A 50,104-nucleotide genomic window follows, 5' to 3' on the forward strand; every position below is an offset into this window, starting at 1 on the left:
CTTCATTCGGCAACTGCACCCAGAGATCGTTGCCGAGACCGAAAAGAAGATCGCGGATCTCGGCGGATCGGTATCGCGTGATCCGGCGACGGACCTGTTGACCGTGAATCGGGAGTTCACTGCCTGCATCGTGCTGTCACGGTGTCAGGTGCGCAACAGCGGCCGTAACCGCTGGAAGATCCGGTTCGACACGAGCCTGCTGCCGGATATCACCGTTGCAGTCAGGTTGGACCAGAGCAACTCGACGGCGCTCGACTACTACCTGCTGCCGCACATCGATTTTTGGCAGCCTCGTATCAGCCTCGCGGACTGGAATCCGATCGAGTTCGAGAGCTATCGCTTTGACACGCTGGACTACTTATACGGTATGGCACAGCGAGCTCGGCTGAGGAGAAGAGCATGACTCAGCGTGAGCAGCCGGGTGAGGTTCGGATGATCCCCATCAGCCAGATCGAGGTGATCAATCCTCGCGAGCGTAATGGTCGAGTTTTCGACGAAATCGTCAGCAACATCAAGACGATCGGCCTGAAGAAACCGATCCTGGTCACGCCACGGGCAACGGCCAGTGGCGTTGAGAAGTATCTCCTCGTGTGTGGTGAGGGGCGACTGAAGGCGTTCCGATCGCTCGGTGAAACGACGATACCAGCGCTGGTGGTGAGCGTGAGCGACGAAGACGCGTTCATCATGAGTCTGACGGAGAACATCGCGAGACGACAGTGCCGACCGCTCGAACTGCTCGCCGGCATCCGCGAACTGCAGGAACGCGGATACGCCCCGAAGGCGATCGCCGAGAAGACGGGCCTCACACAGCACTACGTGCAGGGAATCCTGACGCTGCTGCATCAGGGCGAGGAGCGACTTGTGATCGCGGTGGAGAAAGGCCGAATCCCGCTGAACGCAGCGTTATCGATCGTTGGTGCCGGCGACGACGATGAGGCGATCCAGGCGGCGCTGCAGGAGGCATATGAATCGGGAAGATTGCGCGGGCGCCAGCTGATGGACGCACGGCGCGTCATCGAGCGGAGGAAAGCGCTCGGCCGCACGGCGAATCGAAACATGACGCGCAAGGTGATGGACGTGACCACATCGAGCCTCGTCAGAACGTATCAGCATGAAGTTGAGCGGCAGAAAACGATGGTGCGGAAGGCAGAGTTCACGCAGCAGCGGTTGCTGTTCATTGTCGGAGCCCTCAGGCAGCTATTTGCCGATGAGAACTTCGTCAACCTGCTGCGCGCTGAGGAACTGGCGACGTTGCCGAAGTATCTGGCAGAACGTGTATGGCCGAGCGGGAGTCCAGCATGACCGGCGTAGCACTTGGGTTCATTCCGGAACCACTCTCCGTTCCGATCATGAGCATCCTGCCATCACGGCGCACGCCTGCCGGCATGATGAACTCGCGAAAGTTCAAGCAGATCAGAAGCTCCATCGAAGAGGTGGGCTTGATCGAGCCGCTTTCGGTGACGCCGGTCGATCAGGCATCGGGCAACCACGTCCTGCTCGATGGGCATCTGCGACTGATCGCGTTGCAGGAGCTCCAGTTCAACACCGTGTCGTGCCTCGTTGCCACGGACGATGAGAGCTACACGTACAACAACCGCGTCAATCGACTATCGACCATCCAGGAGCACTTCATGATACGTCGGGCCGTTGAACGGGGGGTGTCCCCGGAGCGGCTGGCGAAAGCGCTGTCCGTAGATGTGTCGCAGATCATCAAGAGGATGGCATTGCTTGATGGGATTTGTGCCGAAGCGACTGAGCTCCTGAAGGACCGGCAGTTTTCGCCGGAGCTCGCGCGAGCTCTGCGGAAGATGAAGCCGACGCGGCAAGTCGAATGTGTCGAGCTCATGGTGGCCGCAAACAACCTGTCTGTCTCGTACGCTGAAGCGTTGCTCGTCGCGACACCGGCTTCTCGACTGGTCGAAGGCAAGAAACCGCGGAAGCTTGCCGGCGTGAGCCCCGAGCAAATGGCGAAGATGGAGCGGGAGATGAGCAATCTGCAGGGACAGTACAAGGTGGTCGAGCAGACTTATGGACAGGACGTGCTCAACCTCGTGCTCGCAAAGGGCTACCTTGCTAGGCTGCTTGAGAACGAGTCGGTGCGCCAGTACTTGCAAGCCCAACAGGCGGACTTGCTATGCGAACTCCAGTCCGTCGTGGAAATGATTGCCATAGAGCAGCCGGCCCTCGATCCCACTGCCTGAACTCGGGTCGTGGGCGGAGCATTGATTCGAAAATCTGCTTACTGATCAGTTTGCGCACCGATGCCCCCTGTAGACGGGGCAGTCGGCGCGCGCATTTTATTCCTGGCAGTAAATGATTGGGATGACATTCATATCCTTCGCGGCATGCGCGAAAGACGACAGAATCCACAGCAGTTGTATGATGTTGCCCGTAACAGCCTGCTTGGCTTTTATTTTATTGAATTCAATCTCGATGGCGGATTTTGATATAAACGAGCATGATAGGATGGCTTTTCGGTGAAGCTTATAGTCTTGCAAGAGGTGTTTGACGTAGTCGTCAATCACGGTGCAATCGCCTTTTCTGGTTCGGATAATTTCGCTCTGTACCGTATCTTGGGAATAAATCTTGGAGAATTTTTCGTCGACCTTCTTTGTGAATTGTTCCTTTGAGAAATACATGTTGCCAAGATTTTTTATGCCTTGACCCACAACGTCATGAAGCTTGCTTGCAGATCGGCTAACGTCCCCGTGTTTCGAATGGATAAAGCTAATGCATGAGTCTGCACTGTTCAGAGTAATGTGATCGGCCCATTCATTACCCAGATCATCGCAAAAAATGTAATCATCATGAGCGTGAATTGTCTCTGCTATACCAAACATTGAATTGACATCGAATGCAGTTGAGGTTGATTTGATTTCGCCCTTTTCGCTAGCGGCATTTGCGATCTCGGGTTTGGCAATCAAAATGTCTAGTATGCTATCGATTTCGGAAATCCCGGATGCGTCTTCAAAGCATCGCCCCATAAAATACATGTACTTTGGATCTTCGAAGCAAATACTAAAGAATCCGTTCTTAATGATGTATTTCTGAAGAGAGACATCCTTCCCGTTCTCTGTAAGCTTGATTCTCTGAAGGGGGATGGATAGTAATGTGATTGATTTCTCGTTTTTCCTGAGCCTCGAAGTATTTTCATGACCCACTACCTTCAGATCTTTGTCGACCTCATACACCTTCTCCAAAGCTTTGAAGATTCGATCAAGCCGGCCCTTGTTTAGTGAAAGCGATTTTTTCTTTCGTGTTTTGTAGGAAACAGGGATGTTTTCTCTAATTATTCTGTCGTGTAGCATCGCGCTCTCGATCAAAATGGCCGAAGGCTCGGTGACAGCTAGTACCTGGCTAAGATCGACTAATTTTGCGAAGGAGTCCAAAAACGCCTTGTTTGTATTTGGATTTTCAATGAGGTGAACTTGATCTTTTGCCCAAAGCGCGATTTCATCGAGCCTCTTTCGTTCGGAGGCCTCGACTACTCGACCGGAGTTCGCGGAAATGGTTTTTAAGTTCGAGCCTTGGCGAATTTTCAGAAAATAGGGAATTGATCGTCCGGCGGCATGTGTCGACAGTAGGCCTTTTAAATCGGCGGCTTCATATGACCTTGCTCGCATCGCGCGCTCTGATATCGTCATATTGCGCAGTGCAATTTTTTGAAACTCGACTTCGTCGTCGTCAAAGGTTGATGTCAGAAGCGAGTGGTCAATCGCATTGAAATGTTCGTCGATTTTTTCGGATATATTGGCGCAGCTTTTTTTTAAGATCGATATGTATTTACCAATTTCGATTATGACGATGTACGCATATACTGTATCTTGAAAGTCCTCAGTCAAAAAATAGACGGGACGGGACGAAGGAAATGCTCTTGCAGAATACGTGTACGTGAAATCTGTATTGGGTGCGATACGCGCTTGTCTAAATTCATCGATCAGAAAATTGCTATTCTTTTCGATATTTTGAGATGCGGCATCTAACAGGGCCGCTATCGAGTCATCTGTCAACTCCGCTTTCGGGAAGTAAAATTGTGCATTTTGTGTTATGAGTAGGCGGTCTGGCATATGGTCTCCTATAGCGTAGTCTCGATCCGATGGTCGTCGTTGTGTGATCGATTGCGACCGGCTATCTATGTCCGATTAGGTTTGGGTGCGTGTCGAACGAGCGCTGTGCTGACCCGGTGGTGATGCTGGCTGCTCCGAGATCTAGTGTTCGCGGACAAGAAACACGACAGGGGGCAGTATAGACAGTAAGATGAATGCGAATAGGCGTAGCCGCAGATCGATACTTGCGGCACGGCGTAGAAATCCGTCATCCTCCTTCGTCGATCGCATCAAGCTTGCCAAGCACCAGAGTGAAAAATTGAGCATGAACAGCTCGAGCATAAGTAGACCGATGCCCGTGCCTGCGAGCCAAGCCTTCCACAGCTCGAGTTTTGACAGTGAAGACGGCAGCTGAGCCCCTATCTTTCCAATCAACAGGCCGATGGCCAAACCGCCCATCCCATAAGTGTTGATCAAAACTTGATACGCCCCGGTAGCAATGAATTCGATCTTCGGAAACAGCACTGCTAGACCGAAAAGCGCTAATCCGAGCATACCCACCACGTTCCATATGTGCGGACCTATTCCATCAGAAATAGCGGCTTCCAGATAACTGGCGGGTAGTCGGTTTTTGAAGTGTGTGATAAATAACACGGCGACCGTAGCTGGTGCCGCCCACCAAAATGCAACCCTCAATCCCTCTATTGGCACGATTGCAGACCAAAAAAATGAGCGGTTGAATGGGGCCAATTGAGCCTTGAGGTACAAGCGAACATTGGATAGTTGCATGGAGTTTTGTATGTGGCACATGGCGTATGAGAGCAGCCGTGAAGATCCATCGTCTAGGCAGTGCGCGTTGGCGTACCAATGCTACTCGTCGGCCCCTTTCCCCGGATGATTATCGATAACGAAATTCAGCAACCCGATCGCTTGTGTGAGCTTGTCACTTGTATCTGCAAGCAGAAGGCTGAGGAGATAGAACGCTGCAAGGGACCCTGCGATCGTCCAAACGATTGAGTTGTTCAGGGCAATGTGTTGATCCTGCATCAGTTTGACGACGCTAATTCCAAGAGTCGCGAGCGCTGGAAACGTCCCAACTTTGTCAAGTTGGCCGATCAACCGCCCACGTCGATTGTCGAACGCGTCTCGCTGGTGAGAGATATGTTCGCGAACGTAGGCCAATTCCGGCAAGGAAAAGCGCATAAGATCATTGCAATGTGGTAGCAGTCGATCAATATCAACGCTGGCCAACTCAAGTATTGGTCCAGCAGGTCTTTTGCGTATACGGTTTAACATGGGAATGGCTTGTACCACAATTGCGATTAGTGACAAAAGACCGGAAATTTCCGTACCGACTGCAACGCCTAATGCCAGAGTTGCCAGAACTGGGATGGGCCAGAAGTGGTGAATCGCAAAAAGACAGAGCAGTAAGGCGAATCCGAAACCTGCGCAAAAGAGGAAGATAGCAATCGCCTTGTCGCCGTTTACTTCGACGGAAGTCAAAGCCCTTTTGGGGCGACTGGAGTGGATTGCTTGTTGAACGATTTCGAAAGTGGCCCGGACAGCATCCGGTGTAAGAAATTTCGTATGCACGTCCATGAATTTGCCTAATCGATTGATAGCTGATAGCCGTTAATCATACCGTCTTACGTGACGTAGGGTTATGTCGCACGAGGTGAGTGCATAACGGCGTGCTGACGACAAACTTGAGGTCGAGACGCGGTGAAAACGCGATCTGCCGACGGCTCGCATCAATCTTCTAAACAATCATCATCGTTGTTGTCGTTGTTGAACTATCAACGAGAGAAATCGCATAGCGTAGAATATGCGCTGGAAGGAGCATGCTTCCAACGGCGCTGTTGATGATCCGGCGTACTCTTATTGTTCCTTAAGGGTGAGTTCCGCAATGAGCAAGAGGGCAACGATATTCCTCGACATCGATGGGGTCCTACATCCAAATTTTGTGGGCGACCTCGAATACGGGCCCAACGGACCGGTGGTCGTCGGACAGGGAGTTTGTTCACTGCAGACCAAACTCGCCGAACGGGTTAGCGGGAAAGCGGTCGACATCGCAATCCATAGTACCTGGATCTATATGTTCGACCTCAAACGCTTGCAAGATGAGTATCTGCGCGAGCTGAGCGCGGCCGCGAAAATATATCTTACGAATCGGCGTATCGAGAGCCGCTCGCTTCGGATAATGGACTATATGCGAAGGCGCCGACTGACTTTAGCCGATATCTTAATTCTGGACGACGCTCCCAAGGAATTTGCGTCCGCGCCGGAACTGCAATCGCGCCTCGTCGTATGTGATCCAGCGCGCGGGATAGACGATCCCGCGGTACTTCAACGGATCGATGATTTCGTATGCTAGGCGATCACAATCGATATCAGTCGGAACTCGAACGGGTAGCATCCGTGGACTACGTTCCACCTTGCGTCGCGTAACGCAGGGCACGGGCATCGTGTAGCGCGTGGTGTCGGCCACCAAATTGTTTGTAGTAGGACTCCAATCGGACTTGATCTGCCTGATCACGTACAAGCAGCCCTTGCCAGCCATTCGGTACACCATCGAGGGCGTCTACAAGAAGATCCCAGTCTCCAGGGAAATCCATACAGAAGATGCCATTCTCGAACGGTCGGAGCCACTCAAGCAGTGCCGACCGAAGGTTCTCGCGAGAGAACACACGATCAGGATATTGACCTAGCTGTGGTAACACCGCTTCATGGACGAACGGGCTACAGGTGCGTCGGTCGAAATCGTCGCGTTCACCGTAAAATTCACGGCCGTCCTCGGCGACCAATGCAATGCTGATCAGTTCGCAATCGATGAAATCGGTGAATTCAGTGTCGACGTAAACTCGCATCGTTGGCTCGCTTGCTTTGTGCGCTCAGTTGCTCAAGGTCTGACACCTCCGCATCATGCAATCAAGTTGCATGGTGGTCGTCACGTGCCATCGTAGCGTGGACCGGACCGTCGTTGAACGACGTTCGTCAATCGTCTGACCCTATGCTGGCAGATCCGTCCCAGTCGACTGGTTTGCGGATCCAATACTGTCGCCCGCCATCAACTGACGGACCCGTGATGATCTCTATGCCGTGCTGTACCGCCCAATCTGGCGCATTGCGTACGGAGATTCCCGCTGACCGTGCGAACACGGCCAATGGTAGAAATGTTGTGGTGAAGTCCCGCAGGTCGTCTATGTTGATGGCTCGCATTGTGCGATTCCGCAGTCTAGCGATTCGTGTCCTAACGAGTCCGGCGTTGACGAGGTGGTACATCACTTCCTGTTTGATGCCGAGCCGCCGAGCAGCCTCAACGATGGACATCAGCGTTTCTGATTCCGATGGAGTTTGACTGCCAGAAATTGCGTCGCACTTGTCGACATAGATTGTTCGCAATGTCGGCGTTTGGTCATGCGCAACGACAAGGCGTATTTTTCGGTCGACAAGCAGACGGAAGAACGCGGCGGATGCGTCAATAGAGACATACAGCCGCAAAGCCTCGGCGATGCTAATCGGGTCGTCAAGGGGCCGAATGCCTTGGCCGCTGGCGGTCAGAATGCTATCAAGTAGACGATCGAGTGACTTCGTATTGATCCGTTTTCCGTTCGTGTCAATTAAGCCCGCCTTAGCCACTGCCTCGACACGTTTGACCGACATCTTAATGTAGCGGGCAGCAGTCTTCGGAGCGACGAACGACCTCTGGATCTCCATGAGACGCTGAACATCGGTCTCATTGACCACAAACCTCTTTCGTCCCGTCCGAGTTCGTCGAATCGGCACCACTTCGCCTGTCTGGGCGAGCATATTGGCAATCGTTCGGCTCCCGATTGGCCGACGACCGCGCTGATCAGTGTCTACCGCAGCCTTAACAATCCTTCGTCTCCAGGCGACCATAGGCTCATTGCCTGACGTATGCCCTACGTATTGGTCTAATAAATCGAGCATCCAGCGACGCTGAGCGTCGTTCAAATGCTTGCGCAACATGACGAGCAACTGCGGGAACGCTTCTGATAGTAGCGGAACGTTCTGTCCCTCGGTTCGAGGAGCGCGGAGGCGACTCAGCAGTTCGAAGCAATCACAACGATCGCCCATCAATGGCGCACCAGCCGTCACGACGATTCGCTCGATATTCTGTGATTGCCGCGAGGACTTCTTCAACGGTTTACCGTCTAGTCCGAACATTGACAATGCCCCAAGAAAGCGAGCGAGGCCCCAACGATCGGAAGCAGATAGCAGACCAGCACCGGTCTCGAACTGGTCGTTCAGCAACTGCAGGACATCATCCGAAAATGCGTCAACCTCCGCGCTTTGGAGCAATGCGCCGCAACTACAAGTCTCGAAGCGAACGTGTTTCCAGCGCAACGTTCGTCTGCACATCGCGCATTGCGAAGTGAGCCAGCATTTGTGAACGAAGCATCCGGTGTTCTCTACGTACCAATCATCACGCCAGTAGCTATCAGATGCTGCGAGGCAGTACGGGCACCAGCGAGCAACGCCGTGAGTCTTCGGTAGGTCAGGCTCGGAGTAGGTCAGCCAACTAGGGCTGGAAAGACCGTTCGCGAATGCGACACGTAAGCGATAGCCTAGAAAACTCTCATCGGAATGTGCGGAGGGGCGCACCAAAAAATGATCCGAGAACAGGGCCATTCCAGTGGTGCGCCAATGTTCGCCACGGACCGGCTCACGCTTCATGACGGCAACAATGAAAGCTGGCCGGGCATGCGCTCTTCGTACTTGCGCCGCGCGGTTTCTATGCGTCTGAGCTTCCGGAGGAGTTCGACTGCATATTGATCGATGAAGTAGGCCGATAGCCCGGTATCATCGGTTTTCTTGAAAACCGGTAGCTTTCCACTAAGTGCCTCGTTTACCAAAGCGAGCGAGGCGGTCATTGGGCGTTGATGCCAGGACATCCATTGACCGAAGAGTGGATAGAGTAGAGTGCCACCAGCAGCAAGTGGCCGCGATACGCTGTCTAAGGTTCTGCAGACGTCAGCCACATCCGATTTCCGAACGAAAGTGTGTGTACCAACAGTAACGGGACGAAGCAATCCCATAGCCGAAAGCGCAGCGTATCCTCGGTGCTCAGTGCGCGATCTGCTGTGTACGTGCCGTAAAGGAACCAGTGATGCAAACCATCGCCGGCACGCCTCGACGGTCCGCCGCGGAAGATAGGTCTGGTACGTCATCCCATATGCGACGATGCGAGCATCTGAACCGAGCCTGTTCAGTGCAAGATGCTTCAGAACGCCATGCGGGCATCCGATGGAAGACACAGCTTCATGGAGCCTGACGTAGTCGTGTGGTACACCGTGACAATTGGGGCGATACTGGTGGGCCGCCGCAGTACTATCCGACCAGTCGCTCATAAAATATCTTTGTCGCAATTCTTCAATAGGTAGTTTCGACAAGCAGGTTGGTCGATGAGGCTCCTCAAGCAGCATGCGACGAAGACGGGAAAGTATAGTGAGCCTTGGCGTGCCCGTAGCCTCCCGCAAAAATGCGCGTATGCCGTCCAAGTTCGGCTCGAACGAAAGCTGTTTTTTTTCGATTATCTCGGCGATTCGGGTCGATCGTGGGACATCAATTTGCCGATATCCGACTTCGTCTACAGCTGCCGCAACTGCGTCGAACAGCGCTTCCAAGAACAGTATGCAAGTGAGTTGCGTATACGCCTGCGGAATTTGGCCGTCGACGATCAAACGTTCGAAACCAGACCATAGTCGCTGATAGTGACGCCGTTCGACTGGCATGGGGCATACCGCGCCTTCACATAGCTGTTCATTCGTCACTTCGGTGAGGAAATGTCTGTCGGATTGCTTGTAGCCGAGTGTCATCACCGGTTCGGCTAGATCATCTTTGAGGCGAACACTATGGATCGTGCACATCTCGAGCCGCGTTAGGCGCCAGCGTGATCGGATGTGCCGTGACTCCAGCATGCACTCGGGGCAATACCGAATCTTGTTGGCGCGGGTGACAACGCTCCAACGGGGTAACGCGGAATCGCCCCAAACGGGATAGCCAGTGGAATTGGTCGCAGCCGTTGCCGCGAGTGTGGGTCGAATCCTCTCGATATCGCATAGTCGAGGGCGGTATGTACCGTTTGCTCTGGCAACTCTGAATAAGTACGTCTCGGACCACTCATCCGGTTGAGGAGCCGGACGATACAATGGCTGGCCGCATGGAATCGTGAAATTCATGTTATCGCTCCACGGGCGCAAATGGTTCGTCACCCTTCACAAGTGGCATGTTGTTGAACTGTTTGTGGAACGGATTTCGATTGTTAGGACAGCCTGGGTAGATGACGGTTCGGAACGCGTCTGCGAGGACCGCGACAGTAAGCTTCGGGTGCGGTTGGGCATAAGCCAATTCGACTGCGCGAACCAAGAGCCTACGAACGTCGCGAAGGCGCCCGTCAGTTGCAAATGCGAATAGCCTGGCCATAACCTCACTCGAAATGTCCACTGTGGGCAGGTCTCTCAGGTATCCCTTGAAAACATTTAGTACGCTTCGGAACTCGTGTTCGGCTGACCTGGTTGCGACGGAGAAGCGCTCGATTTCGACGACTTCTCTGAAGCGTCCACGCAATTGATCGTTGGTCGCGAGTACGCGTCTACTGCGGGGGATACCAGAAAGGACAAACGACACCCTAGTTGCATCGACTAGTCGTTTGAGCCAATCAGCGCTGGTGTGTAAGGTTTTTTCTCCACCTCGATCAACCAGGTGATTGACCTCATCGACGATGACTACTCTGACACGACATGTTTTGATCAGGAAGACAAGTCGAGCTGTTAGGTCTACTTCCTTTCCAAGATTCCACTTTGGATCGCCGAGTGCAAGGAGCATAGTGCTCGCCATCGTTTTGGGGGAAGGAGCTTGCCCGAGCGGTACGTAGAGCACCGGTATCTCGGTGAGTTCCTGGTGCTCAATGACCGGATGCTTTCGGGTGTAATTGCTTAGGAGAGTCGACTTGCCTACGCCAGACTCGCCTATCAGCATGAGATGCTCCGCCTCCTCATGTATGCACTGGTATTCGTACAAGCGTTCCAACCTTGCGAGCACGCGCTTGACGTGATGAAAGTAGACGAAATTCGATCTGGCATCCTTAATAATTAAGGAAAGAGAGGGATCAATTTTCACGGTCCACCTCAATATCAAAGGAATCGAGATCAGCGTCGATGAGCTCATCTGCATGAGACGAAAACAGATCCGCGTTGGTATCGGATTGTTGCGTCAAGGAAGGGGCTTGGGGGCGGTTGGTCGATTTGGACGTGATGTGTTCCTGACGTGCACCACGCTTGCGATCTTTGAGCTTCTTCGACAGCATTGCGTCATTGCTCATCTCACGAATTATTTCCTCCGCACTCGCCCGAGTTCGTTGGTACACGTCAACACTTTTGCACTGATTCTTCACGGTCTTGGCTTGCTCCACTGTTAGATTCCGATACTGATCATCAGTGTTGCGTGCGCTGAAGTACCGATTTTCGATCGGGTCCCATACATAGATCACACCAGCGTTTTCGTACGGCGCCTTGATATGTACGGTAGGGTTGGCTGGCAGTATGAGCCGCAGGGTGTGTAGCTCTTGTGAGGTGTAACGGAAGGTGTTGTGGTCAATGCCATAGTGCTGGAGTGCGCATTCGGCGTGTTCGCCGAATTCAATGCTTAGATCCTCGGCATTGCATTTCAACAATGGAGGATGTGCAGTGGCACCCTCGTTCCAGACGTCGATTGGCGCGCGACCGCCCAGTCCCTTATGAGGCCTCAGGTGGTAAATCTGTGTGATCCAGATATGGATCATCTCATTGAGCTTCTCGAACGTAAGACATGCGTCGTCTTCCGCCTTGAATCCGATGCGTTGATGAACTTTCGCGAGGGTGGTGCCGGGAAGTTTGTGTATGAAAGAGTAGTTGAACGTTTTGAGAAAACGTTCGACAAATGGTTTGTCGTTTGGGGAACGTGATGCCGCGTATTCGCAGACCACACCCAAATTGTTCATCGCGTCGACCACGGCCTCGGCGTGCATTTCTCGCCCGTTGTCCATGAGCAAGCGTTCAGGCCAACCATGGCATGGCCATTGAAGCTCTAACTCCGGAAATCGCTCTCGCAGATAGCTCTTGGGCATCATGGCGTGCCGCAGCGCTTCGAATACCGCATGGACGCCATGCCCGGCAGAGCTGATACAGAAACCAAGAACACATCTAGAGAACCGATCGATGACGACCGTGAATATCGGCCTATCGATAGCATTGCCCCTCGCGTTCGTATAAATAAGATCTATGGGCGTATGATCGATTTCGACGATCTCGAGGATTCGCGATACCTGTCGTGCGCGATGCTGGTCAGCGAAGCGGCGCCGAGCTTCGCGCAAACCAAAGCGAGCTGCAGCTCGGTCGTATGCCGCGAGGTCATGGATGCGCCTTTGAACTGTACGGAGCCCCGGAACCTTGAGCCACTCTGACTCGATGCGCAGCGAGTTTTGCAGTTGAATTTCGAGAAAAACCGCGTTGTGGACAGCCTCGGCTGTCCCCGTTTTGCTATCGAAGAACGCTGTTTCTATTTTTTCGTGGATGATGCCTTCCACAATCGGATCTAGCCTTGATTTCCTCTTTCCACCGCGATGTTCCGTCTGATCGAGCAGAGCACGGATATCGAACTGCGATATGCGGTAACGGCGGCGCCATCGGTATATGGTTGTCTCGTGAGGCGGCTTGGGGTCGGCGAGATCAATCGCGACTTTTTGAATGGCCTTACGTAGTTCAGATCGGTGATCCCCGAACGCGTCCATTCGATCGAGCATCGTTAAATAGTTGACCCGTCGGCGGGTCTCGAAATCGCCGAGGTCGCGCGTGGAAGTGGACGCCTCCAGCGCTTCTCTGAAAGTGGTTCGTTTCGGGGCGCGTTGAAATTGCTTGCTATCGGCTGTACGAAGATATCCTCGCAAATATTCTTTTAGAAGCTCAGCCTCGCTGTGGCTGGAGAACTCGCCCGTAACCGTGTTTTCCAACTGCGCTACGTCATCTTGTACCCGGACGATGCGAAATGAGCCTTCGCCCCGGAAGATGGTCTGATCCTTGATGAAGTTAGCCATGGTGAATCTCCAGTTAACGAATCGAGACAGGCAGAAGATCGTCCGGGTCGCGTTTCATGATCCGGTGGAGCAGTGCATCACACTCTCGTTTCGCGCTATCCCATTGCTGCTGCATCTCTGCCGACGGATGGGTTCCGTACTCGGGATCCCAGAGGGTTGCATCGATACGTGGCCGATACCTGCCAGGCATTGGACGCGCTCTGAAGATTAGTTCGAGCTGGCGCTGGAGGTCGTTGGCGATGAGATCGCTTCGCAGTACAAGGTGAAAACGGACGCGACGTTGCCGGAAGTGCCGGGCGGCAGCTGAGACTCGAACGGCAGCTTGCGAGTGCTTGGTGATTGACCTGTCGTCCTTGACCTCGAGAAATATTGCTCCGGCGGCCGTTTCGATCTTCACGTCGGGTGTGTAACGTCGCCTGCAGGTTCCGTCGAGATATTCAAATACTTGTGGCTGAGTTGCGATCGATTTGACTGACGGGGCGATCTCCAGGATTCGCAGCATCATCACCTCGATGAGGCTTTCGTACTGCGCGGGCTTGGCGGATTTTCGACTCGGAAATATTCCACGCGCACCGTGACCGGAAACGGTCACAACGCGGCGCGGCCGTCGCGATGACGAAGAAATTGCTGATGATTCGGGCACGAGTTTGCTCCCTCGCGTCTGTGACAGACGTTCACGATTGAGAAAGCGCGCCCCTTCGACAACGGCTCGTTGTCGAATTCGGACCCCAAGAATGGACGAGTGGTACCCGGGATTCAACCAAAAATCGTTGAATCTAGTGGGCGCGCAAATCAAAGGGCGATAGAAGGGCTTGACGCCGAGATCAGATCGATGGAGACTTGTACTTGCGAGGTTACAAATCTTTTGCGATTCTGATTCACAAGCGCTACTGGCCTTCTGGTTTTGTGGCGCTTTTTCTTTTACATAGCTCCCCCACTATCGATGCTTACGGTTGACGCCGTAGCGTTCCGAATCTGAACGATCGCTGCATGTACTTTTGCGATCGTCTCCATGTCTGCTTCCGTCAGAGCTTGGTCCCCGACCAGCGCCGCTATGACCCGGTACTTGTACAGCGGTAGCGGGTCGGATAAGCGCAGCAGACGCTTGGAGCTTTCGGCGACCTCCACCAGCTCAAGCCGACCATCGACATCGAGTGCTAGAGCTCGTCCCAACTGATCGATGAAGACGACGTCGCCGGGCGTACGAACTCCGCGTTCGATCGCACTGACATACGCGTCGTCCACGCCGAGTCGGCGTGCGAGTTCGGTCTGCGTGAGCTTGAGCATTTTGCGGCGAGCTCGGACAAATTTTCCAAAGTCTGTCACGTGAAATTCAACGGCAAGGTTTTCTCGAATTTTTGCAGAATAAGATCGTGGAAGGCGAAGGTCAATAAGTGGTTTTTGGGGGGGGTGTGAGGAATAAAAATAAGATATTTTTTTAAATCATGGTCAACGGAAATTCGAATATGTTTTTGATCGATTGGGCACATTGAAACCTCAGGATTAGAAATTGCGCCTCCCAATTGATCAAATTTCATCGCTGCGATGTGAGAGCCGTGGGCTATCACGTGTGGTCACCGAGAAGAAAAATCCATCGTCGTGCCGTCGCATGGGTGTCGCGGATCGTTCTCAACATCGACCTGCCCCCAGTTTCGTTTTGCAAACGCCATTGCTATACCGTCTGTCGCGTCTGTGACCGCTCCAGTCAAGCTAGCGACTTTGAGTACGTGGTTGAGAGTTTCAGTCCGAACAGGCTGACGGCCAAGGGAAGGGGTGACCGTCAGCATTCAGAGTGGAAGTCGCGCCAACGCGGGATCGTGATGACGAAGCGAGCGCGACTGGCCGCGTCTGAGGGGGCGAATATAGGGTTGAATAATTTTGAATCGGCGACTGCTGAGACGACTAGGCGCCAGTACACCGGCTTCACGGTCGCGCGCGTGACGTGCCTAGGCAAGCCTTCCTGTTAAACCCTGCCTAACCGGGTTGAACCCAACGAAACCTGATTTCTTTCGGTCAATTCATGAGATCATTACATGATTGGCCGGTTCTCGGCTTTTTGATGGAAATCGACGTCATGTCAGATCGCTGGTTGTCGGTCGAGGAAATTGCGGAGTACCTCGGCGTGAGCAAGGACACCGTCTACACATGGATCAACAAACGGAGCATGCCTGCTCATCGGATCGGCCGGCTGTGGAAGTTCAAGACCGATGAAATTGATGGATGGGTGAGGTCCGGTGGTGCGGCAGAGCCAGATAGCCGGGCCAAGGAATAAAGCGTTGACTGTATTCGGTCTCAATTGCGCCGTAGGTTGCTTGAGATGTAACGAGGAGGTTTGAAGTGGCGAGTATTTCGTGTGTCGACTTGTTCTGTGGGGCCGGCGGGCTGACGCATGGCTTCGTTTTGGAAGATTTGCCGGTGGCCGCAGGTATCGATCTAGACCCGGCGTGCCGCTTTCCTTACGAGGCTAACAATCAGGCCAAGTTCGTCGAGCGGAGCGTCAGCACGGTAGCTGCCGAAGAGCTGGGGGCATTGTTTGGTGATGCGGAGTTGAGGATCCTTGCCGGATGCGCGCCATGTCAACCTTTCTCGAGCTATGCACAGCGTTATGAGCTTGATGGTAAAGACGGCAAGTGGGGTTTGCTGTACGAGTTTGCTCGCCTTGCGCAGGGTACTGAGCCTGATGTCATCACGATGGAAAATGTCCCGACGATTGCCAAACATGCTGTTTTCCATGATTTCGTCGATACGCTGACGCGATTGGGTTACAAAGTGTGGTTCGATGTGGTCGATAGCTCACTCTATGGGGTGCCGCAAATGAGGCGACGCATGGTGCTGCTCGCATCAAAGCACGGCGATATCGAAATGATCGCGCCAACACGCAAAACGCCGAAGACAGTGCGCCAAGCCATTGGTCGACTACGTTCTTTGTCCGCTGGCGAGAGTGCTCCTAGGGATAAGTTGCACGTCGCGTCGACGCTATCGGAAAAGAATCTGAAGCGGATTAAGGCGTCGAAGCCCGGCGGGACGTGGCGCGATTGGCCAAAAGACCTTGTCGCTGATTGTCATCGCGCCAAGAGCGGACGTTCGTACCCAGGTGTCTACGGTCGAATGGAGTGGGACAAACCGGCTCCTACTATGACGACTCAGTGCTATGGCTTCGGAAATGGGCGATTTGGTCACCCGGAACAAGATCGCGCGATTTCACTGAGGGAGGCGGCAATACTGCAGAGCTTCCCACGCAACTACGCCTTCGTTCCGAGAGACGGTGAAGTCAGTTTCACAGTATTGGGGCGTCTGATCGGGAATGCCGTGCCAGTAAACCTAGGTCGTGCTATCGCACGGAGTATCAAGAATCACCTGGCTTCAATCTCGCTTGCCGACTAATAATTGAGGCTGAGCACATGTCCTTCCGCGATCCACCGTCGGCTGAAACCAGTCGTCGAATGGCGAAGGTTCGGCAAAAGGCAACGGGTGCTGAGGTTGCATTGCGGCGAGAGCTATATAGGATCGGTTTACGGTATCGGGTCGATTGTGAGGTCTTAAAGAAACCCCGCCGCGTTGCCGATATTGCGTTCCCGGGGCGGCGAATCGCAATTTTCGTAGATGGCTGTTTTTGGCACGGCTGTCCCGAACATGCCACATGGCCGAAACGGAACGCGGAGTTTTGGCGGCAGAAGATTGAGGCGAATCAACAACGGGATGCAGACACGAACGAACGCCTGCGATCCCTTGGTTGGACGGTGCTTCGATTTTGGTCGCACGAGTCACCGATTGATGCGGCGAAGGTCGTGGCAAACGCGGTCGCCATAATCGACGGTAAGCGTAGGGCCGCGTCGTACGGTGTAAACGATAAGAATTGAAAAAGGTGGCCACATGAGTATCCAAGGGGAGCGGCAAGCACTGGCATACCGGACTCGACCGGAGCCAGGGCAACTGGTCGAAGTGCGTCGCCGCCAATGGGTCGTAGCGGATGTTGATGCAGCTCGGCTGGATTCGGACCATTCAGCACCTCAACACAGCGTAACGCTTTCCTCGATCGACGAAGATGGGCTTGGTGAAGAGCTGGAAGTCATTTGGGAAATCGAGCCGGGCGCTCAAGTCATCGAGCGCGCGGGCCTTCCCTTAATCACGGGACAGGACGATTCGGGTACGCTCGACGCCTTCCTTGATGCTGTGCGATGGGGGGCAGCAACGAACGCCGATCGGGGGTTTCTCCAGGCTCCGTTTCGTAGCGGCGTCAGTATCGAGGACTTCCAACTCGATCCGCTGGTACGTGCGATCGACATGGCGCGCGTCAATCTGCTCATTGCCGATGATGTCGGTCTCGGCAAGACAATCGAAGCTGGTCTGGTCATTCAGGAACTTCTTCTGCGGCATCGTGCCCGCACTGTATTGATCATCTGCCCCGCGTCTTTGCAGGAGAAGTGGCGCATCGAGATGTTGGAGAAATTCGGTCTCGATTTTCGAGTTGTGGATACCGACTACATCAAGCAACTGCGGCGCGAGCGTGGTATCCATGCCAATCCGTGGACATCGCATCCTCGTCTCATCACGTCGATGGATTGGGCAAAGAGCGGAGAAGGGTTGCGCGCCATGCGTGACGTGATTCCGCCGCATGTCAGCTATCCACGCAAGTTCGATCTGCTGGTCGTGGACGAGGCGCATAACGTAGCTCCGGCCGCAGGGGCTCACTATGCTTTGGAGAGCCAGCGGACGCGCCTCATTCGCGCCATCGGTCCGCATTTCCAGCATCGGTTGTTCTTGACCGCCACGCCACACAACGGCTACACGGAGTCGTTCACCTCGTTGCTGGAGTTACTCGACGACCAACGTTTTGCCCGTAACATCCTCCCTGACGAAAAGCAGTTGAGTCAGGTGATGATTCGCCGCTTGAAGAGCGATCTGGTCGATGCGGAAGGCAACCCCTTGTATGCCCGGCGCACTTTGCAGGCGCTCACGGTTCCGTACTCGACTGAAGAGCGAGAGATTCACCGCAAACTCGATGACTACTGCGCCAGTCGCGAAAAGGATGCTGAGAAGGCGGGTAATGGTTTCGGCACGGCCTTCATCAATCGACTCCTCAAGAAGCGCTTGCTCTCGTCGCCGGCGGCATTCGCTTCCACGCTTGAAAAGCACATCGCATCGCTATCCGAAGCACGACCCGCGAAGCAAGACATCATGGCAGAGCGCATCCTGCACAAGGCCATCCTCAAAGCTGACGAGGACTACGCGGACGATCAGGAAGTCGAGAATGCCCATGCCGAAGCTATCGAGGAGGCTACGCGCCGTTCGCCGCCACTGACGGCGGAGCAGCGTGCGATGCTGGACGATTTGAGGGTATGGGCACAGCGAGCCAAGAATCAGGCCGACTCCAAGGCCCAGGCCATCCTCGACTGGCTTACTGAGAACCTCAAGCCGGATGGCTCGTGGAGCGATCGCCGGGTGATCCTGTTCACCGAGTATCGCACCACGCACCAGTGGCTGCATCAAATCCTAGCCAGCCACGGCTTCAGCGGCGAGCGTCTCGGCCTGCTTCACGGTGGCCTTTCCCAAGACGAGCGCGAACCTATCAAGGCGGCGTTCCAGGCATCACCGCAGGAATCCCCGGTGCGCATCCTGCTTGCCACCGACGCAGCGTCCGAAGGCATTGACTTGCAAAACCACTGTAGTCGACTCATCCACCTTGAGATTCCATACAACCCCAACGTGATGGAGCAGCGCAACGGGCGTATCGACCGCCATGGGCAGCGCGAGAAGGAAGTGCTGATCTGGCATCCGGTCGATGGTGGCGGCGCGAGTGGCGCATCGGTTGGTGGCCACAGCGAGGATATCCTGCGGGCCTTGCGGAAACTGGACTCAATGCGTGCGGATATGGGCAGTGTGAATCCGGTCATCGCGCCGCAGATGTCCGGCCTCATCGAAGGATCTCTGAAGGACTTGGACACGCGTTTGGCTGAGGCGCGGATCGCTCGCGCCAAGAATTTCGTGCGCGCCGAACGCGAGTTAAAGGAGCGTATCGCCAAGTTGCACGAGCGTCTGCTCACCACCAAGCAGGACTTCCACCTCACGCCCGACCACGTCCTGATGGCCGTGAAGACCGGCCTCGCGCTGGCGGGCCGCCCGCCACTGGAACCCTTTGAGCTGAAGGACGCACCTTTGGGTAGCGTCTTCCAGATGCCCGCGCTGTCTGGCTCGTGGGCGCGTTGTCTGGAAGGGCTGCGCCATCCGCACACCCAGAAGATTCGGCCCATCACCTTCGATCATGCCGTTGCCAGTGGCCGCGACGATGTCGTGCTTGTCCACCTGAACCATCGCTTGGTGCAGATGTGTTTGCGCCTGCTGCGTGCCGAGGTCTGGGCGCAAGACGATGTGAAGAAACTGCACCGTGTCACCGTCCGCACGATGCCAGACGCGCTTATCGATGGCCCGGCCGTGGTTGTCGTCTCGCGATTGGTCATTACGGGCGGTAACCATCATCGGCTGCACGAGGAACTGACGGCATCAGGTGGCTATCTGCGCGACCAATCCTTCCGCCGCGAAGAAGGCGTCACCCGCGTCCAGCAGTGGTTGGACGAAGCGAAGCCAATCAAGGCGGCCTTGCCCCTGTTCGACGTGCTCCGCGTTCGCTTTGACCGTCAGCAGGAAGCCATCCTGAAGGCCGTTGATGCGCGTTCCAAAGAACGTCTCCGTTACCTGACAAACACGCTTCAGACCCGCATGCAGCAAGAAATCGACGACATCGGTACGGTGCTCGACGAATTGGAAAAGGCGATCCAGTCCGAGTTGAAGAAAGGCGCACAGCCCGAACAGCTCTCGCTCTTCACCGAGGACGAACGCATGCAACTCCGGCGCGACAACGCCGCGCTGGAAGCTCGCCTCGCGCGCATCCCCGACGAACGCCGGATGGAGACGCACGCCATTGACTCCCGCTACGCGAAGCTCGACGACCGCACTTTCCCGGTTGCTGTGATCTTCGTCGTACCCGAATCCGCCGGAGGTGCTGTATGAGCACGCAGCACGAATGGCTCACGCTCATCGAGATTTCCGGCCCGTTCCTTGCCGTTCCCGTTTTGAAGGAAGCGTTCCCGCAAGGGCTGGAAGAACTTGATGCGACCAAGCTCAGGCGGGTGCGCCAAGCCTACGACGAGTGGCGGGAGGCACTGGAATCCGACGATTTCCGCTTCGTCGAGCTGCACGCGGCGTGGATTGACGAGGTCTTGTCTCACGGATTGGAACTTGATGAGGACGGCCGCGGCGACGTGCTCAAACGTAAGGACTGGTGTGCCGCGCACCTGACCGTCACTCTGCCTGAACACTGTTTGAGCCTGTCGCCGGACTTCGCCGTCGTCGGCAATGGGGACCAGCCACTGATGCTCGTCCACACCTACGGGCAAGACGTCGATTTCGATGCGACCCAGAAGCTGGACGGCTGGGCCAGTAGCCCGGCGGAGCGGATGGTTGCACTCTGCCGCGCTACGGGTTGCCGTCTCGGCCTGCTGACCAATGGCGAATGCTGGATGCTGGTCGATGCGCCGGTAGGCGCGGTCACCACCTTCGCCAGTTGGTATGCGCGCATCTGGGCGCAGGAACCCGTCACCCTCCAGGCCTTTGTCCATCTCTTGGGCATTCGGCGCTTCTTCGTGGATGAATCGGAGCGGCTGCCCGCGCTCTTCGATCGCTCGCTGAAGTTCCAGGACGAAGTGACCGACGCCTTGGGCGAGCAGGTGCGGCGTGCGGTCGAAGTGCTCATCCAGTCGCTCGACAAGGCCGACCAGGACCGCGGCCGCGAGTTGCTGCGCGGTGTGAAGGAAGCTGAACTCTACGAAGCCGCGCTGACGGTGATGATGCGGTTGGTGTTCCTGCTTTCCGCAGAAGAACGCGGCCTTCTACTCTTGGGCGACGAACGCTACGAAGCCAACTACGCGCTTTCGACCTTGCGGATGCAGTTGCGTGCCGAATCCGACGAGATTCTTGAGCGCCGCTGGGATGCATGGTCGCGCCTGCTGGCAGTCTTTCGGGCCGTGTACGGCGGCATCGAGCACGAAAACCTGCGGCTGCCTGCACTGGGCGGCTCCCTTTTCGATCCGGACCGCTTTCCCTTTCTCGAAGGCCGCGACCGTGGCTCGGACTGGCGCATCGACGTCGCCAAGCCGCTGCCAATTGACAACCGCACTGTCTTGCTGTTGCTCGAAGCCATCCAGCAATTCCAGGGGCGCACGCTTTCTTATCGCGCGCTGGACGTCGAGCAAATCGGCTACGTCTATGAAGGTTTGCTGGAGCGCACCGTCAAGCGCACCGCCAAAGTCACGCTGGAACTCGAAGCCACCAAGAGCGCCCAGTCGCCGTGGGTCACGCTGGCCGAACTCGAATCTGCGCGGCTGGACGGTGCCGAGCGGCTAGCCGACCTGCTTCGGGAGCGTTCCGGCAGTTCCGTCGGTCGCGTGCACAACGATCTGTCGCGTCCCGTGGACGATGCGCTCGCCGATCGCGTGCTGACGGCCTGCCATGGAGACACGGCGCTGCGCGACCGCATCAGACCTTTCGCTCATCTGGTGCGCACTGACCCTTGGGGCTACCCGCTGGTCTATCCCGCTGGAGCCTTCATCGTCACAACCGGCTCCGATCGCCGCGAGACTGGTACTCACTACACGCCGAAGTCGCTCACCGAAGCAATCGTTGCAGAAACGCTCACGCCCATTGCCTACAGCGGGCCGGCGCAGGGCATGCTGCACGCGGACTGGGTGCTGAAATCGCCGGCCGAACTGCTTGATCTGAAGATCTGCGACCCGGCGATGGGTTCGGGTGCGTTCCTCGTGCAAGCTTGCCGTTGGCTGGCTGACCGGCTGGCGGCGGCATGGGCGCTGGCCGAGGCACGCGGGCACACGGTCGGCATCGACGGGCGCGTAGTGAACACCGATGCCAATGTCGAGCAGCTGCCGCGCGACACAGAGATGCGCACCATCGCCGCTCGCCGCCTCATCGCCGAACGCTGCCTCTACGGCGTTGATCTAAATCCGCTGGCTGTAGAACTTGCTAAGCTCTCCATTTGGCTGGTGACGCTGGCCAAGGGCCGGCCCTTCGGCTTCCTCGACCACAACCTGCGCTGCGGAGACAGCCTGCTCGGCATCCATCGGCTGGATCAGCTCACCCAGCTTTCGATCAACCCGAGGGGCCAAGGCCAGCTAAGATTGTTTGGCCAAAGCGTCGAACAGGCCGTGTGCGAGGCCGTTACACTGCGACAACAATTGCGCGAAATACCCATCCGCAATATCCGCGATGTGGAGGCGATGGCACATCTAGACGCCGATGCACGCCGCCGACTCGAAGTGCCGGAAAGCATCGCCGACGCGTTCATCGGAGAAGTGTTCGCATCGGTCGGTAGCCGTGCGGGGCTAGAGAATGCGCTAGTGTCTTTGACCAGCCAAGCGGGACAGGTCATCGGCGGCGACCATGACGCTCTCGTCTCAATGCACCGGAGAGCGGTTATTGCGCTCTCCACCGATCAGCCTAGCGACAAACCCGCACGTCGGCCTTTCCATTGGCCGCTGGAATTCCCCGAGGTATTCGCGCGTGATCGCGGCGGTTTCGATGGCATGGTCGGTAATCCGCCCTTTTTGGGCGGACAGCGTATCACTGGTGTCGTGGGTACGGCCTTCCGAGATTGGCTGGTCGCACACATCGCTGAAGGGCGACGTGGCTCCGCCGATCTGGTCGCCTATTTCTTCCTGCGAGTATGGGGTCTGCTGCGTGAGGGAGGTGGCTTTGGGTTGCTTGCGGTCAATACCATCGCCGAAGGTGACACGCGGCAGGTCGGGCTGGAGGCGATGGTCGGCGCAGGTGCAGTGATCTATGCCGCCTATCCGAATGAACCCTGGCCCGGAAAGGCGGCGGTTGTCACCAGTCGGGTGCATGTTCACAAGGGCGAGTGGCAGGGCGAACGCTCGCTTCTTGGGCGGCCAGCGCCCTTTATCTCGGCCTTCTTGTCCGATCGTGAGGAGTGGAGTCCCAAACGTCTGAAAGCGAATGAAGGCATCGTGTATCAAGGCTCGATTGTGCTCGGTATGGGTTTCGTTCTGTCGTCAGATGAGGCGCACAGGATGCTGGATGCCGATCCGCGGAACGCGGAAGTCATTTTTCCGTATATCAACGGTGATGACCTCAATTCAGATCCCGAGCAGCGCCCGAGCCGATGGGTGATCAATTTCTGGGACTGGCCGGAAAATCGAGCTAAGGAATACAAACTACCTTGGCAGAGGCTTGAAGAGACGGTAAAGGCGGAGCGTCAAACCAATAACCGGAAAGTCTATCGAGACTATTGGTGGCAGTTCGCAGAAAAGCGACCGGCCCTGTATCATGCTATTGGTTGGGGGCAAAAGTTCGAGAAGCACCCGGTGGGATGGGACTCAATCAAACCGAGGCAGGAGACTGTACTGGTCTGTAGCGAAGTGACGAAGCACCTCGGGTTCGCGGAAATCCCAAACACTTCGATCATGTCCGCCAACCTTGATGTTTTCAAAAATGTTGGGCTACTCGCCATCTGTCAGTCATCGTTGCATGAAGTCTGGGCACGGCAGTACTCATCCAAACTGGAAACACGGCTCAAATATTCGCCGGGAAATGCATTTGAGACATTTGCTTTCCCTATCCGTTTTATTGACAAATCAAACGAACAGTTTGATGACTTGAGAGATCGATTTCATCAAGCGCGCATCGAAGTCATGCGGGCCGATCGCATCGGCTTGACCAAGCTCTACAACCGCTTCCATACCGACACCGAACGCGCCCCCAGTGTCGAACGGCTGCGCTCATTGCAGCGCGAAATGGACGTCGCAGTAGCGCACGCCTATGGCTGGGACGACATCGACCTTGAGCACAGTTTCCACGAAGTACCGTATCTGTCGGAAAACGACCGTGTACGCTTCACCATCTCCGAGACTGCGCGCGTCGAAGTGCTTCGACGGCTGTCGGAGTTGAACCGTGAGCGTTACCAGGAAGAAGTTTCCCATGGACTGCATGCCGGTGCCACGCCGCGTGCTTCGAGTCGTGCCCCGAACGGCGGTCGCGTGGTTAGCGTAGCAACGGCTCAATCATCGCTTGACTTCGAATCAGGAGTTACGGTCAGCGCCAACGGTGTTACGCCAACCACGGCGATCCTCGATTTCCTGACCGCGAACGATGGCTGGCATGCCAAGGTCGCGGTCCTTGCTGCTACCGGCATCACGGACGGCCAATGGAACGCCGCGATCACCGATTTGATCTCGGGCGGTAGGGTCGAGCGCCAAGGTGAGCGGCGCGGCGCACGCTACCGCGTACAGCTCGGCCATCGGGGGTAATGATAGCGGGAAAGCATCACCACCCAACCCCAAGATACGTCGACGCCTGAGATGACCGTCGATCCCAGAATTTGAGTGAGAACCAGGTGACAAGAGTCTTTCCATTCCATGCATTAGCGACGGCGGATTTGATCGTCGACGCGGTGTATGAGAGCAGTTCCGATGGTCAACTTTCGGGAGAACCTATCGCAAAGTTGCTTCCAGGCTCAGGAAATATGGGGGGATTTCGTGTATCCGGGCGCGGAGAGCGGAAGAATTGGGTGATTCTTTTCACGACCGGAGAAGATCGCGATTGGCCGGATACGCTTGATCTGAGCACCGGGCAGTTTGTCTACTACGGAGACAACAAGACTCCTGGCCATGAACTGCACGACACTCGTGCGGGGGGGAACAGAGTGCTGCGCCATGCATTTGCTCGTCTACATGCAGAAGGGGAGCCTCGATCAGGAGTTGCACCATTTTTAGTATTCAAGAAGCATGCAACTTCGACTGGCGCACGCTCCGTTCAGTACAAGGGCCTTGCGGTCCCCGGATTCCCTGGTCTCTCAGCGACGGAAGACTTGGTTGCCGTATGGAAATCATCAGCGGGTCAACGCTTTCAGAACTACCGCTCAGTGTTTACGATTTTGGACGTTCCTGTTGTAAGCAGAAATTGGATCAATGATCTCGTGGTTGGAAATTTCATTACGTCCAACGCCCCAAAAGCGTGGGCCGATTGGGTGGCATCTGGGAAGTATCTGCCTCTCGCGGCTGAACCAACGACGATCATTCGAACTCTTGAAGAGCAGTCGCCGGATACGCCAATTAAAGCTAGCCTTCTACACAGCGTATGGGAACACTTCAAAGAATCTCCAATTGCATTTGAAGCGTTTGCGGCACGCATCTATCAGATGACAGATGCGCGAGTGATTGTCGATGAGATTACTCGCGGAACCATAGATGGTGGTAGAGACGCTGTCGGTCGCTATCTACTTGGCTTGGGAGAAGATCCGGTGTATGCAGAATTCTCCCTTGAGGCGAAATGTTACAGACCCCCTATGAACGGAGGGGCACCGAATTCGGTAGGTGTGAAAGAGGTGTCGCGGCTCATATCCAGGATTCGACATAGGCAATTTGGTGTGTTGGTCACGACTTCGGTCGTTGCGCGTCAGGCATATGAGGAAGTCCGAGAAGATCGTCATCCGATTATTTTTATATCAGGTCGGGACATCACCGAAATTCTCATCAAGAACGGCTTCAATACAAAGGAGAAGGTTGTAGCCCTTCTCAAGAATGAATTCAAAGTCTAAGGAAAGTCATGGAACCAAGCACTGTTGAAAGAGCTACCAATGCGTGGGTTGCCATTGATCTTGGCCTCAAGACCGATGGTAGGTTGTTGCCCTACACCCTGGTCTTGAAGGGTGATCGCTCACTATACCCGGGCATTGTTGAGGACGATTGGGTGCTGGTCCTGAACCTCGCCGACGAGATCGTTCGTGCAGGGCGCGTGTTGCGGGTTCGTTCCGACCTTGAGACGACCACGTTGTTCTTCGATCGGGTGTCGGTCGCCGATACTTCCGTGCCGGTCGCTAGCGTCTCGCTGGCCCCGCCGTCGTCGGGGAGCGTTGGTCGCATCCAGTGGGAGGAATTCATCTCGGTTTTGTCCACGGTACTACATCAGACTGAGGGCGGGGTGCCGGCGATTGAGGATCGGGCATACATCCGCGAACTGCTTCAATTGGCCGTAGTGGATGACCTGCTCGGCCCTGCGGGCGGCCCGCACGAGCGCATTGTGGACATGAGTGTGCGCGACCGTTATCTGGTCGGCAAGCTGGCACCACGCGACGATGCTCAGGGCGGCATCGAAGGGTTGGAGGGGCCGCTGGCGGGGGACGAGATGGGGGAACCCACTGACCCCATCGTCCCCGGCCAGCACGAACCCGGTGCAGAGTTCGGTACGGCCACCGGACGGGTGGAACCCGAATCGGATGCATCGGACGAGATCGACGCAGCTAGCAACCAGTCGCTGGTGCCGAGCAGCTTCGGCATGACGTTCTGCGTCGATAGCGACGCAGAGCGCATCGAGGTCGAAGCGTGCTGGGGTAGCTACGAACGTGTGCCCAACGACGAGCACGAGCGGACGCGGTCCAATGGGCAGAAAGCCAAGGTCTGGCAACGTATCCCCTGCGGTGGAAAGATCGTGCTGCCACTCACCGAAGGCGTGATCTCCCATCAGGCACCGGACTCGAATCGCCCGTCAGTGCGGATACAGGGCTCCATTCGTGCCAAGAACGCTAACGGAGACCGTTTGGTGACGCTGTTCCTGATCAACGCACAGGAGGAGCCTGACACAAACCGCGACACCGCATGGCTGTTCCAGCCGGAACTGATCGTGCGTGCGGAAGCCGATGCGTCCAAGCGCGCCATCTTCCGCCGCCGTCCCGTATTGGACACCGACGGTATAGACACTGAACGCGAATCGCTTGAGATGATCTATCGAAACCGCGTGGAGTTCGCTGTCGGGCATGGTGTTGCCGTCCACGCGGAGATCGCGGACGACGTGACATTGGCCACCGAAGTGCGCACTACAGTCCTCCCGCAGTGCGAAGTGCAGGTCACGGAGACGCCGGGCCTTGATCCTGCCGATCGTCCGGCGATGAAGGAGATGGTAGCGAGCGGTCTGCTCGACATGGAGCGGCTTGCCACGCTAGATGTCACCGAGTTGGTTGATGCCTTGAGCGTGCTGACAGAGGATTACGCGGCATGGATTGGCGAACAGCGCAAGCGCATCGGCGAAGATGTAGTGGGGTACGACGCGCAGGCCGGCGAGGCACTGGATCGATGTCAGGAAATCCAGACCCGATTGCAGCAGGGCATCGACACCCTCAAGCGCGACGAAAAAGCTCTGGCGGCTTTCCGCTTTGCTAACCGGGCAATGGCCATTCAGCGCGTTCGCAGTCAGTACGCGCTTGAAGTGCGGCGTGGGCGTGACGTGACGGTCGATAGATTCGACCAGCCAAAGAACCGGAGTTGGCGTCCGTTCCAGTTGGCATTCCTGCTGCTGTCGATTCCCTCGCTGGCCGACCCTATGCACGTGGATCGCGTGCAGCCGATGGAAGCTCATGCCGATTTGCTATGGTTTCCCACCGGCGGCGGCAAAACTGAAGCCTATCTGGGCGTGGCGGCGTTCACGATGGCGATCCGCCGTCTGCAAGGCAAGCTCGGCGGCTACGACGGTTCGCGCGGTCTGGCCGTGATCATGCGCTACACGCTGCGCTTGTTGACCTTGCAGCAGTTCCAGCGCGCCACCGCGCTGATCTGCGCGATGGAGGTACTGCGGCGCGAGGCGCTGACTAACGGTGATTCCGCGTTGGGCCACGAGTCCTTCACGATCGGCCTTTGGGTTGGCAATAAGGTGACGCCAGGCACGACCGAGGACAGCCATCGCGCCATCGAAGATATCCGTAACCCTGGAAAATACCATGCTGGGGCGGCATCGCCTGCGCAACTGACTAGCTGTCCGTGGTGTGGCTCTGACATCGCCCCGGGGCGTGACATTGAGGTCGACAAAAATCACGGGCGCACGCTTGTCTATTGCGGCGACAAAAAGGGACGCTGCGAATTCTCGCGCGGCAAGTCCAGCAAGTCGCCACACCCCGGTATTCCGGTGCTGACGGTGGACGAGGAGATCTACCACCGCCCGCCGACGATGATGATCGCCACCGTGGATAAGTTCGCCATGATGGCGTGGCGCGGTCAGGTGCGCACGCTGTTCGGTCGCGTGAGCCAGGAATGCGAGCGTCACGGCTTGATGTGGCCTGGCTGTGAATGTAATACGGGTCACCGCGCGGCCAAGGGATTACCTGCGGCGGTGGTGAAGCCCGTAAGTCCGATTCGCCCCCCCGATCTGATCATCCAGGACGAGTTCCATCTCATCAGTGGTCCATTGGGCACGATGGTCGGTTTGTACGAATCGTCTGTCGACGAACTGTGTGGCTGGACACTTGATGGCAAGACGGTCAAGCCGAAGATCGTCGCATCCACGGCGACCGTACGCAAAGCCAAGGAGCAGGTGAACAACGTGTTCATGCGGCGAGTGTCGGTGTTCCCGCCGCACGGCTTGGATGTGGAGGACAACTACTTCTCGGTGCAGCGCCCGATCGAAGTGCGGCCCGGACGGCGTTACCTCGGCGTGTGTTCGCCCGGTAGCTCGCGGCCAGCGATGCTGATTCGCGTCTACACCGCCTTCCTCACCGCAGCCCAGGCCTTGTTCGATCGCTTCGGCGAGCCAGCCGACCCGTACATGACGATGGTCGGCTATTTCAACTCGTTGCGCGAGCTGGGCGGAATGCGGCGCTTGGCCGAGGACGACGTGCAAACACGTTCCTACCGCGTGCGAATGAGCATGGTCGAACGGCCAGCACTCGCACAGCGTAGCGTCAACAACATCCGCGAGCTGACGTCTCGCGTTTCCAGTCAGGACATCCCGAAGTACCTCGACGATTTGGAGGTCAAGTTCAAGGTCGCGTTCGACGCTGCCAACGGGAAGTACGTGACGAAATGGAACGAGGGCGACACCCGGGCGATCGACATAGTTCTCGCGACCAACATGCTTTCGGTCGGTGTGGACGTGAATCGCTTAGGCCTTATGGCAGTTAACGGTCAGCCCAAGGGTACGGCGGAATACATTCAAGCTACCAGCCGTGTGGGTCGTTCTTTCCCCGGTTTGGTTTGCACGGTACTTACGTGGGCGCGTCCGCGCGACCTCTCGCATTACGAGACCTTCGAGCATTACCACGCGACCTTCTATAAGCACGTGGAAGCTCAGTCGGTGACGCCTTTCTCGCCGCGTGCGATGGATCGTGGCCTAACCGGTGCGCTCCTCTCCCTGATGCGCTTGGAAAACGACGCCTTCAACCCGAACGTTGGAGCGGGTGAACTGGACAAATCCGACAAGCCAGAGATCACCGAAGCCATCGACGTACTGGTGCGGCGAGCTTGGAACGTCAGCGAGGCGTCCACCATCAAGCATCTGGCCGAGCGTGAGCTGAAGGAGCGCGCGGACGAATGGGCGAAGGAAGTGAGTGTGCCCGGTCGCACGCTGGCTTATGAAAAGCGTGGCGCGCAGGCCGCGACGATGGTCGGGCTGGTTAAATCACCGGGTATCCATGCGTGGGACAACTGGACGGTTCCGATGTCGATGCGAGAAGTGGAGCCAGGCGTGCGCCTGATCATGAACACGGGACATATCTCGGACGACCACGGGTGGAAGCCGCGTCCGGTGCCAAAGGACGAAGACTGACCATGACTACCAATAGAACACCCGTGGGGGAAGTCCGCCCTAGCCAACTGCTCTGGACATACGGACCCGGCGCGCTGATCGATTTGCCGAGCCTTTCGGTGGTGACACTGGGCATCGACCAATGGGAGAAAGACAGGTGCCAGCCCATTCCCGAGCCACGCCTGCTCGCCGCCGTCCGTAAGGTTCTTGGGCCGCAGGTGGAGAGCCTGCGCATGCCACCGTTCCAGAAGAGCGAACTTGTCGATCCATGGTCGGCCGAAGCAAACATCGGCGTCCCTGTTCGACCGTTCCCGCGCTGGATGCGCTGCGTGAAGTGTGGCCTGCTGTCACCTTTCGATGCTGGCCTGTTCGAAATCAAGGAAAACCGCTTCCGGCCGGAGCGAACCCGTTTCGTCCACAAGGGGTGCCGTGGCTCCAAGGATAGTCAGCCCGCGAAGGATGCCGATGCCGTCCCGGCCCGTTTTCTTTTGGCCTGTCGAGGCGGTCACCTAGATGACTTCCCCTGGCACTATTTCGTACACGGCGGCAACAGCTCATGTAAGGGAACGCTGAGGTTCTTCGAGAGCGGGGCGTCGCTGCAGACCGAGAACCTGTGGGTAAAGTGTGATACCTGCGGGGCATCGCGCAGTATGGCGAATGCCTTCGGCAAGGCAGGGAAGGAAAACTTGCCGAGCTGCCGAGGTAGGCATCCACATCTCGATCATTTCGACGAGGAGTGCGATGAGGAGGCGCGGGCAGTCTTGCTAGGTTCGACGAACAGTTGGTTCCCGATTACCCTGTCAGCGCTTGCAATTCCGCAGGCCGAAGATCCGCTCGGCCAGTTGATTCAGGACGGCTGGGCGGTCTTTCAGAGTGTCACGTCTGAGGCCATGGTGCCCATCGTGGTGCAAACGCTTAAGGTTACGGGTGGGCTTCCGGGTATCGAAAAACACTCGGCATCAGACATCTGGTCGGCCATTGAGGCCTATCGCAACGGCGGTGGACAGGAGGTCGTCGGTGAGGCCGACATCAAGGGGCCTGAGTGGGAAGTGCTGACGGCCGCCAATCCGCCGGTCGATTACCCACACTTCATGAGCAAGAAGGTGTCTACACCACCCGGCTTCGAAAAGCAGGTCCGTAGAGTGCTTTTGCTGGAAAGGCTTCGCGAGGTCAACGCCTTATTGGGCTTTACTCGTGTCGAGGCGCCGGAAGAGGCGAGTGATCCGAACGAGCGCCCACAAATGGCAAGCCTTGCGCGTCGCAAGCCGGATTGGGTTCCTGCGAATCAAGTTCACGGCGAGGGCATCTTTATCCAGTTCGACGAAGGTGTGCTCCAAGAGTGGGAGGCGTTCGATGGCGTCAAACAAGTAAATTGCATTCTTACGGGTGGTCATCGCGGATGGCGCAATTCGCGTCGCCTTGACCCTGACGAAGGCTACCCCGGCATCCGGTATGCCATGCTCCACACGCTCTCGCACCTGCTCATCCGCGAACTGGCGTTGGAGTGCGGTTACAACGCGGCGAGTATCCGCGAACGCATTTACGCCGACGTGACGAGTGCGAACCCTCAGGCAGGCATCCTCATCTACACGGCAGCAGCTGATTCCGATGGAACGTTGGGTGGGCTTGTCGATCTTGGCAAACCAGAAAACCTCGGTCGATTGCTTCGTCAGGCGCTGAGCCGATCGAAGGTCTGTTCGTCCGATCCGCTTTGCTCCGAACATGATCCGGACAAAGACCGCTCGCTGCACGCGGCAGCTTGTCATGCATGCAGTCTGGTCGCCGAGACGTCGTGTGAGCGAGGTAATCGTTACCTCGACAGATCGTTGCTAGTACAGACCCTCGATCGAGGGAATGCTGCGTTCTTTGCGGGGCTGTGACATGGAGATGTTGCTGGAAGCTGTCACCGCCGTGGTCTGTCTCGTGTCGCCGGAGAAGGTTCGCGCGCTGGCGGGCAGGATTCGGAAGATGGGGAGCGAGAAGGCGAACGTCTCCCTGTCGGATGTTGTCGGCACAGCGACGGCCAAGACTATCGTCGACCGACTCGTCGAGGTTTGGCAGGCTACCTCGATCGATTCCGGTGAGTTGGCCTCTATGCTGTTGGCAGCCAGCCATGCGTCCGAGAACGTGTCGAAGCGACAATCTATCGAACTCGTGTGGACGGGGCCGACGACGCCATTCGTCTCCGCTCGTCGAACGGAGCAGGCGCTACTGCAAGTCATCGGTGCGGCCAGGCAAAGCTTGTTCGTTACCAGTTTCGTGGCCTACGACGTCTCGACTATCGTGAAGGCGTTGAGCGAAGCAAGCGCACGCGGCGTGAGCATCGCGATGTTGCTCGAATCATCACTGGATCACGGCGGAAGCATCTCGTTCGATGCGATCGGTAAGATGAGAAAGCTACTCCCGTCCGTGAAGCTTTATGCGTGGAGGGACCGAGTTGCGCCATTTTCCGACGGTCGGGTCCACTCTAAGATCGCTGTTGCCGACGGTAGCATTTGTTTTATCACCAGCGCCAACCTGACCGGTCATGCAATGGAGCAAAACATGGAGGCTGGGGTTCTGATTTCAGGTGGGGCGGTTCCGATGTTGCTTCATGACCATTTGAATGCGTTGGTCAATACCAGAGTCGTATCCCTGATCTGAAAACCGGCCGGCGACAGCATTTGCGAGGTAGATTGCCTCTTCTCTTTGGTATTCTGAGCAAAGCCACTTGGTTGGCACAGTGGGGCTACTCAACGAGCTACAGGCGTCGCCGGTCAACCACGCGAACCAAAGTCTATTTCGCCTTCGAGGCTGCTGGTTCGTGTCGAAAGTGCGATAAATCGGCTTGTGTCCACGCCGGCGGATGTTTGCGCGCCAATATTCATCGCGCTGACTGATGTATGGGGATGTGCTGCTCGACCAGATACGGACCGGACGACAACACGCAACATCGAGTACCGGGGGCGCTCACCGTGCCCAAAAAACAGGCGAAGGCCGTCGTGCGGACCTTCGCCTGTTCGTGTTGAGGGGGGCGAGATACAAGCGCTACCACGGGAGGACCAGGCGGTGCGGGTCGATCGGATTTTTCGGCTCGCCGAGGTCATTAACGAAGGCGACGATTTTCTCCTGCACAACCGAAAGACACTGGACCGGACGATAGAAGCCGTCCATGGATTGGGTCGTACGCTTGAAGAGGCCGGTTTCGACGAGCGCATCGACGACGGCCGTAGTCGCCTGCATCGTGTCCCGATACGGCGAACCTTCCGGAAGGCAACAACGACGCAGCATCGCGTCGAGCCCGTTTATGGGGCCGACGACGACTTTTTTGCTATCGTCGCGCTTGCCCTCGAAGTCGGCCAGCTTCTGCGTCTTCTTTGCGATCGGAACGACCGGCAGCACCGTATCCGTTGTGCCGCGACGGCAGAACGCATGAGCGAACGCATGAACGTCGATCTTCGCGTCCGGGCCGCCGTGCGGTAGCTTGATGAACAGCTTGTCTGCGCTCAGCAGCGACTCGGGCGCGGGCTCGGACGCGGTTGCCACATTAGTCGAGCCAACAGGGACGTAGTCGCGCTTGAATTCATCGATGGGAATAATGACATGCGTGGGGGTGCCATCGCCGGCATTGACATATTGAATCGGGGGCATGGTAGCTCCGTTTCGGGTTGAATTACCCTGAAAATACCCCGAAACTACAGCCAAATCATAGTGCTCTAAATCTATCAATGATATGAATCTGATAGTCAAATTATTGGGCGCAGCCCGATTGGCAAAAAATAGCCACCAAGCGGCGGCGCAAACATCATACGGGTGTTCGCACAATTGACCGGAAATGCCCCGAACAAAGCAAAAAGCCCGATCAGCTTTCGCTAACCAGGCTTCAAAATGCTTGGTGGGACGTGAGTGGCTCGAACACCCGACCTACGGGTTAAGAGTCCGCACGGCAAGTCGCGATGCGGTGTCGACAATGCGGTAGGGCAGTCGCAACAACTTAGTCATACAGTCGCAAAACTGTGGCGCCAGTCGCACTTACTCTGGCGCCCTACGCCTACGGCATGGGTTAAACATCAATATTCCCCGCCCGCAACGCATTCGACTCAATAAACGCCCGCCGCGGCTCCACATCATCCCCCATGAGCGTAGTAAAGATCCCATCCGCAGCAATCGCATCTTCGATCTGCACACGCAGCAGACGCCGCACCGCCGGATCCATCGTCGTTTCCCACAGCTGCTCGGGGTTCATCTCGCCGAGCCCCTTATAGCGTTGTTTGGAGACGTTCCGCTCCGCATCCGCCAGCAGCCACTTCATCGCGCTCTTGAAGTCCGCCACGGCCATGCTGCGCTCACCGCGCTTGATAACCGCACCTTCCCCAATAAGCCCCTTGAACGTATTCGCCGTCGTCACGAGCTGCTGATAATCCGCCGTGTGCTGGAATTCCTGGTCGATGACTGAAACCCGCACATTGCCGTGATGCGTCCGCTCGACATGCAGCGACCGTTGTTCGCGAACCGGGTCATACGAAGGCACGACACGCACTTCGTTCTTCAAAGCCTCGTCATGCAACGCAGCGTGCAGCGCCTTCGCCGAGGCCTCGGTCGAAGCCTCATTGGAGAGATCGATCACCACCCCGTCCATGACCGCTTCCAGCGCGGCCGGGTCATACAACCGGCTCAACCGCTCGATCACGCTCTTCGACAGCAGATACGACCGCGCCAACTCCCCAAGCGCATCGCCGGAAATCGCGGCAGCATTCTCACCCGGCACCAGCTCCGACCCTTGCAGCGCCAACCGCAGCATGTGCGCGTTCAGCTCCACATCGTCCTTCAGATACCGCTCGTCCTTGCCCGCCTTGATCTTGTAAAGCGGCGGCTGCGCGATATACACATAGCCGCGCTCGATCATGTCCGGCATCTGGCGATAGAGGAACGTGAGCAGCAGCGTCCGGATGTGCGCACCGTCGACGTCCGCGTCGGTCATGATGATGATGCGGTGATAGCGCAGCTTGTCGAGGTTGTAGTCTTCCTTGCCGATCCCGCACCCAAGCGCGGTCACGAGCGTGACGATCTGTTCCGACGACAGCAGCTTGTCGTAGCGCGCCTTCTCGACGTTCAGCACCTTGCCGCGCAGCGGCAGGATCGCCTGGAACTTGCGATCACGGCCTTGCTTCGCCGACCCACCTGCCGAGTCACCCTCGACGATGTAGATTTCGCACTTCGCCGGATCCTTCTCCTGACAGTCCGCGAGCTTGCCCGGCAGACCGACGCCATCGAGCACGCCCTTGCGACGCGTCATCTCACGCGCCTTCCGAGCAGCATCCCGCGCCCGAGCAGCTTCGACGATCTTCCCGCAGATGATCTTTGCGTCGATCGGCGTTTCGAGCAGGAACTCTTCCAGTGCCTTCGCGACGACTTCTTCAACCGGCGCGCGCACTTCGGACGACACCAGCTTGTCCTTCGTCTGCGAGCTGAACTTCGGCTCCGGCACCTTCACGGACAGCACGCACGACAGCCCTTCGCGCATGTCGTCGCCGGTCGTCTCGACCTTCGCCTTCTTCGCGATTTCGTTGTCGGTGATGTACTTGTTGATGACGCGCGTCATCGCGGCCCGCAGGCCGGTCAGGTGTGTGCCGCCGTCGCGCTGCGGAATGTTGTTCGTGAAGCACAGCACGTTTTCGTTGTAGCTGTCGTTCCACTGCATCGCGACTTCGACGCCCACGCCGTCCTTCTCGCCGTTGGCGAAGAACACCGTCGGGTGCAGGTTGGTCTTCGTCTTGTTGATGAATTCGACGAAGCCCTTCACACCGCCGGCGAATGCGAAATCGTCTTCCTTGCCCGAGCGCAGGTCCGTGAGACGAATCCGCACGCCGTTGTTCAGGAACGAAAGCTCACGCATCCGCTTCGCGAGGATGTCGTAGTGATACTCGACCGTGCCGAAAATGGTCGGATCGGCCATGAAGTGCACTTCGGTGCCGCGGTTCTCGGTATCGCCGGTGACCAGCATCGGCGACACTTCCACGCCGTCCACCGTCTCGAGCACGCGATCCTGCGCGACGCCACGATGGAACTCCATGAAGCGCTTCTTCCCATCGCGCCGCACGGTCAGCCGCAGCCAGCTCGACAGCGCGTTCACGCACGACACACCCACGCCGTGCAGGCCGCCGGAAACCTTGTAGCTGTTCTGGTCGAACTTGCCGCCCGCGTGCAGCTCGGTCATCACGATCTCGGCCGCACTGCGCTTCGGCTCGTGCTTGTCGTTCATCTTCACGTCGGTCGGAATCCCGCGGCCGTTGTCGGTCACGGAAATCGAGTTATCCGCATGAATCGTCACGTGAATATCGTTGCAGTACCCGGCCAACGCTTCGTCGATCGAGTTGTCGAGCACCTCGAACACGAGGTGGTGCAGACCGGTGCCGTCCGACGTGTCGCCGATGTACATCCCGGGGCGCTTGCGCACCGCTTCCAGACCCTCGAGGATCTGGATCGACGAGGCGCCGTAGCTGCTGTTATCGGGTTGCGAATTGTGCTGTTCACTCATGGATATCTTCCGGTTCTGCGAGGCCACTCTCGTGGCGGCGCGGTGCGTTTCAGCGAGAGAAATCGCCGGGCCGCTCCAGTTTCCTGGCCCGTCCGAGGCGCCGAAAAGGCACCAAAGGGACGGGTTGTCGGTTCGCCATAAAAACGCCAAAGGGGCTTGCCGCCCCCTGGTGTGTGTTGCGATGTCGAGCGCGTCAGATGCGCATCGGCATCACGACATACTTGAACTCGTCGTTCTCGGGCACGGTGATCAGCGCGCTCGAGCTGGCGTCGCCGAGGCTCACCTGCACGGTGTCGACCTTCAGGTTCGCGAGCACGTCGAGCAGATACGTGACGTTGAAGCCGATGTCGACGGTATCGCCCTGGTAAGCGATTTCCAGTTCTTCCTGCGCCTCTTCCTGATCGGCGTTGGTCGACATGATCTTCAACTGGCCCGGCGCGATGATGCAGCGCACGCCCTTGAACTTGTCCGAGGTCAGGATCGCCGCGCGTTGCAGCGAACGCTGCAACTCTTCACGGCCGATCTCGAACGTGTTCTTGTGCGCCTTCGGGATCACGCGCTGGAAGTCGGGGAACTTGCCCTCGACCAGCTTCGACACGAGCTCGACCTGGCCGAACGTGAACTTGGCCTGGGTCTGCGCGATGTCGATGGTGACGGTGTCGTCGATATCTTCGAGCAGGCGCTGCAGCTCGAGAATCGTCTTGCGCGGCACGATGACTTCCTGGCGGCCGAACGTGCCGCCTTCGAGCTTCATCGACGAGAACGCGAGGCGGTGGCCGTCGGTGGCCACGGCCATCAGCTGGTCGCCGTCGACGACGAGCAGCATGCCGTTCAGGTAGTAGCGGATGTCCTGCTGCGCCATCGCGAAGTGCACCATGCCGAGCAGCTGGCGGAACGACTTCTGCGGGACGGTCAGGGTCGCGCCGAAATCCTTGGCCTGCGCGACGGTCGGGAACTCGTCAGCGGCGAGCGTCTGCAGTGCGAAGCGGCTCTTGCCGGACTGAACGGTGAGGCGCTTGTCGGCGAGCGACAGCGTGACCTGGCCGTCAGGCATCGCGCGCAGGATGTCGAGCAGCTTGCGGGCCGCGACGGTGGTGGCCACCTGGTCGCCGCCGACGCCGAAATCGGCGCGCGTGGTGATCTGCAGCTCCAGGTCGGTCGACAGGAACGAAACGTCCGGGCCGTTCTTGGTGATCAGCAGGTTGGCGAGGATCGGCAACGTATGGCGGCGTTCGACGATGCCGCTGACCGTTTGCAGCGGCCTGAGGAGGGTGTCTCGTTCGGTCTTGACCAGTTGCATAGAGTTCCTTCGTTGAGTAACGGCCTGCAGCGCAGCAGCCTCGCAGCGCCCCGCCGGCCGGGCTCTTGGCCCGCCACCACCGGGGCGGTCAAACCAGTATTGTGCCTCAAAACCGAACCGCCCCCCTTAATTTGGGGCGGATGCCGAATTATCAAGCGCGCCCGCGCGCTCAGCCCTTCAGCGTCTGTTCCAGCACGTGCAGCTCGTGGTTGAGCTGCGCGTCCTTGCTGCGCTCGTCGGCGATCTTGCGCACGGCGTGCAGCACGGTGGTGTGATCGCGCCCGCCGAACAGTTCGCCGATCTCGGGCAGGCTCTTCTGCGTCAGTTCCTTCGCGAGGTACATCGCGATCTGCCGCGGCCGCGCGATGTTTGCGGGGCGCTTCTTCGAATACATGTCGGCGACCTTGATGTTGTAGAAGTCGGCGACGGTCTTCTGGATGTTCTCGACCGAAATCTGCCGGTTCTGCACGGTCAGCAGGTCCTTCAGCGCTTCCTTGGTCAGCTCGATCGAGATCTCGCGGCCGTGGAACTTCGAATACGCGAGGATCTTGCGCAGCGCGCCTTCGAGTTCGCGCACGTTCGAGCGCAGGTGCTTCGCGACGAAGAACGCGACGTCCTCCGACAGGTTCACGCCTTCCGACTGCGCCTTGCGCATCAGGATCGCGACGCGCATCTCGAGCTCGGGCGGCTCGATCGCGACGGTGAGGCCCGAGTCGAAGCGCGAGATCAGGCGATCGTCGATGCCCGAGATCTCCTTCGGATACGTATCGCTGGTGATGATCACCTGCGCCTTGTTCGCGACGAGCGCCTCGAACGCGTAGAAGAATTCCTCCTGCGTGCGCGACTTGCCGGAGAAGAACTGGATATCGTCGATCAGCAGCAGGTCGAGCGAGTGGTAGTAGCGCTTGAAATCGTCGAACGCCTTGCGCTGGTACGCCTTCACCACGTCGGATACGTATTGCTCGGCATGGATGTAGCGGATTCGCGCGCCGGCCTTGTCGAGCAGCAACTGGTTGCCGATCGCGTGGATCAGGTGGGTCTTGCCGAGGCCGACGCCGCCGTACAGGAACAGCGGGTTGTACGAGATGCCGGGGTTGTCCGCGACCTGGATCGCGGCGGCGCGCGCGAGCTGGTTGGCCTTACCGGTCACGAAGTTGTCGAAGGTGAGCACGGGGTTCAGCTTCGAGCGTTCGTACATCGAATCGGCTTCGCCGCCGTTCGCGGGTGCGGCACCGGGGCCCGGACGCCACGTGCGGCGGCCGGCGGCCGCTTCATGCGCGGGCAGGCTCGGCAGGTCGATGTCGGCGTCGTCGGCGTTCAGGTGGTGCGCGGCGGCCGCCGACGGCATCATCGGCACGTCGACCGGCGCGCTGGGCGCGGCGGCGGCATTCGCGGCCAGGTTGGCGGCGATCGCGGCCACCGTCGCGGCGGGGCCGCTCGGTGCCAGCGGCGCGCGCGGGGCGGCCGGTGCTGCGGCAGCGGCGCTGCGCATGCCGGCCTTCGGATCGAGGACGAACTGGACTTCGATCGGCGCGTTCCAGAAATCTCGGGCCAGATCGGAGATGCGGCCCGAAAACTGGCTCTTGACCCAGTCCAGCTTGAAGCGGTTCGGCGCGGCGATGGACAGCGTGTTCGCCGACGCATCGAAGGCCACCGGGGCCAAGGGTTTGATCCACGTCACGTACTGCTGGGGCGTCAGCTCGCGCTCCAGCAGTGCGGAACAGTGTTGCCAGAAATCGTTCATCAAGTAACAGTCGTTTTTTGCGTGCACAGCGCGGCTCGCCGGCGCCCTTGTCGCGGTGGCGCAACAAGGCCCGAAGCGGTCGTGCGAGCGTGCCTCGGACGCCTGCGTCACAGTCGTGGAGAGGCAGGCGAGCGCCGAAGCGGCGTGCGGGATTCTTGGAGATAAGGCGAGATTCTACCGCCAAACGCGGCCACAGCGGGACTTATCCACAGGCTGTGATTGTGGGGCGCGGGGCCGGATCGGTCGGGGCCGGCACAGGCGAGCGACTCGTAAAGTATTGACCGTCAAGAGAAAAACGGTTTAAATAGCGGGTTCCGCGAAAACCAATCCTGTATTCCCGGCGATTGCGTTCGCCCGAATGCCTCCGGTTAAGGGCACGCGGTCCCCTGAATTTCGACATTCTCGAACAAGTGAGAACATCATGAAACGTACTTACCAACCGTCCGTGACGCGCCGCAAGCGCACCCATGGCTTCCGTGTCCGCATGAAGACGGCAGGTGGCCGCAAGGTCATCAACGCTCGCCGCGCGAAGGGCCGCAAGCGCCTCGCCATCTAAGGCAGGTTGCGCGCTGTGTCCGCCGTCCGCAGTCCTGCGGAAGGTACCGTCGAGCCGGGTGCGAATCCGTCGCAGACGAAAGCCGCCTTCCCGAAAGCTGCGCGACTTCTGAAAACGGATGAATTTTCATCCGTTTTTCGTTTGCGCCCCTGGCGGCGCTCCGCGCACTTCGTGATCTACGGCAAGCCGACCGGCCAGCCTGCCCGTCTGGGGCTCGTCGTCGGCAAGAAGTATGCGCCGCGTGCGGTAACCCGTAACCTCGTGAAGCGGCTGGCGCGCGACGCGTTTCGCTTGCGCCGGGCCGAATTCGCCGGTTACGACCTGCTGCTGCGGCAGCACACGCGCTTCGACAAGAAAGCGCTGCCGAGCGCGGCTTCCGCCCCGCTCGCGGCGATGTGCGCGGCCGAAATCCGCGAACTGCTCGACAGGGCAGTCCGGGAGATCGCCCGCCGGGCGTCGAAGCCCGCGTCCGAGTGACGCATCCGTGTCCGGTGCGGCGTTCGCGCCTGCCCGGCCGGTTTTGACGCGGCGTCGAACGGCGCCGCCCAAGGTATGGAAACGGTATTGATCGCCTTGCTGCGCTTCTACAAGGTTGCCGTGAGCCCGATGCTCGGCAACCGTTGCCGTTTTTATCCTTCCTGTTCGGATTACGCGCGCGAGGCAATCCAGTATCATGGCGCCGCGCGCGGCACGTATCTCGCCGTCAGGCGCGTGTGCCGATGCCATCCGTTTTCCGCGGGCGGCATCGACCTCGTCCCGCCGCCCAACTCCGACACTCGCGCTCGCGGCGAAGCCGACGCGCGGTCCCATCGACTCTGAGACAACGCATGGATATCAAACGCACCGTCCTATGGGTGATCTTCTTCATGTCAGCTGTCATGCTGTACGACAACTGGCAGCGGTCCCATGGACGCCCGTCGATGTTCTTCCCGAGCGCCACGCAGACGGCCCCCGCGGCCGCTGCCGGCGGTGCATCGGGCACGGGCGCGACGACGACCGCAGGTGACGTACCTGCCGCCGCGGCGGGCGCCGCACCGTCGACGACGGCACCGGCCGCGCAGGCGCAGCTCGTGAAGTTCTCGACCGACGTGTATGACGGCGAAATCGACACGCGCGGCGGCACGCTCGCGAAGCTGACGCTGAAGAAGCAGGGCGACGGCAAGCAGCCCGACCTGTACATCACGCTGTTCGACCACACGGCCGGCCACACGTATCTCGCGCGCTCGGGCCTGCTCGGCGGCGACTTCCCGAACCACAACGACGTCTACACGCAGCTGAACCCCGGCTCGACGTCGCTGACGGGCGACCAGAACGCGCTGAAGCTGTCGTTCGAATCGCCGGTGAAGGGCGGCGTGAAGGTCGTGAAGACCTACACGTTCACGCGCGGCAGCTACGTGATCGGCGTCGACACCAAGATCGACAACGTCGGCACGGCACCGGTCACGCCGACGGTCTACATGGAACTGGTGCGCGACAACACGGCCGTCGAAACCCCGATGTTCTCGCATACGTTCCTCGGGCCGGCGGTCTACACGGACGCGAAGCACTTCCAGAAGATCAACTTCAGCGACCTCGACAAGAACAAGGCCGACTACGTGACTTCCGCCGACAACGGCTGGGTCGCGATGGTCCAGCACTACTTCGCGTCGGCCTGGATTCCGCAGCAGGGCGTGAAGCGCGACATCTACGCTGAAAAGATCGATCCGACGCTGTATCGCGTCGGCGTGAAGCAGCCGGTCGCGGCGATCGCGCCGGGCCAGTCGGCCGACGTGCAGGCGCGCCTGTTCGCCGGTCCGGAAGAAGAGCGCATGCTCGAGGGCGTCGCGCCGGGCCTGGAACTCGTGAAGGACTACGGCTGGGTGACGATCATCGCGAAGCCGCTGTTCTGGCTGCTCGAGAAGATCCACGGCTTCGTCGGCAACTGGGGCTGGGCGATCGTGCTGCTGACGGTCCTGATCAAGGCGGTGTTCTTCCCGCTGTCGGCCGCGAGCTACAAGTCGATGGCGCGCATGAAGGAAATCACGCCGCGCATGCAGGCGCTGCGCGAACGCTTCAAGAGCGATCCGCAGAAGATGAACGCCGCGCTGATGGAGCTGTACAAGACCGAGAAGGTCAATCCGTTCGGCGGCTGCCTGCCGGTCGTGATCCAGATTCCGGTGTTCATCTCGCTGTACTGGGTGCTGCTCGCCTCGGTCGAAATGCGCGGCGCGCCGTGGATTCTGTGGATTCACGACCTGTCGCAGCGCGATCCGTTCTTCATCCTGCCGGTGCTGATGGCCGTGTCGATGTTCGTGCAGACGAGCCTGAACCCGACGCCGCCGGACCCGGTCCAGGCGAAGATGATGAAGTTCATGCCGATCGCGTTCTCGGTGATGTTCTTCTTCTTCCCGGCCGGCCTGGTGCTGTACTACGTCGTGAACAACGTGCTGTCGATCGCGCAGCAGTACTACATCACGCGCAAGCTCGGCGGGGGCAAGAAGGCCTGACGCCCGTGGCACACGCGGGCGGCCAGCCGCCCGCGATGCACGTGAAAAAGCCGCATGGTGCGAACCATGCGGCTTTTTCGTTTCCGGCGGGTGGTACGGCGGGCGGCGCGTGTAGCGCTTGGCCGCTGCCGTTCAGGCCTTCTTCGCTTCGATTTTCGTGTCGCCGCCGTAGAACTGCTCGATCAGTTCCTGAACGAGGTAACGCTGATGCGGCGGCAGCGCCTCGATCTTCGACGCGAGTTCGATCGTCTCGGGCGTCGGCGGATAGCGCTCGTCGCGCGGCAGCGGTTGCGGCGTCGTATGTTCGGTCACGCTCGGCGACGGGCCGTAATGCAACCAATGCAGTTCGACGCGCAACCAGCCGGCGAGCGTTTCGAGTTTGTCCGGCGTCGGAATCGTGCGGCCCGTCAGCCATTTGTGCGCGGTTTGCGGCGAAACCGGCTGCGCACCGCGGTGACGCAGATTGAACCGGTTCGCGAGCTCCGTCGCGCCGGTGACCTTGTCCGGGCTGCGCCGCAAGGCGAATTTCAGGCGTTCCGAGAACGCTGCTTTTTCTTCGGGTGTCGGCATGGGGGTGATTGTGCAATTCCACCGACGCGTATCAGACAACCATATAAGCTAAATATAACTCTTTCGGATGAATCCCAACCTGGCACGGGCCGTGCGGCGGAATTGGGGGCCGCAGTGTCGGACCGTACCGACAGGCATACTCGTCCGAAATGGACAGTATGGGGTTGTCCGGCATTGATACTCGACTTATCTCCATCGGGATAAATTCGGGCGAGTTCGAAGCCGATCGGGCGTCCGGTGGCGTGCGGGCCGGCACGCTACAATGCCGGCGTCGCGTGCCCGAACTGTTGCGCGGGCGCAGCATTGACTCCCTGTTCACCCGATTCATCCGATTCCCATGCTCGCTACCGATTCCGATCCGATCGTCGCCATTGCCACTGCTGCCGGCCGGGGTGGCATCGGTGTCGTCCGCGTGTCGTTCGGGCGCGGCGGCGAGGCCGCCGCGCTGCCGCTGATCGACGCGTTGTGCGGGCAGCGGCTCGCGCCGCGCCATGCGAGCTACGTGCCGTTCCTCGACGAGCACGGCGCGCCGCTCGACCGCGGGATCGCGCTGTATTTCCCCGCGCCGCATTCGTACACCGGCGAGCACGTGCTGGAACTGCAGGGGCACGGCGGGCCGATCGTGATGCAGCTGCTGCTGCAGCGCTGCCTGGATGCGGGGCGCGGCTTCGGGCTGCGGCTCGCGGAGCCGGGCGAGTTCACGCGGCGCGCGTTTCTCAACGACAAGCTCGATCTCGCGCAGGCCGAGGCCGTCGCCGACCTGATCGAGGCGAGTACCGAAGCCGCGGCGCGCTCGGCCGGGCGCTCGCTCGACGGCGCGTTCTCGCGGCAGATCCATGCGCTCGTCGAGGATGTGATCACGCTGCGGATGCTGGTCGAGGCGACGCTCGATTTCCCGGAAGAGGAAATCGACTTCCTGGAAGCGGCCGATGCGCGCGGCAAGCTCGCGAGGATCCGCGGGCAACTGGCGCACGTGCTCGGCGACGCGCGCCAGGGCGCGCTGCTGCGCGAAGGGCTGTCGGTCGTGCTCGCGGGGCAGCCGAACGTCGGCAAGTCGTCGCTGCTGAATGCGCTCGCCGGCGCGGAGCTCGCAATCGTCACACCGATCGCGGGCACGACGCGCGACAAGGTCGCGCAGACGATCCAGGTCGAAGGGATTCCGCTGCACATCATCGATACGGCCGGGCTGCGCGAGACGGAGGACGAAGTCGAGCGGATCGGGATTGCGCGCACGTGGAGCGAGATCGAGCGCGCGGACGTCGTGCTGCACCTGCTCGATTCGCGCACGGGGATGACGGCGGAGGACGAGACGATCGCCGCGCGGTTCCCGGATGGCGTGCCGGTGGTGCGCGTGCTGAACAAGACGGACCTCACCGGCGTGCCGGCGTGCGTCGAGCATCCGGTGGCCGAAGGCGATCTGACCGAGGTGCATCTGTCGGCGAAGCGCGGCGACGGGATCGACATGCTGCGCGCGGAGCTACTGAGGATCGCGGGGTGGCAGGCGGGAGCGGAAGGTGTTTATCTGGCGCGCGAGCGGCATTTGATCGCGTTGCGGGCTGCGCAGGCGCATCTGACGCAGGCGGCCGATCATGCGGAGCAAAGGGCGCAATCGCTCGATCTGTTTGCGGAGGAGTTGCGGCTCGCGCAGGAGCAGCTCAATGCGATTACCGGGGAGTTCACCTCGGACGATCTGCTGGGGGTGATTTTCAGCCGGTTTTGTATCGGGAAGTGAGCGGACGCTCCCCGGCTGCCCGCGTGCCCCGAACGTTCCCCGCTTATCCTTGATGAATCACGCTTGAGGTCGCGATGAGCGCCCTTCCGATGGCCGGCGCTGTGCCGCGCGGGACCGACAAGGAAAACAGGTCTTTCCGATGCATGCGGAGCCGGTCAAGCCGGCTTGATCGGGTTGCGGTCCGGACCGTCGACCCATCCGAACCCGCACCCGCCATCAATCCCAATCCCGATGATGATGGTGGTAATACCCGCCACCGCCGTAATACCCGCCACCATCCGGCACCACGATGCAGCCGCTCAACAGCACGGCCACACCGGCAATCAGCAAAAGGGTCTTCTTCATCGCGCTCACCTGCTCGGTTTCGACATGAACCCAGCATAGCGAGCGCCGTCAACACCGGCTGTAAGCGATCGTTTCCCTGATCCGCAATCCGTAACGGCGGATTATTCCGGTCACAATGCCCGTAACAAATCCCCAATCCGCAGACGTTTTCACGCCATGACGACGCGGTTTCGCCCCGCATCCTTCGCACGATACAGCGCGGCATCGGCGGCTTCGATCAACGCATCGGGCGTCGACAGGTCGTCGGCCGACACGGTCGCGCAGCCGACGCTGATGCTCACGCGCCCCGCCGGCGCCCCAGGCATCGCGAGATCGATCCGCAGCACCGCTTCGCGCGCTTCCTCGGCAACGACCCGTGCACCGCGCGCGCCGGTGTTCGGCAGCACGATCGCAAACTCCTCGCCGCCGTAGCGCGCGACGATGTCCGCCGGCCGCCGCACCGCACCGGCCAGCGCATTCGCAACCGCGATCAGGCACGCATCGCCCTTCACGTGACCGAACGCGTCGTTGTAGGCCTTGAAGCGGTCGACGTCGACCATCAGCAGCGACAACGGCTCGCCCTGCCGCCGCGCCTGCAGGAACAGCGTGTGGAAGTGATCGTTGAAGTGGCTGCGGTTGAACGCGCCGGTCAGCCCGTCGCGCGCGGACGAACGAACCAGCGTCGCATGCGCCTCGAACAGCTGCTGATACAGCTTCGTCACTTCCCAGGCGAGCACGCACACCAGCACGCCGGGGGTGAACATGCTGAACACGCGCGCGAGATACCAGCCGACCGTGAAGCGGCTCGTGGACAGCAGGTTCAGCGTCGTGTCGGTGAGGCACGCGAGCACCGCGATCGCGAGCCACAGGTCGAGCGTCGTGCGCAGCCGGCCGGAAGCCAGCACGGCGACGAGCGCGAGCGCATTGAGGAGCCACACGACCAGCGCGATCCCGTTGACGGGCAGCGCGGCTTCAGTGCCCGGCGGATGGAACGCGGGCGGCAGGGCCACGTTCAGCGCGAGCATGCACAGCAGCGCGGCCGCGATGGCCGGGCCGCCGACCAGCGCGAAGGTCCACAGGCGCATCTGCGCGGCGCCGACCGGCGCGTGCGTGAGCTGCTCGCGCGCGAACAGCGCGGCCATCACGAAGCACGGAAAGCCGGCGTGCCAGAAGACCCACATCCACGCGGCGCTTTGCGGGCGCGCGCCGAGCAGGCCGTGCGGCGCGAACACGCCGGGAAAGGTGAGCAGCTGCAACGCGACGGCGAGTGCGGTGAACGCGTAGGCGCCGCCGAGCGCACCGAGCACGGGCTGGCGCGTGACGGTGAACTGCGCGCCGAGGAAGAAGGCGGCGATGCTCGCGGTGGTAAACACGGTCAGCGCGCACATCGGCATGAACGGCTCGACGGCCGGCAGCGCGACGTTCGCGTGCGGCACGGCGATCCCGAGGGCGAGCACGATGACAAGTGCCGTCAGCGCGCCGAACCAAAGCTGACGACGCGTCGTATGCTGGATCAGGATACCTTCCATGGATTCCCCCGGGCGCTCGTGCGGTCACGCCCGGTCTTGGCGCCGGGCGGCATGCATCCGGCCGCGGCGCGACCGGTGCGGCCCGATCCTATCGCGTTATTGGCGTGCGCTCAAATACCGAGGCCGGGGCCGAAGTTGCCGGCGACCCAGCGCGTGACGGCATCGACGTCCGCGTAGTCCTGTTCGGGCAGGCCGTCGAGCATCGACAGCACTTCGTTACTTGCGCCGGCGTCGCGTGCGGCGTCGACGATCGCATCCTTGTTCGCCGGGTAGCGGACGGCCGCCAGCACGTCGGCAATCTGCAGGTCGATCGCTTCGCCGGGGATATCGTGCGGGGGGAGAGCGGGTTTGTCGTTCACGTCGGCGTCTCGCTGGTTGGGCGGGATTCGGTTCAAAGCGGGTTCGAAGCGGGTTCAAAGCGGGTTCAAAGCGGGTTCGTGGCGGAAGGCGGTTGCGCCGTTTGCCGCGACCCGCCCGCGCGGGTGCCCTGCGGGGATGGCGCTCGGCTCACTCAGTGTCCGCGTCGCACCCGGCGCCACGGATGCCTCCAGTCGATATGCGGTGCATTTTCGTCGCGCGGATGCTGGCGCCGATGTTCCTGCCACAGTTCGTCGGAGAACAGCGCAGCCACGATCACGAGTGGCAGCACGAGGAAGATGCCGAGTATGACTTGCTCGATCACGATAGCCTCCTTGCGGTGGCAGGAACCCTTGCTCCCATTCTAGGCTCTGAACTTCGCCCGCGGTCAACTTCTTGCAGCGCGAAACGCGCCCCGTTCACGGCGGCGCCGCACGGATGTTTCACGCGCGCGCGGGCATCAAAAAGGACACGAACATGCAACTCCAGAACGACAATCACACGCTTGCGCTGCGGCCGCTGGAGCGCCAGGACCTGCGCTTCGTTCACGAGCTGAACAACGACGCGAAGATCATGCGCTACTGGTTCGAGGAGCCGTACGAAACCTTCTCCGAGCTGTCGCAACTGTATGACCGTCACGTGCACGACCAGCGCGAGCGCCGCTTCGTCGCGGTCGATCGGCAGGACGAGCTGGTCGGCCTCGTCGAGCTGATCGAGCTCGACTACATTCACCGTCGCGGCGAGTTCCAGATCATCATCGCGCCCCAATGCCAGGGGCGCGGCTATGCCGGGCAGGCGACGCGCCTCGCGATCGAATACGCGTTCAAGGTGCTGAACATGCGCAAGCTGTACCTGATCGTCGATACGTCGAATGCGGCGGCCATCCACGTGTACGAGAAATGCGGATTCCAGCACGAGGCGGAATTGAAGGAAGAATTTTTCGGCAACGGCGCGTATCACAACGCTTATCGCATGTGCATCTTCCAGCGCGATTATTTCGAGCGTCCGCAATCGGTCTGAATAAAGCCGGGTAAAAAAACAGCGGCGAAACACCCCTGCAGCCCCGCTGCAGCGGGTGTCCGGCCCACTCGGGTAAATACGGGTAAATACGAGTGCGCTTATACCTGGCATTTTTCTTGTATCAGGTAAATCCGATCCCGCACTGCGGTAAATTCATATCGTTTCGGATGACTTTATGTGCAACGCATCAAAATGGTCCCGATATTGAAATGAATTATCCAAACCGTTCAACCGGCACATTGCAGTTTCCCTGAAAGCCTTACCGGACAACGCTTTGCGTCCGGCGGCGCGGGCGAATCCGCCGGACGGCCGGCACCGCCGCGGGTGCGCGGCAAGCGAAAAACCGGGTGCGCGCAGGGTGCGACAATTCGCCGCTATTGCGATCGCACAACAAATGTGCTTGATATCGGTTGCCGGTCTTCTAAAGTGAAAAACGCGGGTTCACGATCATCTTTAAACACATAGCTAACGCAGCCTGGTGCCCGCAAGCCTGGAGACAGAACATGATGAAGCGAACCGGTGTCCTTTTTGCCCTTGTCGGCGCATTTTCCGTGGTGTCGATCGCCCAGGCGGGCGGCGATGCGGCTGTCCAGCCGAAGCAGGAAATCCAGCTGACGAAGAATGCGTGGGGCTGTCTGTCGAAAGACAATCTGGACTCCGTACTGAGTCACGAGCGTGACGGCAAGTCGCAGGCGAAGCAGCAGTACTTCGACGACTACCGTTGCCTGTCGGTGCCGGAAGGCCAGCGCTTCCGCGTGGTGTCGGTCGATCAGGGCGACGTCCAGTTCGTCAGCGCCGACAATAGCGACCAGCAGGGTCTCTGGGCCGATTCGCGCTTCGTCAAGCAGTAACCCGCACCCGCACCTCTCGCACCCGCGCGCCGGCCGGAACCGCCGGCGGCGCGGCTGGAACGCGGCCCGGCCGATGCCGGGCCGTTGTGCTGTGGCGCGCCCGTCACGCGCCGGGCGGCGTGTATTCGGTATCATCACGGCCCGACCGAACCGAATGCCCGCCCGGGCCGACTCCGCATGGCGCTGAAATCCACGATCTACAAAGCCGAGCTGCAAATCGCCGACATGGATCGGCACTACTACGCCGATCACGCATTGACGGTCGCCCGCCACCCGTCGGAAACCGACGACCGGATGATGGTGCGCATCGTCGCGTTCGCGCTGTTCGCGCACGAGCGTCTCGAGTTCTGCAAGGGGCTGTCGGACGTCGACGAGCCCGATCTGTGGCAAAAGGACCTGACGGGCGCGATCGACGTGTGGATCGAGGCCGGTCAGCCGGATGAGCGGCGCATCGCGAAGGCAGCCGGCCGCGCCGGGCAGGTCACGGTGATCGCGTACGGCGGCAAGACCTCGGATATCTGGTGGCAGGGCGTGCGCAGCAAGGTGGAGCGGCTGCGCAACGTGCAGGTGCTGTCGCTGGCCGACGGCGTCGCGGCCGCGCTCGGGGGCCTCGCCGAGCGCACGATGCGCCTGCAGTGCACGGTGCAGGACGGCGCAGCCTGGATCTCGAGCGCCGACCACGATCCGGTCGCGGTCGAATGGACGGTGCTGAAGGCGCGCGCCGACGCGTGACGGCCGGCGCTCAGCCGAGCGCGGCGGGCGGCCCCTTGAATTCCAGCATGTTCCCTTCGGGATCGAACAGATAGATCGACGGCCCGTAGCCGCCGGCGCCGTAGCGTTCGGCGGGGGCGCCGGGGCGCGCGCCATGCGCGGCGAAATGCTCGATCAGCGCGTCGGGGTCGAACGGCTCGACGCGCAGGCAGAGATGGTCGAGATTGCGGCCGGCGCCGGGCGGGCCGCTATCGGGACGGTCGATCGGGCCGCCGACCGTCAGCAGGTCGATCAGCGCGTCGCCGGCGCGCAACTGCACGAGGCCCAGGTCGGGCTGTTCCTTCTCCACGTGGCAGCCGACGGCATCGCAGTAAAAACGCGTCATCGCAGCCATGTCGGTCACGCGCAGCACGACGTGATCGATCGCGCGGATGGTGGGTTTCATGAGTGGGGCACTCCTTCACGGATGGCGTGCACCGAGTGTAGACCGCGCCGGCGCCGGATGCCGGAACGCTGCACGATCGACGGACGAAAAAAAGCCCGTTCACGCAGAGCGGAACGGGCTTAATCCATATCAGGAGGAGACATGGAGGAGACAGTTCCAACTATACACACGGCGATGGTGCGTTGCAATATTTCGAGTGTAAAAAATGGTCAGGACGGCGATTTGTCGC

Annotated in this window: 41 protein-coding genes and 2 pseudogenes; 21 read left to right on the plus strand and 22 right to left on the minus strand. The window is 59.1% G+C overall.

Translation table 11 applies throughout. The annotated features are described in order from the left end of the window. From U5771_RS30175 to U5771_RS30185, 3 genes and pseudogenes are all read left to right on the plus strand, one after another. Positions 1–403 (plus strand): annotated as a pseudogene (locus U5771_RS30175) (recombinase family protein); the annotation flags it as partial. Beyond that, a complete protein-coding gene (locus tag U5771_RS30180) occupies positions 400–1,302 on the plus strand; it encodes a ParB/RepB/Spo0J family partition protein (RefSeq protein WP_046544129.1) in 903 nt (300 codons plus the stop codon). The pseudogene U5771_RS30175 and the gene U5771_RS30180, both read left to right, overlap by 4 nt. Further along, the gene (locus tag U5771_RS30185) at positions 1,299–2,201 is read left to right on the plus strand and encodes a plasmid partitioning protein RepB C-terminal domain-containing protein (protein ID WP_322027358.1); all 903 of its coding nucleotides are present in this window, start codon (positions 1,299–1,301) and stop codon (positions 2,199–2,201) included. Before U5771_RS30180 ends, U5771_RS30185 begins: the two co-directional genes overlap by 4 nt. A 96-nt stretch (positions 2,202–2,297) precedes the next feature. Here U5771_RS30185 and U5771_RS30190 read toward each other — a convergent pair whose 3' ends face one another. The 3 genes from U5771_RS30190 to U5771_RS30200 form a co-directional block, all read right to left on the minus strand. After that, positions 2,298–4,067: a hypothetical protein gene (locus U5771_RS30190; protein WP_322027359.1), complete on the minus strand. Its 1,770-nt coding sequence runs from the start codon at positions 4,065–4,067 to the stop codon at positions 2,298–2,300. A gap of 141 nt (positions 4,068–4,208) precedes the next feature. Next, a complete protein-coding gene (locus tag U5771_RS30195; protein ID WP_322027360.1) occupies positions 4,209–4,835 on the minus strand; it encodes a hypothetical protein in 627 nt (208 codons plus the stop codon). Between the two features lie 81 nt (positions 4,836–4,916). Further along, positions 4,917–5,645, minus strand: coding sequence for a hypothetical protein (locus tag U5771_RS30200; protein ID WP_322027361.1), 729 nt, complete (start codon positions 5,643–5,645; stop codon positions 4,917–4,919). Between the two features lie 307 nt (positions 5,646–5,952). Here U5771_RS30200 and U5771_RS30205 point away from each other — a divergent pair, with 307 nt between their 5' ends. Then, positions 5,953–6,420 (plus strand): HAD domain-containing protein, encoded by a 468-nt coding sequence (locus U5771_RS30205; protein WP_322027362.1) that lies wholly within the window; start codon positions 5,953–5,955, stop codon positions 6,418–6,420. Positions 6,421–6,469: 49 nt separating this feature from the next. Here U5771_RS30205 and U5771_RS30210 read toward each other — a convergent pair whose 3' ends face one another. The 9 genes and pseudogenes from U5771_RS30210 to U5771_RS30245 all read right to left on the minus strand — a co-directional run bounded on the left by U5771_RS30210 (position 6,470) and on the right by U5771_RS30245 (position 14,708). Next, a complete protein-coding gene (locus U5771_RS30210; RefSeq protein WP_081053467.1) occupies positions 6,470–6,913 on the minus strand; it encodes a 3'-5' exoribonuclease in 444 nt (147 codons plus the stop codon). Positions 6,914–7,040: 127 nt separating this feature from the next. Further along, entirely contained in the window at positions 7,041–8,414 is a 1,374-nt protein-coding gene (locus tag U5771_RS30215) for a hypothetical protein (protein ID WP_322027363.1), read from the minus strand. Positions 8,415–8,740: 326 nt separating this feature from the next. Beyond that, a complete protein-coding gene (locus tag U5771_RS30220; RefSeq protein WP_322027364.1) occupies positions 8,741–9,886 on the minus strand; it encodes a hypothetical protein in 1,146 nt (381 codons plus the stop codon). Positions 9,887–9,922: 36 nt separating this feature from the next. Beyond that, positions 9,923–10,249, minus strand: a pseudogene (locus U5771_RS35650) (hypothetical protein); the annotation flags it as partial. A gap of 1 nt (position 10,250) precedes the next feature. Further along, positions 10,251–11,189 carry a TniB family NTP-binding protein gene (locus tag U5771_RS30225; protein ID WP_322027365.1) on the minus strand — a complete coding sequence of 313 codons (939 nt, stop codon included), beginning with the start codon at positions 11,187–11,189 and terminating at the stop codon, positions 10,251–10,253. Next, positions 11,179–13,140 carry a DDE-type integrase/transposase/recombinase gene (locus tag U5771_RS30230; protein ID WP_322027366.1) on the minus strand — a complete coding sequence of 654 codons (1,962 nt, stop codon included), beginning with the start codon at positions 13,138–13,140 and terminating at the stop codon, positions 11,179–11,181. The genes U5771_RS30225 and U5771_RS30230 overlap by 11 nt, the downstream gene beginning before the upstream one ends. A gap of 13 nt (positions 13,141–13,153) precedes the next feature. Then, positions 13,154–13,783, minus strand: a complete 630-nt coding sequence (locus U5771_RS30235; protein ID WP_322027367.1) for a TnsA endonuclease N-terminal domain-containing protein — start codon at positions 13,781–13,783, stop codon at positions 13,154–13,156. A gap of 278 nt (positions 13,784–14,061) precedes the next feature. Beyond that, entirely contained in the window at positions 14,062–14,466 is a 405-nt protein-coding gene (locus tag U5771_RS30240) for a helix-turn-helix transcriptional regulator (RefSeq protein WP_322027368.1), read from the minus strand. Next, entirely contained in the window at positions 14,463–14,708 is a 246-nt protein-coding gene (locus tag U5771_RS30245; RefSeq protein WP_322027369.1) for a hypothetical protein, read from the minus strand. Before U5771_RS30245 ends, U5771_RS30240 begins: the two co-directional genes overlap by 4 nt. Before the next feature lie 491 nt (positions 14,709–15,199). Here U5771_RS30245 and mads1 point away from each other — a divergent pair, with 491 nt between their 5' ends. The 9 genes from mads1 (at position 15,200) to drmC (ending at position 32,376) form a co-directional block, all read left to right on the plus strand. Further along, positions 15,200–15,412, plus strand: a complete 213-nt coding sequence (gene mads1 / locus U5771_RS30250; protein WP_415859451.1) for a methylation-associated defense system helix-turn-helix domain-containing protein MAD1 — start codon at positions 15,200–15,202, stop codon at positions 15,410–15,412. A 65-nt stretch (positions 15,413–15,477) separates the two neighbouring features. Next, positions 15,478–16,524, plus strand: a complete 1,047-nt coding sequence (locus U5771_RS30255) for a DNA cytosine methyltransferase (protein ID WP_322027370.1) — start codon at positions 15,478–15,480, stop codon at positions 16,522–16,524. Between the two features lie 17 nt (positions 16,525–16,541). Beyond that, positions 16,542–17,000, plus strand: coding sequence for a very short patch repair endonuclease (locus U5771_RS30260; RefSeq protein WP_322027371.1), 459 nt, complete (start codon positions 16,542–16,544; stop codon positions 16,998–17,000). Between the two features lie 13 nt (positions 17,001–17,013). Then, the gene (gene drmD, locus U5771_RS30265) at positions 17,014–20,148 is read left to right on the plus strand and encodes a DISARM system SNF2-like helicase DrmD (RefSeq protein WP_322027372.1); all 3,135 of its coding nucleotides are present in this window, start codon (positions 17,014–17,016) and stop codon (positions 20,146–20,148) included. Continuing rightward, positions 20,145–24,473, plus strand: coding sequence for an Eco57I restriction-modification methylase domain-containing protein (locus U5771_RS30270; protein WP_322027373.1), 4,329 nt, complete (start codon positions 20,145–20,147; stop codon positions 24,471–24,473). Before drmD ends, U5771_RS30270 begins: the two co-directional genes overlap by 4 nt. Before the next feature lie 71 nt (positions 24,474–24,544). Next, on the plus strand, positions 24,545–25,762 hold the full coding sequence (locus U5771_RS30275) for a restriction endonuclease (protein ID WP_322027374.1): 1,218 nt from the start codon (positions 24,545–24,547) through the stop codon (positions 25,760–25,762). A gap of 8 nt (positions 25,763–25,770) precedes the next feature. Then, positions 25,771–29,754 carry a DISARM system helicase DrmA gene (gene drmA / locus U5771_RS30280; protein WP_322027375.1) on the plus strand — a complete coding sequence of 1,328 codons (3,984 nt, stop codon included), beginning with the start codon at positions 25,771–25,773 and terminating at the stop codon, positions 29,752–29,754. A 2-nt stretch (positions 29,755–29,756) separates the two neighbouring features. Continuing rightward, on the plus strand, positions 29,757–31,613 hold the full coding sequence (locus tag U5771_RS30285) for a DUF1998 domain-containing protein (RefSeq protein ID WP_322027376.1): 1,857 nt from the start codon (positions 29,757–29,759) through the stop codon (positions 31,611–31,613). A 1-nt stretch (position 31,614) separates the two neighbouring features. Then, positions 31,615–32,376 carry a DISARM system phospholipase D-like protein DrmC gene (drmC, locus tag U5771_RS30290; RefSeq protein WP_322027377.1) on the plus strand — a complete coding sequence of 254 codons (762 nt, stop codon included), beginning with the start codon at positions 31,615–31,617 and terminating at the stop codon, positions 32,374–32,376. A 384-nt stretch (positions 32,377–32,760) separates the two neighbouring features. Here the strand turns inward: drmC and U5771_RS30295 are convergent, their stop codons facing one another. The 4 genes from U5771_RS30295 to dnaA form a co-directional block, all read right to left on the minus strand. Beyond that, positions 32,761–33,363 carry a hypothetical protein gene (locus tag U5771_RS30295; protein ID WP_322027378.1) on the minus strand — a complete coding sequence of 201 codons (603 nt, stop codon included), beginning with the start codon at positions 33,361–33,363 and terminating at the stop codon, positions 32,761–32,763. Between the two features lie 412 nt (positions 33,364–33,775). Beyond that, complete coding sequence (gyrB, locus tag U5771_RS30300; RefSeq protein ID WP_322027379.1) at positions 33,776–36,250, minus strand: DNA topoisomerase (ATP-hydrolyzing) subunit B; 2,475 nt, start codon at positions 36,248–36,250, stop codon at positions 33,776–33,778. Positions 36,251–36,443: 193 nt separating this feature from the next. Next, a complete protein-coding gene (dnaN, locus tag U5771_RS30305; RefSeq protein ID WP_006756934.1) occupies positions 36,444–37,550 on the minus strand; it encodes a DNA polymerase III subunit beta in 1,107 nt (368 codons plus the stop codon). A gap of 169 nt (positions 37,551–37,719) precedes the next feature. Then, positions 37,720–39,294, minus strand: a complete 1,575-nt coding sequence (dnaA, locus tag U5771_RS30310; protein WP_322027380.1) for a chromosomal replication initiator protein DnaA — start codon at positions 39,292–39,294, stop codon at positions 37,720–37,722. A 421-nt stretch (positions 39,295–39,715) separates the two neighbouring features. Here dnaA and rpmH point away from each other — a divergent pair, with 421 nt between their 5' ends. The 4 genes from rpmH to yidC all read left to right on the plus strand — a co-directional run bounded on the left by rpmH (position 39,716) and on the right by yidC (position 42,336). Beyond that, on the plus strand, positions 39,716–39,850 hold the full coding sequence (rpmH, locus tag U5771_RS30315; RefSeq protein WP_004198824.1) for a 50S ribosomal protein L34: 135 nt from the start codon (positions 39,716–39,718) through the stop codon (positions 39,848–39,850). Positions 39,851–39,865: 15 nt separating this feature from the next. After that, positions 39,866–40,327: a ribonuclease P protein component gene (gene rnpA / locus U5771_RS30320; RefSeq protein WP_006756936.1), complete on the plus strand. Its 462-nt coding sequence runs from the start codon at positions 39,866–39,868 to the stop codon at positions 40,325–40,327. Positions 40,328–40,402: 75 nt separating this feature from the next. Further along, a complete protein-coding gene (yidD, locus tag U5771_RS30325; RefSeq protein WP_006750110.1) occupies positions 40,403–40,669 on the plus strand; it encodes a membrane protein insertion efficiency factor YidD in 267 nt (88 codons plus the stop codon). 8 nt (positions 40,670–40,677) lie between these two features. After that, entirely contained in the window at positions 40,678–42,336 is a 1,659-nt protein-coding gene (yidC, locus tag U5771_RS30330) for a membrane protein insertase YidC (RefSeq protein WP_322027381.1), read from the plus strand. Between the two features lie 132 nt (positions 42,337–42,468). Here the strand turns inward: yidC and U5771_RS30335 are convergent, their stop codons facing one another. Beyond that, the gene (locus U5771_RS30335) at positions 42,469–42,906 is read right to left on the minus strand and encodes a helix-turn-helix transcriptional regulator (protein ID WP_322027382.1); all 438 of its coding nucleotides are present in this window, start codon (positions 42,904–42,906) and stop codon (positions 42,469–42,471) included. A gap of 337 nt (positions 42,907–43,243) precedes the next feature. Between U5771_RS30335 and mnmE the strand changes: the two genes are divergently transcribed. Then, complete coding sequence (gene mnmE / locus U5771_RS30340) at positions 43,244–44,638, plus strand: tRNA uridine-5-carboxymethylaminomethyl(34) synthesis GTPase MnmE (RefSeq protein WP_322027383.1); 1,395 nt, start codon at positions 43,244–43,246, stop codon at positions 44,636–44,638. 216 nt (positions 44,639–44,854) lie between these two features. Here the strand turns inward: mnmE and U5771_RS30345 are convergent, their stop codons facing one another. From U5771_RS30345 to U5771_RS30360, 4 genes are all read right to left on the minus strand, one after another. Continuing rightward, positions 44,855–44,983: a hypothetical protein gene (locus tag U5771_RS30345; protein WP_256941070.1), complete on the minus strand. Its 129-nt coding sequence runs from the start codon at positions 44,981–44,983 to the stop codon at positions 44,855–44,857. Positions 44,984–45,132: 149 nt separating this feature from the next. After that, complete coding sequence (locus U5771_RS30350; RefSeq protein WP_322027384.1) at positions 45,133–46,491, minus strand: sensor domain-containing diguanylate cyclase; 1,359 nt, start codon at positions 46,489–46,491, stop codon at positions 45,133–45,135. 110 nt (positions 46,492–46,601) lie between these two features. Then, complete coding sequence (locus U5771_RS30355) at positions 46,602–46,850, minus strand: DUF2795 domain-containing protein (RefSeq protein WP_006756942.1); 249 nt, start codon at positions 46,848–46,850, stop codon at positions 46,602–46,604. 152 nt (positions 46,851–47,002) lie between these two features. Further along, a complete protein-coding gene (locus U5771_RS30360) occupies positions 47,003–47,173 on the minus strand; it encodes a hypothetical protein (protein ID WP_322027385.1) in 171 nt (56 codons plus the stop codon). 152 nt (positions 47,174–47,325) lie between these two features. Here U5771_RS30360 and speG point away from each other — a divergent pair, with 152 nt between their 5' ends. From speG to U5771_RS30375, 3 genes are all read left to right on the plus strand, one after another. Next, positions 47,326–47,868 carry a spermidine N1-acetyltransferase gene (gene speG / locus U5771_RS30365; protein ID WP_322027386.1) on the plus strand — a complete coding sequence of 181 codons (543 nt, stop codon included), beginning with the start codon at positions 47,326–47,328 and terminating at the stop codon, positions 47,866–47,868. A 503-nt stretch (positions 47,869–48,371) separates the two neighbouring features. After that, positions 48,372–48,719, plus strand: a complete 348-nt coding sequence (gene sap1 / locus U5771_RS30370; RefSeq protein ID WP_322027387.1) for a surface attachment protein Sap1 — start codon at positions 48,372–48,374, stop codon at positions 48,717–48,719. A gap of 177 nt (positions 48,720–48,896) precedes the next feature. After that, positions 48,897–49,451: a YaeQ family protein gene (locus tag U5771_RS30375; protein ID WP_322027388.1), complete on the plus strand. Its 555-nt coding sequence runs from the start codon at positions 48,897–48,899 to the stop codon at positions 49,449–49,451. 10 nt (positions 49,452–49,461) lie between these two features. Here the strand turns inward: U5771_RS30375 and U5771_RS30380 are convergent, their stop codons facing one another. Beyond that, on the minus strand, positions 49,462–49,875 hold the full coding sequence (locus tag U5771_RS30380) for a VOC family protein (protein WP_322027389.1): 414 nt from the start codon (positions 49,873–49,875) through the stop codon (positions 49,462–49,464). Between the last annotated feature and the right edge of the window lie 229 nt (positions 49,876–50,104).

The sequence above is a fragment of the Burkholderia sp. BCC1977 genome (assembly GCF_905339595.1).
In the GTDB taxonomy this organism is placed as follows: Bacteria; Pseudomonadota; Gammaproteobacteria; order Burkholderiales; family Burkholderiaceae; genus Burkholderia.

Coding starts and splice junctions, on each gene's coding strand:
- U5771_RS30180 (WP_046544129.1), top strand. CDS start 400: ATGACTCAGCGTGAGCAGCCGGGTGAGGTTCGGATGATCCCCATCAGC.
- U5771_RS30185 (WP_322027358.1), top strand. CDS start 1,299: ATGACCGGCGTAGCACTTGGGTTCATTCCGGAACCACTCTCCGTTCCG.
- U5771_RS30190 (WP_322027359.1), bottom strand. CDS start 4,067: ATGCCAGACCGCCTACTCATAACACAAAATGCACAATTTTACTTCCCG.
- U5771_RS30195 (WP_322027360.1), bottom strand. CDS start 4,835: ATGCAACTATCCAATGTTCGCTTGTACCTCAAGGCTCAATTGGCCCCA.
- U5771_RS30200 (WP_322027361.1), bottom strand. CDS start 5,645: ATGGACGTGCATACGAAATTTCTTACACCGGATGCTGTCCGGGCCACT.
- U5771_RS30205 (WP_322027362.1), top strand. CDS start 5,953: ATGAGCAAGAGGGCAACGATATTCCTCGACATCGATGGGGTCCTACAT.
- U5771_RS30210 (WP_081053467.1), bottom strand. CDS start 6,913: ATGCGAGTTTACGTCGACACTGAATTCACCGATTTCATCGATTGCGAA.
- U5771_RS30220 (WP_322027364.1), bottom strand. CDS start 9,886: ATGACACTCGGCTACAAGCAATCCGACAGACATTTCCTCACCGAAGTG.
- U5771_RS30230 (WP_322027366.1), bottom strand. CDS start 13,140: ATGGCTAACTTCATCAAGGATCAGACCATCTTCCGGGGCGAAGGCTCA.
- mads1 (WP_415859451.1), top strand. CDS start 15,200: ATGGAAATCGACGTCATGTCAGATCGCTGGTTGTCGGTCGAGGAAATT.
- U5771_RS30260 (WP_322027371.1), top strand. CDS start 16,542: ATGTCCTTCCGCGATCCACCGTCGGCTGAAACCAGTCGTCGAATGGCG.
- drmD (WP_322027372.1), top strand. CDS start 17,014: ATGAGTATCCAAGGGGAGCGGCAAGCACTGGCATACCGGACTCGACCG.
- U5771_RS30270 (WP_322027373.1), top strand. CDS start 20,145: ATGAGCACGCAGCACGAATGGCTCACGCTCATCGAGATTTCCGGCCCG.
- drmA (WP_322027375.1), top strand. CDS start 25,771: ATGGAACCAAGCACTGTTGAAAGAGCTACCAATGCGTGGGTTGCCATT.
- U5771_RS30285 (WP_322027376.1), top strand. CDS start 29,757: ATGACTACCAATAGAACACCCGTGGGGGAAGTCCGCCCTAGCCAACTG.
- drmC (WP_322027377.1), top strand. CDS start 31,615: ATGGAGATGTTGCTGGAAGCTGTCACCGCCGTGGTCTGTCTCGTGTCG.
- U5771_RS30295 (WP_322027378.1), bottom strand. CDS start 33,363: ATGCCCCCGATTCAATATGTCAATGCCGGCGATGGCACCCCCACGCAT.
- gyrB (WP_322027379.1), bottom strand. CDS start 36,250: ATGAGTGAACAGCACAATTCGCAACCCGATAACAGCAGCTACGGCGCC.
- dnaN (WP_006756934.1), bottom strand. CDS start 37,550: ATGCAACTGGTCAAGACCGAACGAGACACCCTCCTCAGGCCGCTGCAA.
- dnaA (WP_322027380.1), bottom strand. CDS start 39,294: ATGAACGATTTCTGGCAACACTGTTCCGCACTGCTGGAGCGCGAGCTG.
- rpmH (WP_004198824.1), top strand. CDS start 39,716: ATGAAACGTACTTACCAACCGTCCGTGACGCGCCGCAAGCGCACCCAT.
- yidD (WP_006750110.1), top strand. CDS start 40,403: ATGGAAACGGTATTGATCGCCTTGCTGCGCTTCTACAAGGTTGCCGTG.
- yidC (WP_322027381.1), top strand. CDS start 40,678: ATGGATATCAAACGCACCGTCCTATGGGTGATCTTCTTCATGTCAGCT.
- U5771_RS30335 (WP_322027382.1), bottom strand. CDS start 42,906: ATGCCGACACCCGAAGAAAAAGCAGCGTTCTCGGAACGCCTGAAATTC.
- mnmE (WP_322027383.1), top strand. CDS start 43,244: ATGCTCGCTACCGATTCCGATCCGATCGTCGCCATTGCCACTGCTGCC.
- U5771_RS30345 (WP_256941070.1), bottom strand. CDS start 44,983: ATGAAGAAGACCCTTTTGCTGATTGCCGGTGTGGCCGTGCTGTTGAGC.
- U5771_RS30350 (WP_322027384.1), bottom strand. CDS start 46,491: ATGGAAGGTATCCTGATCCAGCATACGACGCGTCGTCAGCTTTGGTTC.
- speG (WP_322027386.1), top strand. CDS start 47,326: ATGCAACTCCAGAACGACAATCACACGCTTGCGCTGCGGCCGCTGGAG.
- sap1 (WP_322027387.1), top strand. CDS start 48,372: ATGATGAAGCGAACCGGTGTCCTTTTTGCCCTTGTCGGCGCATTTTCC.
- U5771_RS30375 (WP_322027388.1), top strand. CDS start 48,897: ATGGCGCTGAAATCCACGATCTACAAAGCCGAGCTGCAAATCGCCGAC.
- U5771_RS30380 (WP_322027389.1), bottom strand. CDS start 49,875: ATGAAACCCACCATCCGCGCGATCGATCACGTCGTGCTGCGCGTGACC.